This is a genomic window from uncultured Eudoraea sp., assembly GCF_947258525.1.
Classification (GTDB): Bacteria; Bacteroidota; Bacteroidia; order Flavobacteriales; family Flavobacteriaceae; genus Eudoraea.
Map to the genome: position 1 here is coordinate 1 of NZ_CAMYIP010000192.1, position 57,671 is coordinate 57,671.

Below are 57,671 nucleotides of genomic sequence, written 5' to 3' on the forward strand. Positions count from 1 at the left end.
TGCTGCAATACCCATTGCAATTAGGCTTAAAAACCTCCTCCGCTCCGGTAGGCTGAATTCCCTGTCTGTACCATAAAATTTATGATACCCTGCGGCAATAAATCTGAAAATGTCCTCAGAAAAAAGAAATATTATGGTGATTATTTTGAAAGTAAGAATCGCTATTAAAAACCCAAAAGCATAACTTTTTGGCCTGCTTAGTACCCTTCCGCTTTCTTCGCCGAAAGTGAATTGAAAAATAAAGTTACCAAGTACAAGCAAGGACATCGCTGCAAATACAAAATAAACCCATGGAAACCTGCTTACAGTCTTCAGGGCTTGCAGGGTGTAGAATCCCAGAATAAAATAAACTATTACAAAAACTATCCAGCGCAGCATATGCTTTTTTTACAAATATATTTCTTTAACAGAGTATTGTTTAAATCTTTGTCTTTATTTAACGCTTTGAACCAGAGTGCGTATTATCTCAGGGTCGGTTAAGGCTATTTCATCATCTCTCAGGTATGAGGCATTGTTCATTGAAGGTTCAGGGGTTTTTTCAAGTGTTTTATTAAACATTGATCCGGAAAGATGTATTGCTTCAAATCCATTATTTTTGAAAAGCAACACATTGCGATTGCGTATTCCACCGCCTGGCATAATAATACATTTTTTTACTTTCTTTTTCCAGGAGATGAGCTCATTTATAGCCTCTTCTGCCTTTTGTCTGCCTCCGGATGTCAAAACACAATCGACACCTAAATCTTCAAGTTCCAATAGTGTTTTTAATGGGTCTTCTACCCAGTCAAATGCCCTGTGAAAAGTAAAGTGTAAATCCCCTGCCATAGAAATTAATTCTGCGGTTCGGTCCTTATCCAGAGTCCCATTGGAATACAAAACTCCTGAAACAATTCCAGATACACCAAGATCGGTACAAAGTGCAATGTTTGTTTTCATAATCTCAAACTCATCCCCTGAGTAAGTGAAATCACCGCTACGCGGCCTAATTAAAACATGAATTGGAATAGCAAGATTTTCCGACACCTTCTTTATTAAACCGTAAGACGGGGTTATACCTCCGACGGCCAATTCGGAACAGAGCTCTATCCTATCGGCACCAGCTTCCTCTGCATTGACAGCAGATTGATAAGAATTAGCACATACTTCTACGATCATTTCATATATTTAAACAGATAAAAATAAGCAACCCTGCCACATGAAACGTAGAAAATTTTTAAAAAATTCTTCCTTAAGTACTGCCGGTATCTTTTCTGCTTCAATTTTTTCGGCCTGCGAAACAGGTAAGAAACAAGAATCGGTCAATGAAATAGTAAAACCTATTGTAATTGCAACATGGGATGTACCCAATGCAACAGATAAAGCCTGGCAAATTCTTAGTAATGCCGGCAGCGCTTTAGATGCAGTAGAACAGGGAGTAATGATTGAAGAAGCAGATATTAAAAATCAATCTGTAGGTAAAGGGGGCAGGCCCGACAGGGAAGGCAATGTTACTTTGGATGCCTGTATAATGGATAAAGATAGCAATTGTGGGGCCGTTGTGTACCTTCAAAATATAGTCCATCCCGTTTCAGTTGCCAGAAAAGTTATGGAAGATACCCCTCATGTAATGCTCGCAGGAAAGGGGGCAGAAATGTTTGCTTATGAAAAGGGTTTTAAAAAAGAAAACTTACTTACAGAGAAGTCCAGGGAAGAATGGATAGAATGGAAAAAAACTTCAAATTACAAACCTATAATAAACATAGAAAATCATGATACCATTGGGATGCTTGCGATTGACAATAAAGGAGCTATTGCGGGGGCCTGCACAACCAGCGGAATGGCTTATAAAATGGCAGGACGAATAGGCGATTCCCCGATAATTGGAGCCGGATTGTTTATTGACAATGAAGTTGGCGGGGCCACAGCCACCGGCGTTGGCGAAGAAGTAGTCCGCACCGTAGGGAGTTTTCTTATTGTTGAATTAATGAGACAAGGCAAAACCCCACAGCAGGCATGTGAGGAAGGCGTGAAACGAATCATTGAGAAAAACAAGGAGAAACTGGATTTCCAAATTGGCTTTATTGCCATTAATAAAAAAGGAGAGACGGGAGGCTATTGTATTCAGCCGGGTTTCACTTACAGGGTCTATTCCGAAAAAGGACATAGTAATAACACAGCAAGAAGTCATATAAGCACTTAAATACTTTACTAAAGCACTTAAACTTTGTAGATTTGAAATTCTACAAGAACTCTAAAAATGGCAGACCAGAAAAGACTTTTTTTATTGGATGCATATGCTCTGATATTTAGGGGATATTATGCCCTGATTAAAAATCCCAGGATAAATTCTAAAGGAATGGACACTTCGGCAATCATGGGGTTTATAAATTCCCTGTTTGACGTTATAAAACGGGAAAAGCCAGACCACCTCGCTGTTTGTTTTGATAAGGACGGCAGTGCGGAGCGTACAGAATTATTTGCAGAGTACAAGGCAAACCGTCTTGAGACACCGGATGCCATTCGGGTGGCAATACCAATAATACAGGACATTCTTAAAGCCATGCATATTCCTTGTATAGAGGTATCTGGTTTGGAAGCCGATGACATTATTGGCACATTAGCCAAACAGGCTGAGAAAGAAGGATACAAAGTATACATGGTTACACCCGACAAGGATTTCGGACAATTGGTATCAGAAAATATTTTTATGTACCGCCCCTCCCGAATGGGTAATGGCGTTGAAATTTGGGGTATCCCTGAAATACAAACTCGATTTGGAGTAGAACGCCCCGAACAAGTGATCGACTATTTGGGAATGATGGGTGATGCCAGTGATAATATTCCGGGACTTCCGGGAGTTGGAGATAAAACTGCGAAAAAATTTATCGCAGAATTTGGCACTCTTGAAGGTTTGCTTGCGAACACGGATAAGTTAAAGGGAAAAATGAAAGAGAAGGTGGAAGAAAATGCCGAGTTGGGCCGACTGTCGCGAAAGTTAGCCACAATTTGTGTTACTTGTAATGTTACTTTTGATGCAAAGGATTACGAACTATCTGAACCCAATAGCGAAGAAGTACAAAAAATATTTGAGCAATTAGAATTTAGAAGGCTTAAAGAACAATTCTTAAGAATTTTCTCAGAGGAATCAGATGAAGCAGTAGCCAAAGGCAACAGCGAGGAGCAGAAACCTAAAAAAGAGTTGCAGGCTGCAGGAAGCGGTCAGTTTTCCCTATTTGGAAGTGATGGAGAATCTCCGGCGACTTTAAAAGAATTTTCCAGCAGAAAAACCATAAATGACGTAGCCCATGTCTATCAGAGTATCTCTCCGGGAATGGGTATGAAATTATTCCTTCAAAATCTAATGAAGCAAACTAAGGTATGTTTTGATACAGAAACAACTTCTTTAAATTCTCTTGTAGCCGAACTCGTGGGAATCGCTTTTTCCTGGGAAGCGCACAAAGGTTTTTATATTCCTTTCCCGGAAGGACGAGAAAATGCACAGGAATTAATTGAACAGCTCCGCCCATTTTTTGAAGCTGAACACATAGAGAAAGTTGGTCAGAACTTAAAGTATGATATTAAAGTACTTCACAAGTACAATCTTACCGTTAAAGGAGGGTTGTTTGATACAATGCTGGCTCATTACCTTATAAATCCGGATATGCGTCACAATATGGATGTATTATCGGAAACTTACCTGAACTATACACCCATATCTATTACCGAGCTTATTGGGAAAAAAGGTAAAAATCAATTAAGCATGCGCGATGTTAGTTTAGATAAACAAACAGAGTATGCAGTAGAAGATGCAGATATAACATTTCAATTAGCAAAACTGTTTGCCAAGGAACTAAGTGAAGCTAAAACGGAAGAACTGTTCAGGAACATTGAGATTCCTTTATTAAGTGTTTTAGCAGATATGGAGTTGGAGGGGATAAACCTTGATAAGGAATTCCTCCATTCACTTTCAAAAGATCTGGATGAGGATATAAAGAATCTGGAAGTCAAGATTTATAAGGAAGCTGGTGAAGAATTTAATATAGCATCACCAAAGCAGTTAGGTGAAATTTTGTTTAATAAGTTAAAGCTTGTCGACAAACCCAAAAAAACGAAAACAGGCCAGTATTCCACCTCAGAAGATGTACTTTCTTCTCTTTCTAAAGAACACGATATTATTAAAGATGTCCTGAATTACAGAGGTCTGGCCAAATTAAAGAGCACCTATATTGATGCATTGCCGGAACAGGTCGAAGAAAGTACAGGCAGAGTACATACAGATTATATGCAAACTGTAGCTGCCACAGGAAGATTAAGTAGTAATAATCCTAATCTTCAAAACATACCAATACGGACGGAACGAGGCAGACAAGTGCGTAAAGCATTTATTCCAAGAGATGATAATTACATCCTATTAGCAGCGGATTATTCTCAAATAGAACTCCGGATAATTGCATCTCTTAGTAAAGAAACAACAATGATTGAAGCCTTTAAAAATGGGGAAGATATTCACGCCTCAACTGCTTCAAAAGTTTTTAACGTTCCTCTGGAAGAAGTTACGAGAGATCAGAGAAGTAATGCTAAAACTGTAAATTTTGGCATAATCTACGGGGTATCGGCTTTTGGATTGAGCAATCAAACAGATTTATCCCGGACTGAGGCTAAGGAACTAATTGATACATACTACAAGACGTATCCAAAATTGCGAAATTATATAAGTGATCAAATAGATTTTGCCAGAGAGCACGGTTATGTGCAAACTGTACTGGGAAGAAGACGCTATTTAAAAGATATTAATGGCAGTAATGCCATTGTAAGGGGTGCTGCAGAGAGAAATGCCGTTAATGCACCCATACAAGGTAGCGCAGCCGATATCATTAAAATTGCCATGATCAATATCCATAAAAAACTTGCTGAGGGGAAATATAAGTCGAAGATGCTTCTTCAGGTTCATGATGAACTAGTCTTTGATATTTATAACCCTGAATTGGAAGATCTAAAGGCTATGATCAAAACCGAAATGGAAAATGCTTATGAACTCCTTGTGCCCCTGGATGTAGAGCTGGGTATTGGTAAAAATTGGCTGGAAGCGCACTGATACCAAAAAACCCTTTGAAAAATACAAAGGGTTTTAAGTAATCTTTATTGGTCTAGATGTTAATTATCTTTTTGTAAAGATCAATTCACCACCATCATCAAAATTGGCAAAATCTAATTCCACAGCATTTACCCTCATCGTGTTTCCGGAAATAGTTACACTGACCGTAGTCTCCATTTCATTCTCGTCTATATAGGTAAGCACTCCTCCTTCATAAAGATAATTATCTACACTTGTATCTTTCTCTGTAGGACATGGAACATCAAGCCCTGTTCCTCCTGTATTTACATTTATATCCAGGTAATTTCCCGAGTTTTCGGTAATAACAGTTTGGTCTGCATTAAAGGTAATCGTCATAAGTGAGCAGTCTAAGGCAGATAAAAAATTCAAAATATCTCGTGCAAATTTTTCATCGTCACTTGCTGTACTGTCATCAATTTCCAATGCGGTTAAATCCCAGGACCCAATAATATCATTATCTTGATTAGTATCATCTTTGTCTGATGAGCATGAGAATAATAAAGCAGTTGCAATAAAAAGGGATAATAGGTTACGTTTCATTTTTTTGGGTTTATTAATATTTCATCAGTTGAAAAACGTAAAATATTGCTATATAGTATGCCTGGTTAGCTGCTTTAACCAAGATTTTAAAGTAAAAATCAACAGTCTTTTGTTTATCCTTATCTATAACAATCAAAATCTTGCCCCTTTTATCAGAATAAAGAACACCTAATTATTTTAAAAAAATTGAGAAACAAGGGTTTGCATTTAAACTTAATAGTTGTACATTTGCAGCCCGTTAATCGGGATCGGAGTGTTTAATTAATAAATAGAAAGTAGTGGATACATTGAGCTACAAGACCAAATCTGCTAATAAGAATACGGTTGAAAAACAGTGGTTATTAGTTGATGCTGAAGGGCAAACTTTAGGAAGACTTGCTTCCAAGGTGGCAAAAATTTTAAGAGGCAAATATAAACCAAGTTTTACACCACATGTTGATTGCGGGGACAATGTTGTCATAGTGAACGCGGAAAAAATTCAACTCAGTGGAAATAAATGGGAAGACAAGACCTATCTCAGGTATACTGGCTATCCCGGAGGTCAAAGATCAACCACTGCTCGGGAACTCTTAGATAAAAATCCTGCAAGTATTATTGAGAAAGCAGTAAAAGGCATGCTTCCAAAAAATAAGCTGGGAGCCGAATTATTTAGAAACTTAAGAGTTTATGCCGGAACTGATCACGATCAGGAAGCACAAAAACCAAAGGCTATTAACTTAAATGACCTTAATTAGATGGACATAATTCATAAAATAGGTAGAAGAAAAACTGCAGTCGCACGCGTATATATTTCTGAAGGGAAAGGCAAGATTACTGTTAATGACAGAGCATTAGATGATTATTTTTCTACTGCAACACTACAATACAAAGTTAAACAGCCTTTTGCTTTAACCAATACCGTAGACAATTATGATGTTAAAGTTAATGTTTACGGAGGTGGAATAACAGGTCAGGCAGAAGCAGTGCGTTTAGCCTTGTCCAGGGGTCTATGTGAGATTGAGGCCGAAAACAGAGAGTTATTAAAACCTGAAGGTTTACTTACCAGAGATCCCAGAATGGTTGAACGTAAAAAGTTTGGACAGAAGAAAGCAAGGAAGAAATTCCAATTCTCTAAACGATAAAATAAAATATAGTCCTGGAACGAATTCAGGATTTTAACCCAAGTTCATTGAAAGTCTCTTCTTGTAGAGACAATTAAAAATCTAAGCCTCCAGACTACTTATATTTGAGTGTCAATAAAAGGAGGTATAGAAAAAATTTAGTTTAGCATCTAAATGATGGAGGCTTTCCCCTAAAAAGGAATACCACTTCATCATTGCTAATTCAAAAGAACGTAAACTAAGTATAAAAATGGCTAAGAAAGCTGAAGTAAAAGAATTATTGGAAGCAGGTGTGCACTTTGGACACCTAACACGAAAATGGAATCCGAATATGGCTCCTTACATCTACATGGAGCGGAATGGAATTCACGTAATCAATTTATATAAAACGGTTGCTAAATTGGAGGAGGCAAATGAAGCCTTGTCTAAAATTGCAGCGTCCGGAAGGAAGATTTTATTTGTAGCTACAAAGAAACAGGCAAAAGATATTGTTGCCGAGAAAGTTGCCAATGTAAATATGCCCTATATCACTGAAAGATGGCCGGGAGGTATGTTGACAAACTTTGTGACTATTAGAAAAGCCGTTAAAAAAATGGCTTCTATTGATAGGATGAAGAAAGATGGAACGTTTAATACGCTTTCCAAAAAAGAACGATTACAGGTAGATCGTCTTCGTGCTAAATTGGAAAAGAACCTGGGCTCAATCTCAGATATGACCCGTTTACCTGGCGCTTTGTTTGTTGTAGATACTATGCGAGAGCATATTGCTGTAAAGGAGGCCCAAAAATTAAATATTCCAATATTTGCTATGGTTGATACCAACTCGGATCCGAGACCTATCAATTATGTAATTCCTTCAAATGATGATGCATCCAAATCCATCAATGTGATATTAACGGAAGTTACAAATGCAATTGCAGCAGGTCTGGAAGAGCGTAAATCCGAAAAACAGGCGGAAAAAGAAGGTGCTGATCCAAAAACTGCGGCCACTACTGAAACAGAGGTTGTGGAAAAAGTTGAGAAAGAAACTGAGGTGGAAGCTAAAGCTACGAAAGAAGAAAAAGTTGAAACCGCTAAAGTAGAAGAAACCCCTAAACAGGTAAAAGAAGAAGCTGCACCGAAAACTGAAAAGAAAGAAAAAGCCGAAGTTAAAAAAGCGGCAAAAGCAGAAGCAGACAATCTTACAAAGATTGAGGGTATTGGTCCAAAAGCAGCCGAAGCACTTAGCAAGGCAGGTATTGATTCATATGCAAAATTAGCCAAGGCAAAAGCAGATAAAATCAAGGAAATTCTGATTGAAGCGAGTTCCAGAATGGCGCATTTAGATCCGGATTCCTGGCCAAAACAAGCAAAAATGGCTGCTGATGGTAACTGGGACGAATTGAAAGAATGGCAGGAAAAAGCTAAAGGAGGAGTAGAATAAGTAAAGATTTATTAAATAATTTACAACTGAACATGAGCGAACATGTTCAATAAAAAGAAAATAAAATGGTAAAAATTACCGCCGCAGAAGTTAATAATTTAAGAAAGACAACTGGTGCAGGAATGATGGACTGCAAAAATGCACTTGTTGAAGCTGAAGGAGATTTTGAAAAAGCTATCGAAATTCTTCGAAAAAAAGGTCAGAAAGTGGCTGCAAAGCGAGCAGACAGAGATTCATCTGAAGGGGCAACTATAGCTCATGTTAATCCTGACAAAACAAGTGGAGTTTTAATTTCACTTAATTGTGAAACTGATTTTGTTGCCAAGAATGACAGTTTTGTTGCCCTGGCTAATGAGCTGGCTAAGCTTGCACTTGCTTTTGACAGTAAAGATGAATTCCTAAACGCGAGTTACAACGGTATTTCTGTAAAGGAAAAGCTTACTGAACAAACGGGTGTAATTGGTGAAAAAATTGAAATTGGTGGCTTTAAAAAACTGAATGCTCCTTATGTAGGATCCTATATTCATGCAGGTAACAAGATCGCCACTTTGGTCGGGCTTTCAAATGTGGTTGAAGGTGCAGATGTAGCCGCCAAAGATATAGCAATGCAGGCAGCAGCTATGAATCCTGTAGCACTTAATGAATCGGAAGTAGATCAATCCGTTATTGACAAGGAAATTGAAATAGCCAAAGATCAACTGCGTCAGGAAGGTAAGCCAGAGGCCATGCTGGACAATATTGCAAAAGGAAAATTAAAACGTTTCTTTAAAGACAACACTCTTGTTAATCAGGCTTTTATTAAAGATAGTAAGCAGAGTGTTTCTCAATACATTCAATCTGTAAGTCCTGAATTGGAAATAACAGGTTTTGAAAGGTTAGCTTTAGGCTAAAACACCTATTCAAATTATTAAAAAACCACTTTTCTTTTTAAAAAGTGGTTTTTTTTGATCTGTATGTCAATCCTCGGTCTACGGGCTATGAATGCATTCACTATTCCTGGAGAGATCTTTAGCCTTTTAGCCAAGCTTTCCTGAGTTTGGATTCAGGGCTGTTTTCCAGGCTATCTATTGGCACAATTGTAGTTACCCTTAGTGTCGGTGTTCCAACTTTTCCCTGTAATGTTAATTCTTCTTCACCGCGTTTAACAACCATCGTGATTTGCCTGTCAGATGTCCATCCAAAACTTTGCCCAATAATAGGCCTGATAGATTCTAATGAAATTGGCATCCCATCTATACTTTGTATTGTATCCCCTCCTTGTGCCCCAAGATCTGTAAAGAAAGTATTTAATTCAATGCCACTTCTAATAAATATTGCGTCATTATTGTTCGGATCAATATCTATAAAGGGAATTTCTCCATCTAAAAAATAACCGGTTCGCTCCTGAGTAGCCTTTGTCATTAATCCAACCGAGGCAAAAATCTCATCATAATCCAATGGGGTATTACCTTTAACATATAAATCAAAAAACGATCTGATCTCAGGATAGGTCATTGCCACGATCTCGTCTATAATTTCATCATCCTCAAATGGTGTGTCATCGTCATATTTTTTTGAAAGTTCTTTCATTAACCACAAAACTCCTTTTTCTCCATTGCTTAAGTCCCTGAGCCTGATATCCAAACTCATATTTAATAAGGTTCCTTTTTCATATACATTGGCATAGTTTCCTTTATAAGGGTTTTCCAAAATATTTCTACTCATAGTCGTAAATGACATTTCATCGTCATAGGATTTGGAATTACTTATTTTGTCCACAATTCGGGTGAAGAAATCGGCCTCATCAATCAGCCCTTGTTGGATTTGGAATAAGTTGGCGAAATATTCTGTAGTTCCTTCATACATCCATAGATGCTGGGACATTTTAGGATCGTTAAAATCAAAAAATTGAATTTCCTTTGAATGCACATTCAAGGGGGTAACAATGTGAAAAAATTCATGTGAAACAACATCTATCATTGCTTTTTCCAGAGTTGTCAGTGGCATTTGCTCCGGAAGCACTACAACGGTGGATGTATGATGTTCCAAAGCCCCGAATCCTGAAGCATCATTTTGATCTAGGGTAGATAAATATAACAGAATATTATATTCCTTAGTCCCGTCAATCTCACCAAGAAATGCCTTTTGAGCCTGCATCATACGCTCCATACTTTCTTTTAGATCTGTTGCCGCATAACGGTTATTCGGAGAATAAACACTCAAATTAACTGTAATATCATTTATAACAAACGAAACAATGTTTTCTTCAGCATATAGTACAGGGTTATCTACTACTTCAAAATATCTGGAAGCATGAAAGATATCTGTTGTGCTGTTAGTATCATCCTGCTTTTTATTTAATGATGTAGTGGGCACCAGGTGTGAAGGGGAAGAAATGATTAACTCATATGGCACTTCCTTGAATCCTTCAAAATAACCTACAAAGCCATGAAGGTTCAAAACAAAATTTTTATCCTTTAAAATATTTGTTCCTGCAGGAGAAAATACCGGATCGTTTAATTCACTTTCAGTATCAAAAGTATCCGTAACATAATAGGAGATCTTATCCAATTTGGTGGCATTGGAGATATTCCATTCATTGGTTCCGATTGAAGTAACTAAAAGTTCATTACCCTGATAATCATACGCTTTCAAGTCCTCAATATACTTGCCGTAGTTATCTTCACTATATGTTCCAGGAACTGTTTTTGGAATAAAAAAAGAAATGTCTTGTTTACTGAATGATCCCGGATCAATAGTTACACTAACTCTATCATTATCAACATTAACTAAATCTATAGTTGTTTCAATAACTGCATCATCTTCAGATAATACAGATTTTGAAGCTCCGCAACCATATAATAATACAAGGAAAACATATGGGATAAATAATTTTTTCATGTATGCCTGAGATATGATGTTTAAAAAAACAAGATTATTAAAATTAATCTAGATCATGCTGGTTGTTAGCAAAAAATTAAGATGAACATTAAACCTATTAACGAAGACTTCTCATAAATATTTTTGATTATTTTTGTTTGCAAATCAGCTTAGGACAATATGCTATATAAACGAATACTTCTTAAACTCAGTGGTGAAGCACTAATGGGCAACAAGCAATACGGGATTGATGCCGCGAGACTGGCTGAATATGCCCAGGAAATAAAGGAAGTGGTAGACATGGGGGTTCAAGTAGCAATTGTCATTGGAGGAGGAAATATCTTTAGAGGACTGGCGGGTGCAAGTAATGGAATGGACAGGGTTCAGGCAGATCATATGGGGATGCTGGCAACGGTCATAAACGGCCTGGCATTACAAAGTGCTTTGGAGCTCAATGGTGTACAAACAAGATTACAATCTGCTATAAAGATCAACGAAGTTGCAGAACCTTTTATAAGAAGAAGAGCTATGCGCCATTTGGAAAAAGGACGCGTAGTCATTTTTGGAGGAGGTACCGGAAACCCTTATTTCACAACAGATTCTGCTGCAGTTTTAAGGGCAATTGAAGTTGAAGCAGACGTAATCTTAAAAGGCACAAGAGTGGATGGTATTTACACCAGTGATCCTGAAAAAGATAAAACGGCTACTAAGTTTGAAACTATTAGTTTTAATGATGTACTTACCAAAGGTTTAAAAGTCATGGATACGACGGCTTTCACGCTAAGTCAGGAGAATAATCTTCCAATTGTTGTTTTTGATATGAATAAAAAAGGTAATCTCCTTAAAATAGTATCAGGTGAAAATATTGGAACGGTAGTGGATCTTTAGTTGGTATAGTTAGTGTAAAATAAGTTATAAAATTTATTATGGACGAAGATGTTAAATTCATTTTGGAAACCGCCAAAGAAAGTATGGATGGAGCCATATTACATTTGGAAAAGGCATTAGTTAAAATTAGAGCAGGGAAAGCTAACCCCTCCATGTTATCGACGGTGATGGTGGAGTATTATGGCTCTCAAACTCCCTTATCACAGGTGTCTAATATAAATACGCCCGATGCACGAACACTTTCTGTTCAGCCTTGGGAAAAAAGTTTGCTGACAGAAATAGAAACAGCTATTATGAATGCCAATCTTGGTTTTAACCCAATGAATAATGGAGAGGTTGTAATAATTAATGTTCCTCCTCTGACTGAAGAAAGAAGAATACAATTAGTAAAGCAAGCGAAAGCGGAAGCGGAAGATGCTAAAATAAGTGTTCGCAGTGCAAGGCAGGAAGCAAATAAAGAAATAAAACACCTGGGGATTTCAGAAGATCTTGAAAAAAATGCAGAAATAGATATTCAGGAAATGACCGACTCCTATACTGAAAAAATAGACAAAATACTTGATGTCAAGGAAGCAGAGATCATGAAAGTATAAATCGTGAATTTCCAAAAGGCATACAGCACTGTCATGGCAGCTAATTATTTGTATATCGGCTATTAATTCATAAAGGAAATTTAGCTCTATCCTTCAAAATAAATAGCAATAATCGCTGCAATAACGATGATAGCAGAAATGACAATTAAAACTCTATATAGTATAATTGCAATTTTACTATAGTTTTTATCATCGGTCATGGCATCATTTCTTTTAACCCATTTTAGTGGAATTTTCTAATGGATAATTTTACTACCGCTCAATTTACATAAATTCTTTAGAATATAGTCCTTTCTGATTTAAAGGTTGGTATTCACTATTTTACAGCCGGTTTCTAGGTACAGTGCTCCTTGTTTTCTACCTTTGCCGCGGTTAAAAAAGCAATAGCAAATAAAGCTTATGCCAATTGAATTGGTCTTCAGACCTGAGTGTTCATAAAAAACACAATCAATTTTTAATTAATAGTATGGTTTCGAAGATTACGAGTGGGTTTTGGGCAAAGGTTGGAAGAATAATTCTTAGAAACAGAATTCTTATTTTATTGGGAATCGCTTCCTTTACCGTTTTCCTGGGTTTTCAATGGAAGAACATGCAATTTTCGACTTCTGAGGCGAATTTACTCCCGGATGATCATCCCCTGAATATTGCCTATGAAGATTTTCTTGAAAAATTTGGTGAAGAAGGTAATACAATTGCTTTTGCAATTAAAGACAGTTTGTTTTATGAAGTTGATAATTTTAACAGATGGAACAGATTAAGCAAACAATTGGCAGCTTTTCCGGAAGTAGACTTTGTCGTATCTATAGATAATCTCAAGGAACTCATCAGGGACAAAAAGGAAAAGCAATTCGTTCTGCGTCCTTTAATTGAACAAACTCCCATTAATAATACTGAAGTAGACAGCCTAACCAATTATCTGTTCAATAACTTACCGTTTTATGATAACCTGTTATATAATAAAGAAACAGGAACCATAAGAACACTTGTCTATTTAGACAAGGATATTGTAAATACTTCTGTTCGGAAGGACTTTATTTTAAAAGACCTCCATACGCTTATATCTGATTTTGAAAATGAAACCAAAATGGATGTTCGAGTATCCGGAATGCCGTATATACGAACAATGAATACGCAACACATTATTGATGAAATAGGAATTTTTATTGCTGGAGCACTAATTGTTACTTCCTTAATTTTCTTTTTCTTCTTCCGCAGTATTCGGGCAACGCTAATTTCCATGTGTGTAGTCCTAATTGGCGTTATGTGGGCATTTGGGATCCTTGGACTCTTGCAATATGAAATAACCGTTTTAACAGCCCTTATTCCTCCGCTAATCATAGTAATTGGGATTCCAAATTGTATTTTTCTCATCAATAAATATCAACAGGAAGTTAAAAAACATGGAAATCAGGCTTTATCATTAAAGAGGGTCATATCAAAAATTGGTAATGCAACGCTAATGACGAATGTCACCACAGCTTGTGGTTTTGCCACCTTTATAATAACAGACAGTAAACTTTTGACTGAATTTGGTATAGTAGCCTCTATTAATATATTGTGCATCTTTATGCTTTCCATACTTATTATACCAATCGTGTATAGTTTTATGTACCCGCCAAAATCAAAACATCTGAAACACCTCAACAAAAAATGGATAGATGCTTTTGTAAACTGGATGGAGCATATAGTACGAGAAAAAAGGATTGCTATTTATTCCATCTCTTTGATAGCATTAATAATTAGTATCATTGGAATTTATCAAATCAAAATTTCCGGAAATCTTGTTGAAGATATGCCTAAAAACACCGGGTTTTATAAAGACATCCAATTTTTTGATGAAGAGTTCAATGGAATTATGCCTATTGAAATTGTTATAGATACAGAAAGAAAAAAAGGGGTGCTAAAGCCCGTTACACTGAAAAAAATGAATCAGTTGGGGGAAATGATTGAAGAGACCTCTTCATTATCCAAACCCATATCCGTAGTTAATATTGTAAAGTATTCAAAGCAGGCTTTTTATAGCGGAATTCCTAAATATTACCAACTCCCCACATCTCAGGAATACAATTTCATTATGGATGTTGCCCGAAAATCTCAGGGAAATGAGGGCTTAATTGAAAATTTTGTTGACAGTACCGGGCAGGTTGCAAGGATTACCACCTTTATCAAAGATGTTCCTACAGAGGAAATGGAAGAAATTGAAAAATCGATCCTTGATGAAATTACCAAGATATTTCCAGCAGATCGATTCAATGTTTTTGTGACCGGAAAAGCGTTACTTTTTTTAAAAGGCACGAAATATTTAGTAAAGAATTTAGTGCTTTCTTTATCCCTGGCTATTCTTTTAATAGCTTTATTTATGGCTTATTTATTCCGTTCATTCCGAATGATTGTTATTTCTTTAATACCAAATCTCCTGCCGTTGGCCATTACTGCCGGTGTTATGGGTTTTGTTGGTGTACCCATTAAACCTTCTACAATATTGGTTTTTAGTATTGCATTCGGAATATCAGTTGATGACACCATTCACTTTCTGGCAAAGTACAGACAAGAACTGACAGCTAACCATTGGCGAATTCAAAAATCGGTTTATGCCGCTTTACGAGAGACCGGTGTAAGTATGTTTTATACTTCGATTGTCCTTTTCTTTGGCTTTTCAGTATTTACTATTTCCAGTTTTGGAGGCACAGTGGCCTTGGGCGCGTTGGTATCAGCTACACTGCTCTTTGCCATGTTAGCCAATTTAATTTTGCTTCCCTCACTACTTCTTTCCTTAGAACGAAGCATCGCTAACAAGCAAGTTCTAAAAAAGCCTCAAATAGATATTCTACCAAAAGAGGAGTTGCCCAGAAGCAGATCGCAAGATTAAGTCAATGGTATTCGATAGCCATTTTATAAGTTGTTTAAAGCTGTATATTTTATCAATAAGTTATCTTTGCCATTTAAATTTAGAACTGATCTCATATGAAATCATACGGCATAAATGAGCTACTTCAGTCACCCCCTTTAAAACAGAAGGTAGAAGTAAATGGATGGGTTAAAACATTTAGAAGCAATAGGTTTATTGCTTTGAATGATGGTTCCACTATTCAAAACATTCAATGTGTGGTTGATTTCGAGCAATTCGATGAAGAATTACTAAAGAAAATTGCAACAGGTGCTGCCTTAAAAATAAGGGGTGTCCTTGTGGAAAGCTTGGGAAAAGGACAAAACGTTGAGATACAAGCAGAAGAAATTTCTGTACATGGCCTCTCCGATCCGGATAGCTATCCCATTCAACCCAAAAAACATTCTATGGAGTTTTTAAGGGAACATGCACATCTGAGGATACGCACAAATACCTTTGCTGCTGTAATGCGTGTAAGATCTGCCCTTAGTTTTGCGATACATGCATATTTTCAAAAAAACGGATTCTACTATTTTCATGCCCCGATAATTACAGGTTCAGATGCCGAAGGAGCAGGTGAAATGTTCAGAGTGAGTACACTAGATCCAAAAAATCCCCCTTTGACAGATAATGGTGACGTAAATTATAAAGAAGATTTTTTTGGAAAGGAAACCAATCTAACCGTCTCTGGTCAGCTTGAAGCAGAAGCGTATGCTATGGGATTGGGTAAAGTCTATACTTTTGGCCCAACTTTCAGAGCTGAAAATTCAAATACTTCAAGGCATCTGGCGGAGTTTTGGATGATTGAACCTGAAATGGCTTTTTATGATCTGAAGGATAATATGGATCTGGCAGAAGATTTTATTAAAAATATCCTTGCTTATCTGTTAGAAAATTGTGAAGAGGATTTGGCATTCCTCGAAAAACGACTTCTCGATGAAGAGAAAACAAAGCCTATGGCGGAGCGAAGTGAAATGAAGCTTAGAGAAAGGCTGAAATTTGTAGTGGATAATGAATTTATCAGAATAACGTATACCGAAGCAATAGAAATTTTAAGGAATAGCAAGCCAAACAAAAAGAAAAAGTTTAAATTTCTGATTAACGAATGGGGTGCTGATCTACAAAGTGAACACGAACGCTATTTAGTTGAAAAGCATTTTAAATGCCCTGTTATTTTATTTGACTATCCTGCCAAAATAAAGGCGTTTTATATGCGTTTAAATGAAGACGGGAAAACAGTAAGAGCCATGGATATTCTATTCCCGGGAATAGGTGAAATTGTGGGAGGATCTCAGCGTGAAGAAAGACTGGACGTCTTAAAAGAAAAAATCGCTGCATTAGGGATTGATGAAAAAGAACTTTGGTGGTATCTCGATCTAAGGAAATTTGGAACCGCCATTCACAGTGGATTTGGACTTGGCTTTGAACGCATGGTACAATTTGCTACCGGAATGGGAAACATAAGGGATGTGATCCCATTTCCAAGAACCCCGCAAAACGCAGAGTTTTAAAACCAAAATCCCTACATGACATTAATTCTTTAACTTTATAGATAGGAAAAGAATACAAGCTTATGCTCAAACAACACTTACAGTTTAAATTATCGCAAAAGCTATCTCCCCAGCAAATTCAGCTGATGAAACTTATTCAGCTGCCTACCCAGGCATTTGAGCAGCGAGTGAACCAAGAACTTGAAGAAAACCCGGCATTAGAAGTAGGTAAAGAAGAAAAAGGTGCATTAGATGATGATTTTAACGAAGATTATGAAGGAGCATCCGAAGGCGAAAGCATCGCAGCAGAAGATATCAATATTGATGATTATTTAAGTGACGATGAAGTCCCCGACTATCGTACCAGGACTAGCAATTACAGCCCGGATGATGATGAAAAGAGCATACCATATGCAGCCGGTATCTCGTTTAATCAATACCTAATTAATCAATTAAATACCATATATCTTAATGACCAGGAATGGGCTATTGCTGAATTTTTAGTTGGTAGTGTTGATGAGAGTGGATATATAAGAAGACCCCTGGCCGATATAGCAGACGATTTGGCCTTTACCCAAAATATCTATTGTGAAGAGCAGGATATAGAAAGGGTATTAAAAATTGTTCAGGAATTGGATCCCCCGGGTATTGCAGCAAGGACGTTGGATGAGTGCCTCATACTTCAGCTTAAACGCAAAGAGAGAACTCCAAGTATTGAATTAGCCATTAATATCCTGGATAAATCCTTTGAGCAATTTACCAAAAAACACTATAGTAAACTGCTTCATAAATTTGATATCACTGAAGACAAACTCAAAGAAGCCGTTGCTGAAATTGAAAAATTAAACCCTAAGCCCGGTGGGTCTTATTCCGGCAGCAATAAGGTCATTGAGCATATTGTTCCGGATTTTTCTATTAAGATTGTTGATGGACAGCTAGAATTGACCTTAAATGGAAGAAATGCACCGGAACTTCATATCTCAAATGAGTATAGCAATATGTTAGCCGGTTACAAAAGTGCAAAGGACAAATCCAAATCGCAAAAAGATGCTGTTATGTTCATCAAACAGAAGTTGGATTCCGCAAAATGGTTTATTGATGCCATCAAACAGCGGCAGCAGACACTATTTATTACTATGAACGCCATAATGCAATATCAAAAAGAATATTTTCTTAGTGGTGATGAACGGAAATTACGCCCAATGATCTTAAAAGATATTGCAGATGCAATTCTTATGGATGTATCTACTGTTTCAAGGGTTGCCAATAGTAAATATGTCGATACTCCCTATGGCACAAAATTAATTAAGGAATATTTCTCTGAATCGATGAAAAATGTAGAAGGAGAAGATGTTTCTACCAGGGAAATCAAAAGTATTTTAGAAACGGTTATAAGGGATGAAGAAAAGAAAAAGCCCCTAACAGATGATAAATTAGCCGCAATGCTAAAAAAGAAGGGATATCCAATTGCGAGGCGGACGGTAGCGAAATACAGAGAACAAATGGGTATTCCTGTGGCCCGCTTAAGAAAACAGATTTGATGACACTGTTTTTCAAAATAATCTCTTATTTATTTCATCCCATTTTTGTTCCCATTGCAGGAACCATAACCTATTTTGTTATAACCCCTAAGTACAGCCCCTTAGAACTTCAAAGTGGCAACATTTTACCCATATTTATACTAACAGTTATCATACCCATTATTAGCTTTCTTATATTGAAAAATCTGGGGGTGGTAAATTCAATTTTTTTACCGGGAACAAATGAACGCAAATATCCATTAATTATCCAAATTGCTTTACTCCTGATGATAGTAATAAAGGTAATTCCTAATAATTACACGCTGGAAGTGAATTATTACTTTGTGGGATTGCTCAGCGCCACTATTGCTTGCCTATTTTTAATTTTTCTTAGATTTAGAACCAGTTTACATATGGCAGGCATGGGTAGCTATCTTATGTTTTTGATAGCTCTAAGTATTCATTTTGAAATAAATATTACTATTGCAATAAGCCTTTTTACCCTATTGACAGGTCTTCTGGCTACCGCCAGGCTTTATCTAAATAGACATAGCAGGGCGGAAGTATTAATTGGTTTTCTAATTGGATTTGGGTCACAATTAATGACTATCAAATTCTGGCTTTAGTATTAAAGGATATAAAAGATAATTCCTATTCGTAAAGGTCTAAACTCAATTGATTCTCCCTCTACTGTATTTACATTATCGTTGAACAAATTACTAAGTGCGTAATAAGCATGTACATTAACGGTGCTATAACCAAAATTAAGCATAAGACCATATCTAAATTTACGGATATCAGTATTATTAAATGATATTTTAGCAGTGTTAGAAACAAACTTTGATCTACTGCTCACAACATAACCTAATTTCATTCCCGCATAAATGCGCCAAAATTTATAATCACTTGGTGTAGATGTGCGCCATCTGATTTCAATGGGCATTTCTATAACATGCGAATCTAATTTATTTCGCTTATACGATATATCAGAATCAAGTACAATATATTCTAAACCATTTTCTGTTTCATCAACGAATAAGTTGGAATAATAGTTATTATATGCATAACCGAGTCCCACGCCTATTGCAAAATTTCTACGCCTGTTTAATGGCAGATCTTTTATAAATCCTCCCATTAAGCCATAAGAAAAATTACTCTGAGTAACTCCATCAGGTTTGTTTAAGATAATATTATAGGTTATGCCAAGGTAAAATTGATCCTCAAGGTATTTAAGGTCTTCTACTACGGCTTTCTCCTGCGCACAAAGATTAATTGTGAAACCTAAAATTAAAAAAAGTACATGGCGTTGCATAGGACTTTAAAGGTAAATAATAAACGAAACCAAGAGCAAAAAAAAAGTGCTTCAAAATAAATTTTGAAGCACTTTTTACAATTAATTAAGTATGAAAGTTAATTCTTTACTGCAAATTTCTGAAAGCATCCCCTTCGTAGGTTGTATAATTAACCTTCAGAGCGTTTACTTTACGCAACTCTAGTTTTATATCTGATATAAGACCCATATTTGCGTTTTTATCTACTTTAAGAGCAGTAGTCAGAACATTCTGTAATTCCTGCGCCTTTTTAGCCCTCTCCATCAAAATAAAATCTCCAACTTCAGAAACATTGGCAAATTTATCATTCAGTTGAATTTTTGGTTCAGTTCCAAAGACCTTCTGATATTCTCGTGTAGGTTTCCCCACATAGATATACAGTACCCTATCCTTTTTTTCCAACTTCTTAACCTCACTTGCATTTGGCAAGGTATTCTGAACCATTAATGAGCTGTCTTTCATAACGGTTACCGTCATAAAGAAGAACAATAGCATAAAAACAATATCGGGCAAGGAAGCCGTAGATACTGCGGGTAAATCCCCATCTTTTTTCTTATTAAATTTTGCCATAATTATAACTTAGCTCCAGGTTAATTACTAGTTGATGTTTCTGCCTCAGATAATTTTTGAGGAAAGAGTCCCTGTATTTTCTGAACCTTTTCTTTTAAATCATCTCTAACACGGGAAGGTGTTTCAGGATTTAAAAATTCTGATTCCATTTCTGTGAAATTTCTTCCATACAGACGCTGTCCTTCTCTATTTCGAAGATCATTATACGCACCTACCAATTCATTTTGAACAGTAATATACGTACCATAGCTCGTTTCCCTGTCATTTTTTAGCGATATAATTGCTTTTGTAGGATTATCCGAAGAACTTGCATCTTTTTTACCCTTACAATAATTGCAAGTTCCATCACCTCCATTATCGAGAAATTCAATAGCTCTTCCTCTGAGTTGTTTAAGATCAAGTAATTCTTCTTCAACCAGCAACTGACCATTTTTATTGATATTTACAGTAAAAATGTTCTTTTGTTTAATTACAACGTCCGTATCTGGCGGCTCCATTGGCGGAAGCATCCTGTCTAACCCTGCATCTGTTTCTATAGTAGTAGTTACTAAGAAAAAAATGAGTAGTAAGAAGGCAATGTCTGCCATAGATCCTGCATTAACTTCTGGTGGTCCTCCTCTTCTAGGCATAGCTTAAATGTTTTATTTGTTTGTCATTTTCTTGAATGCACCCAAGGCCATAGCTACAATAGCTATAAGGACAAGGAGAAAAAACATATTGAGACCAGTCCCAATTCTTCTTATCGTAGTTTCTGAAGTTGCAATACCCCTATTGGCCATTTCTTCAATACTAACATCCGTGCCACTTGCAAGAATATAAGAAAAAATAACCACCAGTACAAATCCACCGGTAACCATTAGGGTTTTTTTCAGACTTTGAGGATTCGCAAATAAACCCTTAATCGTAAATACAAGACTAACAGCTACCGCTATTCCCAACAAAATATATGTAATAATAAACATAAAATTCATTGCTGCACTTCCCACTGCTTCTGAAGCAGGGACATCTCTTCCTGGTAGTTGGTACCAGAGTATAGCGGATAACACTCCTAAAACAACCAATACTATTTTAACAATTTTATTCATAATATGTATTATTTAGTGAGCGATTTATTTTTTGTGGTCCACCAACATATCGATCAATGTGATCGAAGAGTCTTCCATGTCATTTACAATAGTATCTATTTTTGCAATAATATAATTATAAAAAATTTGAAGAATAATAGCCGTTATCAAACCAAAAACCGTGGTTAATAATGCAACCTGAATATCCCCCGCGATTAATGAGGCACTAAGGTTACCTACGGCGCTAATCTTTTGGAAGGCCTGAATCATACCAATTACCGTTCCCATGAATCCTAACATAGGAGCAATAGCGATAAATAAAGACAACCAGGAAACATTTTTCTCTAATTGACCCATCTGAACACCACCGTAAGCAACAACCGCCTTTTCGGCTGATTCGATACTTTCACCTGCTCTATCTAAACCTTGGTAATATATAGACGCAACCGGCCCTTTGGTATTTCTGCAAACCTCCTTTGCAGCTTCGACACCACCTGATGCAAGAGCATCTTCTACTTGTTGCTTCAATTTTGTAGTATTGGTGCTTGCCATATTCAAATAAATGATTCTTTCAATGGCAACAGCCAAACCTAAAATCAAACATAATAGAACAATCCCCATAAAACCAGCTCCTCCTTGAATGAACTGCTCTTTTAAAACCTGGGTGAAACCTTTAGCTGTTTCTTCTGCAGCTTCTTCTTGAAGCATTATCGCAGCATTAGCTACCGTTGCTGATAAATTGGAAACTATTGCGTTTGCTTTTGCGCTTACCGTATTTGTGTTTAGAACAAATAACCCAGCCATTGCCAGGATCGTAAATAATCTTTTCATTTCTTTCAGACTTAAATTTAGTTAGTTAATAGGGTTAAAGATAAAAAAAAAATACAATTAAAAAATTAAATCTTTGCACTATTAGGAGGCTGCTTTAATCGAATTTGACAATTCCTTCCTATCAGAGTTAAAAATGTTGAATTTGGTTCTGCTATGTACAAAATATTTTTTTGTTTCTGGCAGAGAGGAAGGGATTCGAACCCTCGATACACTTTTGAAAAAAACTTTCAGAACTTTATTTTGGGTCAATTCTCCTCTTATAGAAGTTTCAAAAATTGTTCTGAATGATTTATGTGATACGCTGCTGCCTAAAAGGTACATAAGTTTGGTGATAGCCGCTTCGGAAGTGATATCTCCTCCATCTATAAGATTCATTTTCCTGAGTTCTTCACTTGTACTATATCTGCCCATAATTACTGAACCGCCTGAACATTGAGTTACATTTACAATATGCAAGCCTTTTTTTATAGCTTCCTTCATATCTGACAACAACCACGGATCAGTAGGGGCATTACCTGCGCCATAAGTCTCAAGAACTAATGCTTTTAAATTGGGAATGTTCAGTATTCCCCGAAGCAATTCGCGACTAAAACCCGGAAAGAGTTTAAAAATTGCAACATTGGTGTCCATAGTCTTATGGGCAGTAAACTTTTTCTTTTTTTGATCTTTTAAAAGATAATTATGATTGATCTTTAAATGAACACCAGATTCTACCAGAGGAGGAAAGTTTAAAGAGGTAAACGCCTGAAAGTGCTCGGCATTAATTTTAGTAGTTCTGTTGGCCCGGTATAACTTATATTCAAAATACAGACAAACCTCCTGTATTACCGGTTGGTTGTTTTCCTGCAAGGCAGCTATTTGGATGGAGGTGATTAGATTTTCCTTAGCGTCAGTGCGGAGATCTCCAATAGGCAATTGTGAACCTGTAAAAATCACTGGTTTACGGAGATTTTCAAGCATATAACTCAAAGCCGATGAAGAGTAGCTCATAGTATCACTGCCGTGGAGTACAACAAACCCGTCATAGTCGTCGTAATGCTTTTCAATTATAGTAGCTATATACGCCCAATGCTTAGGGTTCATGTTGGAGGAGTCTATTGGTTTTTTAAATGATATACTTTCAATATTACAATCCAACTGGCTTAATTCGGGGATATTACTGACTAACTTCTTAAAGTTAAAAGCTTTTAAAGTTCCCGAAGAGTAGTCTTTTATCATTCCTATTGTACCTCCGGTATAGATAAGTAATATGCTAACTTTTTTGCTCATTCAGTAAATTTATGATTTGTTGTATGTAATTCGAACAATATCCCTGTTTTATCTCTATAAGCTTTAAATACCAAACACCTCTTTTGAATTCTGCGTTGTAATATCGGCAATCAGCTTTTCATCCAAACCATAGATCTCTGAAAGTTTTTTTAGAACAAGCAGTAAGTATACACTTTCATTCCGTTTACCTCTGTAGGGCACAGGAGCCAGATAAGGACTATCTGTTTCCAAAACAATATGATTCAAGTCTATTTTTTTTAAAAAAGTATCAATTTTACCGTTTTTAAAAGTCAATACCCCACCTATTCCCAGTTTCATGTTATAAGCCAATGCCTTTTTGGCTTGCTCTTCGGTGCCGGTAAAGCAGTGAAAAATTCCAAAAAGATCCTCTGATTTTTCCTCTTCGAGTACTTCAAAAATTTCATCGAATGAGTCTCTGCAATGAATGACTATGGGTAGGCCATATTTTTTCGCAAGTCCTATTTGGAATTTAAATGCCTCCCGTTGTTCATTTAAAAAAGTCTTGTCCCAATAGAGATCTATTCCGATCTCCCCTACTGCATAGAAATGTCTTTTTGATAACATAAGTTCAACATGTTTAAGCTCATCTTTATAATCTTCTTTAACATGCGTTGGGTGTAAACCCATCATCAGAAACATATTTTTAGGGTATTGCTTCTCAAGCTCTAACATGGATTGGGTATAGGCAGCATCAATAGATGGAATGAAAAAGCGTGTGATACCATTATTTATGGCATTCTGTATAACTTCATCTCTATCCTCTTCAAAGGCTTCGCTGTATAAATGGGTATGGGTATCCGTTATTATCATAGAGCAAAAATAGAATTATCTTTGTCAAAAAACATATTGGATGAGTAATCTGAAAAAACTTTTAAAAAATAAAGGATATTCCAAAATTCCATTGATTCTAGGCGATACAAATCATTTAGAAGTTACCGCCAGTATTAATGGAGTGAACGGGCGTTTTATTTTAGACACTGGTGCTTCCAATACCTGTGTGGGGGTTGATAAAGCCAGTTATTTTAAGCTTATCTCGAAAGACTCAGAAGTTAAAGCTGCCGGTGCCGGCGCTACTGATATGGAAACACTGGTTTCAGCAAAAAATAAAATTGAAATTGGCGAATGGAAAAAGACAAAACAACAGATAGTAATTTTTGACCTGGTACATGTTAATGAAGCTCTTATAGCACATAAGTCCCTGCCCGTCGACGGAATTATAGGGGCAGATATTCTAATAAAATGCAAGGCAGTAATTGACTATGCTTCCAAGAATCTATTTTTAAAAAATAATCTAGGTGATATACCCCTGTAAATATATCTACAATTCCAGCGATTGTTCCACGTTGCCTTCCATTAACAATTCTACAGGATTTTCCAAAGCTTCTTTTACTTCAACCAGAAATCCTACTGATTCTTTACCATCAATAATTCTATGATCATAAGATAATGCAACGTACATTATTGGAGCAATGACTATGGCCCCTTCTTTAACTATAGGCCGTTCTACAATATTGTGCATGCCAAGAATACCGCTTTGAGGCGGATTTATTATTGGGGTCGATAACATTGAGCCAAAAACTCCACCATTAGAAATCGTAAAGGTACCTCCAGTCATTTCGTCTACGGTAATCTGTCCATCCCGCGCCCTTAAAGCAAGGCGTTTTACTTCTGCTTCTATACCCCTGAAAGTGAGATTTTCAGCATTTCTTATAACAGGCACCATAAGACCTTTTGGGCCGGAAACGGCGATGCTTATATCGCAAAAATCGAAAGAGAGCATTTCTTTACCATCAATCATGGAATTTACTGAAGGGTACATTTGTAAAGCTCTAATCACTGCCTTGGTAAAAAATGACATAAATCCGAGGCTTACATCATGTTTCTCTTTAAATATTTCTTTGTATTGTTTTCTCAATTCAAAAACTGCCGACATGTCTACCTCATTAAATGTAGTAAGCATGGCGGTTTCATTTTTAGCAGCTACCAGACGTTCCGCTACTTTACGCCTTAACATAGAAAGCTTAGTCCTGTGTTCTCCCCGTTTACCACCTGTAGGGCTCCCCATTGAAGGAACTGATTTAACTGCATCTTCTTTGGTAATCCTTCCATCCTTACCAGTGCCTTTTATACTTGCCGGATCAACACCTTTCTCATCAAGAATTTTTCTGGCAGCAGGCGAAGGTTGGCCCGTTGCATAGGACTTTTTTGCAACTTCCTCCTGAACTTTTTCTACTTGTTTAACAGTAACTTCTGTTTTCTCAACTTTAGTTTTTTCCTCTATTACTGCTACGCCTTCAGGTTTTTCCGCACTTGTATCTATAAGGCATACGACCTCCCCAACGGCCACCGCATCTCCTTCTTCTGCTTTCAAGGTGATTGTACCGCTCTCTTCTGCAGGCAATTCCAGTGTAGCTTTATCAGAATCTACCTCAGCAATTGCCTGGTCCTTTTCAACATAGTCTCCATCGCTGACCAGCCATTCTGCTATTTCAACTTCGGTAATGGATTCACCCGGAGATGGAACTTTCATTTCTAAAATCATGCCTAAACTTTTATAATGGTTTCTTTAATTACTATTACTGATAAAATCTTCTTTTACTGGAATATAATCCATTCTTATCTCTCCATTGACTTCAATACGATCAAAATATAGTTTGGCTCCTATTGAATCTTCCATTTCTAACCCATTTTGCAAGCTCAAATGCAAGTGAGCTTCAGTTGAATTTCCAGAGTTGCCGCATTTAGCCATAATATCTCCCTTTCTTAAGTCCTGCCCCTCTTCAACAACTATTGAATTATTCATTAAATGTGCCAGAAGTATATACTCATCTCTATCTGTGCGCAGAACTATAGTATTTCCTGTCAGTTCCTGCTCATTGGTTTCTCCCGGAATATTGTCAGGAACACCATCAATAACTTTAACCACACGGCCATCACATGGTGCTATAATATCTTCACCGAATGCAAAATAGCTTTCGTTTCGCAAAGGATCTCCTTCATAAGAAGCCCCATCTTTTACCTTTAAAATATCATAGGCATATTGCTGTGTCTCTTCAATAATATGATAATTCTGCTCTTCTGTAACTCCACCCCAATATACAAACCATTCCCCATTAAATGGTAAACTTATGAATGTTGTATTTCTTTCCAAAAAAGGCATCTCCAGGAGCTTTGGTTTCGAAATTAACAACCCATTTATTTTACTCTGAGGAGATAATGTAATTGTCATATCTGCCACGGACTTATCAAAATACATTCTGTATACGTGTGCTCCATCCCTAAGTGTATAAAACTGCATGGACTCAATATCACCAGTAAAATTTTTTATGGTTTTTTCAAAGAAATTTCTGGTTTCAATACTTGTATAGGTATTCTTCATGCCAGCATCGTATAAATCGTAAATACCATCGTAATCACCACTGTTAAACCGTTCAGTAAATACTGATACAAACCTTTCATAAATTGGTTGCTCAGACTGGGAGAATAATTTAATAGAAAAGAATATCATTAAGAGCAATACAGATCTCATCCTTTCTTATATTCACTTTTAGTAACCCGCCTTGTCATATTGTCTTTTGTTTTATCAAAGACGAAATCTATAATCTGCTGTTGTCTTAATTTAGAACGAACTGCGCTTCCTGCTGCAGGTGATGCATAAAAACGTCTTGATGCCACACGAAACTTTTGAGCCTCAGTATAATGGGTAAACATATGGCTCCATGCTCCCATATTCCTTGGTTCTTCTTGTGCCCAAACCACGTCATTAGCCTTTTTATACTTCTTTATAATAGCAGTCATTTTTTGCTCAGGTACAGGAAATAATTGCTCAACTCTCACTAAAGCAACATCATTTCGTTTATTTGCTTCTTTAAATGCAAGCAAGTCATAATAGAATTTACCTGTACAGAAGACAAGACTTTTAATCTTATTTATATCAGCACTTGCATCATCTATTACTTCCTGAAAACATCCGTCGGAAAATTCATCTACACTAGAGACAGCCTTTGGGTGACGCAATAAACTTTTAGGTGTAAATACAATTAAAGGTTTTCTGAAATTTGCTTTCATCTGCCTTCTTAGTAAATGAAACAAGTTGGCAGGCGTTGTGCAATCTGTGACATACATATTGTCTCTTGCACATAATTGAAGATATCTTTCCATTCTTGCTGACGAGTGCTCTGCACCTTGCCCCTCATATCCGTGCGGCAGGAACATTACAAGCCCATTCTGCAATTTCCATTTATCTTCTGCAGCGGAAATGTACTGATCTATCATTATCTGCGCCCCATTACTAAAATCACCAAATTGGGCTTCCCAGATAGTCAATGTATTTGGGCTGGCCATGGCATATCCATAATCAAAACCTACTACACCATATTCCGATAAAAGTGAATTATAAATCTGAAACCTTCCCTGATTATCATTCAGGTTGTTTAATAACATAATCTCTTCCTCACTTTCTTCTACCTTCATTACAGCGTGCCGGTGCGAAAAAGTTCCTCTTTCTACATCCTGCCCGGACATACGAACATCAAACCCCTCTTCTAGGAGAGTGCCATATGCCAGTAATTCTCCCATTGCCCAATCCAACTTATCTGTTTCAAAGAACATTTTTTTGCGATCTCCCACTAGTTTTTCAACTTTGCGCAGAAACTTTTTATCCTTGGGCAGTTCAGTAATAACCTTTGCAATTTCAGTTAATTTTGCCTTATCATACGAAGTGTCCACCGGATCTAACATTTCCCATTCACGGACATTTTGAAAACCACTCCATTCATCAGCCATAAAAGGTGTAATGATCGTTTTATCTTCTTTTTTGGAATCCTCTAATTCTTCCTCTAAACTTTCTTTATATTCCAGTTCTAACTCCTTAACAAAATCCTTATTAATAATACCATTGGAAATTAATTTCTCGGAATATATCTCTCTCGGATTCTTATGCTTGGCTATGGCTTTATACAATTTAGGTTGTGTAAAACGTGGCTCATCTCCTTCATTATGACCATACTTTCGGTATCCCAGTAAGTCAAGAAAGACATCACTTTTAAAACGCATTCTATATTCCAAAGCAAACAGGGATGCGTGAACCACAGCTTCTACATCATCTGCATTTACATGTAAAACAGGGCTTAATGTAACTTTGCCAACATCAGTGCAATATGTAGAAGATCTACCATCGAGGTAATTCGTTGTAAATCCAATTTGATTGTTTACTACAATATGAATAGTACCATTGGTTTTATAGCCGTCTAATTGAGCCATTTGTACCACTTCATAGGCTATTCCCTGTCCGGCTATAGCCGCATCTCCATGAACTACAATTGGTAAAACTTTAGAAAAGTCTTCTGGATAATGGGTATCTTGTTTTGCCCTGCTAATACCTTCTACTACGGCACCTACGGTTTCCAGATGCGAAGGATTAGGTGCTATGTTCATATTTATTTTGTTGCCATTATCAGCCTTACGCTCAGAAGTCCATCCCAAATGATATTTTACATCCCCGTCAAAAATTTCCTCCTCATAGTCTTTGCCTTCGAACTCACTAAAAATATCTTTGGCAGATTTGCCAAAAATATTAGTCAATACGTTAAGTCTTCCTCTATGGGCCATCCCCATGACAAATTGCTTAACACCCATTTCAGCTGCTCTTTCAACAACAGCATCAATTGCCGGGATAAGTGATTCATTTCCCTCGAGTGAAAACCTTTTTTGACCCACATATTTCGTGTGCAAGAATGACTCAAAAGAAACGGCCTGATTGAGTTTTCGAAGTATGTGTTTCTTTCGGTCAGCGTCGAAATTAGGGTGGTTGTCATTGACATTCAGCCATTCCTGTATCCATTGAACACGTTCTGGCTTTCTTATATACATATATTCTACACCTATGGCATCACAATATATGCGTTGCAAATGGCTGATTATTTCACGTAATTCTCTTGGACCCAACCCAATTACTTCACCGGCACTAAAGACAGTATCCAAATCTTCCTGAGATAAACCAAAATTTTCTATGTCAAGGGTTGGTACATATTTTCTTCTTTCTCTAACAGGGTTAGTCCTGGTAAACAAATGACCTCTGCTGCGGTACCCATCTATTAACTTTACGACTTTAAATTCTTTGAACAAAGTTTCAGGAATAGATACCGATTGTCCATCAACAAGCACAGGTGAGCCATTAAGATCAGCTATGCCTACTTCATCCAATGCACTTTCCATTCCGAAATCAAATCCCTGAAAAAAAGCTCGCCAGCTGGGTTCAACACTGTCAGGATTAGTGAGATACCTGTCATATAATTCAGCAAAGAAAGACGTATGAGCAGTATTTAAAAAGGAATATTTATCCATAAACGCCAATTCAATCTATTGTAAAAAATTAGATCAAAAATACAATAATTAATAGTTTATGAGTTTATATAGGAGTGTATTAATTAAAAATCATGTTTATGGGCTTTAGACATTTATACAGATATAAGTATTTTGTGCTAGCCGTAGTTTTCTCCTTTACAGCTCTGACTTCCCATTCACAGCAATTAAAGCCACAAAATGAGTTTTGGAGAAATGTGCGATATGGAGGTGCATTAGGCCTGGGATTCGGAAATGATAGTTTTAGTATTGCTTTAGCCCCAAGTGCTATTTATCAGGTAAGTGAAAAGTTTGGAACGGGTTTATCATTGAATTTTGAATATTCTAAATTCGGAGATTCTGAATTCACGGCTTATGGCGGAAGTATTTTGAACTTTTTTAATCCAATACCACCAATACAATTATCAGCAGTACTTCAACAATTAAGAGTTACAACAAATTATAGTTCTTCTTCTCTCTTGTTGGATGAAAATTACTGGACTACCGCCCTTTTTATGGGAATTGGATATAGTACAAGAAATGTTACGTTTGGCATCCAATACGACGTATTACATAATGATAGAAGCCTTTATGCAGATCCCCTGGTGCCTTTTATCAGAGTGTTTTTTTAATATAGTATTCTTTATGCAACTATTTATACTTCTGCCGAAACCATACCTTTTGCCAAATTCTTTTTAGTATGAGAAAAGTATAGTGCTCACTAATGTGCAGATCACCAATATTCAGAATCTTTTTGGCTGTTGCTTCTGGTAAATCCACTACGTATAGAAGATTTAAAAAATCTGAAAACTTCTCCTCAATCAGAAATTGAATATTCTTTTGAAGTAAATACTTAAGTTCATTTGGATTGCAATCAGCAGGCAGGTCCAGTGTTAAATTTGCTAAACTAAAATCCTTTTGAATTTGTAGCACAAGCTCTTCATATAATTGAACCGAACTTGCATATTTAATTAATTCACCGCTTTCTTTGAATACAGGCATCATATATTGCAGAAAAGTTTTTTATTGAACACTGTTAAAAGTACCTACAATGGCTGGAAGGAAAATCAAATGACTGATTCCTGGAAGCGGGTCTTGGGGATTAACTTCTTATTTTTTGTTCCCAATCCCAGGCAGATTTCATTGCCTGGTCCAGGGTAGAACCTGCTTTCCAACCTAATACCTCATTGGCTTTTTTAGTATCCGCATATGCCGTGGTAATATCACCAGGCCTTCTTTCTACCACAGAATAATTAAGTTTCTTACCGGAAACCCGTTCAAAACTAGCGATAACTTCCAATACCGAACTTCCCTCACCTGTACCTACATTAAAGACTTCATAATTCTCCCGGTTCTCTCCTTTTAAAAGCCGCTCTAAAGCTACAACGTGTGCCTTTGCTAAATCAACCACATGAATATAATCTCTAATACATGTGCCATCCGGTGTTGGATAATCATCTCCAAAAACAGAAAGTTGTTCTCTTAAACCAACTCCTGTTTGTGTTATAAATGGTACCAAATTCTGTGGAACACCTATTGGTAATTCCCCTATCTCGGAACTGGGATGTGCTCCCATGGGATTAAAATATCTTAAAGAAATGGCTTGTAAATCTGAATTTACTTTACAAGTATCATGAATTATTTCTTCTCCAATTTGTTTTGTATTTCCGTAAGGAGATTCTGCCTTTTTCACAGGAGCATCCTCTGTAATGGGCATTTTGTCTGCTTGTCCGTAAACAGTGCAAGAGGAACTAAAAATAAAACTCTGCTTCTTTTTTGCAGTTATTTCTTTAAGTAAATATACTAGTGAACTTAGATTGTTTTCATAATATAATAGTGGCCTTTCCACACTTTCTCCTACCGCTTTTGAAGCTGCAAAATGTATAGTTCCTTTTATATCGGGATGCCTTTCGAAAAAATCCCCGATCTTTTCTTTTTCGCGCAAATCTATTTTTTCAAATACCGGTCTCTTTCCTGTAATTGCATATATGCCGTCTAATACTTTTTCAGAAGAATTGGAACAATCGTCTATGATTACAACTTCATAACCAGAATTCTGTAACTCTACCACAGTGTGCGAACCAATAAATCCGAGCCCCCCGGTTACAAGTATTTTCATAAATATTTTTTTAATTTAAATTGAATGATAAAACTGGTGATTAATAGGAATCGTATAATTAATCTTTTAAAAATTGAATTACCGTATCAGTAATAAATGAGATTTGGTCATCTTCTAATTCCGTATGCATGGGAAGTGATATTACTTCGTTAATTAGTTCGTTTGTCACCGGAAAATCAGATTCCTTATATCTTGTATCCATATAAGCTTTCTGTTTGTGCAGCGGAATTGGGTAATAAACTCCAAAAGGGATATTTTTCTCTGCCAAATGCTTAGCCAACTCATCTCGTTTACCATTCATAATTCGGATTGTGAATTGATGGAATACATGACAATCGCAATCTTCACAAAACCCGGAACAACTGATCCCTGTTTTAGGTAAAATAATAAAATCATGTCCCCGGAAAGCGTTCATGTATTTCCGGGCAGCTTCTCTACGCCTGCTGCAATAGGCATCAAGATGTGGAAGTTTTGCCCTTAAAACAGCTGCCTGGATAGTATCTAACCTGGAATTTACTCCAACAACATCATGATGGTAACGGGTATACATGCCGTGATTTACAATCCCTCTTATTGTATGAGCCAGCTCATCATCATCGGTAAATATTGCCCCGCCATCTCCATAGCAGCCCAGATTTTTGGATGGAAAAAATGAGGTAGAGGCCACATTTCCAATTGTGCCGGCTTTTTTCTTTTTTCCGTTCTTATAGGTATAATTGGCCCCTATGGCCTGGGCATTATCCTCTATAACAAAAAGACCGTGTCTATCGGCAATATCCATAATTGCCTCCATATTTGCGCACTGCCCGAAAAGATGAACAGGAACTATGGCCTTGGTCTTTGAAGTTATCGCCTTTTCAATGGCAATAGGGTCAATATTAAAGGTATCGGGTTCAACATCTACCAATACCGGCGTTAACCTTAATAAAGCTATTACTTCAACTGTAGCAGCAAAGGTAAAGTCCGCAGTAATTACCTCATCACCTGGTTGTAGCCCCAGACCCATCATAGCAATTTGAAGTGCATCTGTACCATTAGCACATGGTATTACGTGCTTCACCTGCAAATAATCTTCCAAATCTTTTTGAAAGGCATGCACCTCAGGACCATTTATAAAAGCCGCAGAATTTAATATCTGTGATATAGACTCATCTACCTGCTTTTTAATCCCCTGGTATTGACCAACAAGGTCTACCATTTGTAGCTTTTTCATAAGTGCTTGTTAAGTGAACAATATTACAAAAATAAGGAACCCCTGCCAATGAAATTTAACAAAGAAGCGTATTTTAGCTGCAAATTCGCAGTACGTGTTTATCCTATATAATTTAGTAATATATGTTAGCTCCTTCTTCTTGCATATAATTGCATTTTTCAGCCCCAAAGTCGACCTTTTTGTCAAAGGCAGAAAAAAGGTTTTTGAGGAGTTAAAAAAGCATATTAATGCTAAAGATTCTACTATCTGGGTGCACGCTGCCTCACTCGGGGAGTATGAGCAAGGCTTGCCTATTGTAGAGAAATTAAAAGCGGAATATCCCACGGTCAAAATTGTTGTCTCATTTTTCTCACCATCGGGTTATGAAGTAATTAAGAAAAGTACAACAGCCGATTTGGTAACTTATCTTCCTCTGGATACAGCAAAGAATGCAAAGAGATTTATTAAACTATTGCAACCAAAAATCGCCATTTTCATAAAGTATGAAATCTGGCCAAATGTGTTAAAAGAACTTAAAAGCGGCAGTATACCCATACTTCTTATTTCCGCAATTTTTAAAAGTGATCAGATCTATTTTAAATGGTATGGCGGATTTATGAGGAATGCATTAGAAAAGTTCTCGCATTTCTTTATACAGGATTCGGAATCTGAAAAATTATTGAATACTATTGGTCTGAATAATGCCACCATAACCGGTGATACACGATTTGACAGGGTTTCTGAAATTTTACGGCAAAATAATTCCCTGGAATTTATGGATAATTTTACCCAAAATTACCCGTGTTTTGTAATGGGCAGCACCTGGCCAGAGGATGAAGAGCTATTGGTAGCCTATATTAATGAGGCTTCCCATAAAATGAAATACGTTATTGCACCTCATACTATTGTTCCAAAAGAAATTACCCGGCTTAGGCAACAAATCAAAAAGCGAACGGTTTTATTATCAGAAATATCGGAAAACCCTCTGGCAGACGCTGAAGTTGTCATTGTAGATACTATCGGACTATTGACCAAAATTTACAGCTATGCCCATATTGCCTATGTAGGAGGAGCATTTACAATAGGGGGACTTCATAATACACTCGAACCTGCTGTGTTTGGAATTCCGGTAATTATTGGCCCGATTTATTCCGGATTTAAAGAAGCTGAAGAATTGGTTAAGCTTAGAGGAATTTTTTCAGTCCGTGATAAAGCAGAGTTTACAAGCCTGGTGGATAAACTTTTTCTCGATTTTGATTTCAGATCTAAAGCCGGCACTATAAATGCATCTTACATCAACAATAACAAAGGGGCAAGCATCCAAGTAATGAATCATATACGTACATTATTGTAGCTATTCTTATCTGATTAGATAGCACTATAACAAATTAATCCCAGTTGCTGAAAGCCGTTTAAGAGATAATTGAACTATTTATAAACTGGCATATCTTTTGTTATTAAATTTAAAACAGAGCTGATGAAATTTGCCCCTTTTCATATCATGTTGTTATGTCTTTTGTTTTGCTCAATATCGTGCAAGGATACTGTTACAGAAGCTGATAAACCCAAAGAGAAAGAAAAAATCGTTCCCAATTCTGAACGTAATTACAACAGTAAGCAAGATCAGGATATTAAAGGGAGTCCCGGTAACCTAGAACCTACAAAAGAACAACTGGAAAGGGCTATAGAAAAAAAGAAAAAATCAAGTATTTTAGATTCTTTGAAGCCCAAGACTGCCTGACTTCTATTTCAATTTTATATTCTCTTCCTTTTTTTTGCTAGATTTACCAAAACCAGCAAACCATGGACAAAAGGATTTTCAGAATTTCATTAACCGCCGCGCTGGCAGGTTTTTTATTTGGCTTTGATACCGTTGTAATCAGTGGGGCCAATTTGCCCATTAAAGAATTATGGAACACTTCACCCTGGTTCCACGGAACTTTTATAATGTCTATGGCGTTGTGGGGTACGGTATTGGGTTCTCTTTTTGGAGGCATCCCCTGTGATCTTTTTGGTAGGAAAAAAACCCTGTTCTGGATTGGTGTTTTATATTTTGTTTCGGCTATGGGATCTGCTTTGGCTGTGGACCCCTATATGTTTTCTTTCTTCAGATTGATTGGGGGTCTGGGAGTGGGAGCTTCTTCTGTTGCTGCTCCAATTTATGTTTCAGAAATTTCATCATCAAAAAACCGAGGGCAGTTAGTGGCTCTATATCAATTTAATATAGTATTTGGGATTTTTATCGCTTTTATTTCCAATTATTTGCTCAAAGGTTTTGATGGTGCGAACGACTGGCGCTGGATGCTTGGTGTAGAGGCTATTCCCGCTTTAATATACAGTCTTATGGTACTTAAAATTCCGAACAGCCCCCGTTGGTTAGTGATAAAAAAACAGGATAATACAAGGGCGCTAAAAGTGTTGGAATTTCTTTCAAATAAGGAACATGCAAAGCTAAAACTTGAAGAAATAAAGAATTCATTTAAGACAACAGATGCAAAAGAAAAACTCTTCACAAGTAAATATAAAAAACCACTTATACTTGCTTTTTTACTAGCTTTTTTTAACCAGATGTCCGGGATTAATTTTGTGCTTTATTACGCACCAGAAATCTTGGAAAGGGCAGGATTGGCCGCCAGGGAATCTTTGTTCAGCTCTATTTCCATAGGTATTGTCAATTTAATTTTTACACTTGTAGGGATACGATTGATTGATAAAGTGGGAAGACGAGAATTGATGAATATAGGCTCTATTGGTTATATCATAAGTCTGGCAATGGTGGGCTGGTGTTTTTACAGTGGAGCCGATTCTACCATACTTCTTGTTTTTATTCTGATTTTTATCGCCTCACACGCTATCGGACAAGGTGCGGTCATATGGGTTTTTATCTCGGAGATTTTTCCGAACAAAGTAAGGGCATTCGGCCAGTCATGGGGTACAGGTACACATTGGGTATTTGCGGCTTTAATTACACTCCTTACTCCAATATTCCTGGATGCCAATGATGGTATCTTTAAGGATAACCCCTGGCCAATTTTTCTGTTTTTTGCATTTATGATGGTATTGCAATTGTTATTTGTAATATTTATGATGCCTGAAACCAAAGGAATTTCACTTGAGGACTTAGAAAAAAAGTTAAGTCCGGATAAAGATTCTTGAAAAAAGCAAATTACACTTTACCGAAAATTCAGGTATTACATCTCAAAAAGGCCCATTCTTATTGACTTTTAGTCGAATTATGGCATTGCAAATGTAATTTATTGTCATAAATATGTACATTGTAGGAAATTATATGAATCATGGAAGATCAATTAACATTTGGCACAAAGCTCCTTAACGGGTTCCTAAGCATAATGGTAGTGGTTTTGGTCTTAATTCTTGCCGCCGTGGTGATTTGCCTTATTCTGGCTGGTCTGGGCTTCTTTTAGCAAGACACAAAACCGATTTTCCCCAATCTTGCCCACTTATCTTTTTCTTATTACTTGATTATCATTTTGAATTTATTCAAAATAAACTCACTTGTTATTAATGATTGAATGACAATGGGTTGAAAGAAAGTGATATCTATCAAAAGAGATTTCAGAAAAAAGGAATCTCTCATTTTTACTTTCCTGAAATTTGCATTTCAAATCCAAGAACTCTAAATCCCAAGTACCTCGGTTACGGTTTCTCTTGAAGATTGGCACCTGGATAAAGAAAATACATGGGTCAATTAATTACCCAGGTAAAATATTCCGGATTATAACGGACTACTTGTGTATATTGCAAATAGAAACATTAAAGAAGATTTAATGCGATTTAGGACTCTTCCATATTTTCTTTTATTTTTTTCCATATTTATTAGTTGCAATCGAATAGAAAAAACAAAGACCATTAAATTGGCTCATGGACTCGATGTAAACCACTCTGTTCATAAAGCTATGGTCAAAATGGGAGCTGATCTAAAAGAGCTTTCAGGCGGTAAACTTCGTTTAGAAATATATCCGAGTCAACAGTTAGGAACAGAGCGACAATGTCTGGAACTTTTACAAATTGGAAGTCTGGATATGACTAAAGTTTCTGTAGGTGTACTTGAAAATTTTGCTCCAAAAATGAAAGTCCTGGGACTGCCTTTCCTTTTCAGGGACAGGGCTCATGCATTTAAAGTATTAGACGGACCGGTAGGACGGCAATTATTAGAAGATGGGGAAAAATACTGGCTAAAAGGTTTGGGTTATTACGATGCCGGAAGCAGAAGTTTTTATACAAAGGACAGACCCATAAATTCACCTGATGACCTTGACGGACTAAAAATAAGGGTCATGGAAAGTGTTACGGCAATAGATATGGTGGAAAGTTTAGGCGGCTCCCCCACACCTATTTCCTGGGGTGAATTATATACTTCTCTGCAACAAGGGGTTGTAGACGGTGCAGAAAACAATCCTCCAAGTTTCTATTTATCACGTCATTATGAAGTTTGTAAATACTATACACTTGATGAGCATACCGTCTTACCCGATGTGCTTCTGGCGGGAACACATCTATGGAAGAGACTTTCTTTAAAAGAAAAAGAATGGCTTACTCAAGCGGTAGATAAATCTATAGTCTATCAGCGTAAATTATGGTTGCAGTCAGAAGAAGAAGCCCTAAACGCAGTGCAGGAAGCTGGCGTTAAAATTATTAGACCAGATAAAACCTTATTTTCGGAAAAGATTAAGGGCAATTATGAACAATACAGAAATAATGAAGAACTGTATAGATTAATACAAGAGATACAGCAAACCCAATAAATGGAAATAAGGAATAAGATCGATAAGGTTTTGGCTAAGCTGTTAATAATCATAATGAGTATTATGGTTATTAATGTTCTATGGCAGGTATTTAGCAGATATTTCCTTGGAGCCCCCAGTTCCTTTACCGATGAACTGGCCCGGTACCTGATGATATGGATAGGCATACTTGGTGCCGCCTACGTTTCAGGCCGAAATAAGCATGTTGCCATAGATGTACTTCCTTCCAGATTAAATGCAAAATCTCAAAAAAAACTAAAACTGGTGGTCCGCATTTTAATTATTCTTTTCTGTTTGTTTGCCTTGGTTATTGGTGGCTCCAGATTGGTCTATGTTACCTATGTGCTCGATCAATATTCCCCTGCATTGCAAGTCCCTTTGGCCGCAGTATATATGGTTATCCCTATAAGCGGAATACTGATCATATATTATAAAATTTCTGATATTTTAAATCAATAAGTCAAATGGAGTATATACCTGTCTTTGTTTTGGTCATTAGCTTTATAGGCTTACTTGCAATAGGTACTCCAGTAGCCTGGAGTATAACAATATCCGCACTGCTTACCATGTTGGTAAGCATTCCCGCATTACCTGCATTTACAACAGTCGCTCAACGAATTGGGACAGGATTAGACAGTTTTGCACTCCTCGCTATTCCATTTTTTATACTCTCAGGTGAGTTAATGAACAAAGGAGGTATTGCACATAGGTTGATTGCCTTTGCAAAAACATTGGTTGGTGCTTTGCCAGGTGGCCTGGCTCTTATTAATATCATTTCGGCCATGCTAATGGGTGCAATTGCGGGTTCTGCCATGGCATCGGCCTCTGCGATGGGCAGCATATTAGGTCCGGAAATGCAAAAAGATGGATACTCCAAAGAATTTGGTGCTGCGGTCAATATAACATCGGCTACCACCGGACTCCTTATTCCTCCCAGCAACGTTCTGATAGTATATTCTTTGGCTAGTGGTGGTGCATCTATAGCAGCCTTATTCCTTGCAGGTTATATTCCCGGAATACTTACAGGTCTATTTTTAATGCTCGTGGCTTCCTATTGGGCCAAAAAAAAAGGGTATAAAGTTGGAAAACGAAGCACATTAAAAAATATTATTAAAACATTTATTGATGCTGTTCCCAGCTTATTTATGCTGGTGGTGGTCATAGGGGGTATTGTAACAGGTATATTTACAGCTACCGAAGCGTCGGCTATTGCAGTACTTTACAGCGTTGTGCTTGGTTTTATATACAAGGAAATCACATTCGGGAAACTACCCCAGATTTTATTAGATTCATCGGCTACAACAGCCATTGTAATGCTTTTGATAGGGGCATCCATGAGCATGTCGTGGGCATTGTCTTTTGAGAATATTCCTCAAGATATAAGTACCGGTTTGTTGAGTATTAGTGATAATAAAATAATCATATTGCTTATTATAAATCTTATACTTCTGTTTGTGGGCATATTTATGGATATGACTCCGGCAGTACTTATATTCACACCCATATTTTTACCTGTGGTGATGAAGCTTGGCCTGGATCCGGTGCATTTTGGAATTATTATGATTTTAAACCTGTGTATCGGTTTATGCACACCACCGGTAGGCTCTGTACTATTTGTCGGTGTTGGAATAGCCAATACCACCATTGAGAAAGTAATTAAACCGCTCCTCCCCCTTTTTGTAGTAATGATTGTTGCTCTGTTCCTTATTACTTATTTACCTCAGTTAAGCCTTTGGTTACCTGGTTTATTTGATTTGTAGTGCAATTCATGTTCTCTATAAAATAAGCCAAGTTAAAGGAACAGATGTCGATCCTACGAAGTCTAAAAGGGTACTAATTAGTGCTACAATGCTATTAAACAGTTATGAAATTGTCTGGAAGCAAAGGATAAGGCCCCATCAATTTTGAATTAGGATAGCTTTGTTGAAGCCAGGTAAAAAGTTATGAAGCCGGCAAGTATTACTGGTATGGAAAAAATCATAAAATTCTCTGCCATCGATAGCCCGATCCCTATAAGGATTCCACCAAGAGCTGGTCCAATAACTCCTCCAAGTCTGCCAACACCAATGGCCCAGCCCAGCCCGGTTGTCCTGAATTCTGTTGGATATATCCTGGCGGCCACAACATACAAGCCTACAAATCCACCCTGTAGGGTAAACCCGAGCAAACCAATTACAAAGAGCAAGGCACCGGAACCAATAAACAATTTAAAAGTGGCCATCAAAATCCCCGTTATTCCTAAAAATAATGCCACTGTCCTCTTCAATCCCATTCTAGAGGAAATAAAGCCCTGTGTAATGATCCCGAAAAAGGCCCCCATATTAAAAACTGTGCCGGCATAGATTGCCAATGACATTGAAAGACCAGTAGCCTCTGTAAGTTTTGGTATCCAGCTTATTAGAAAGTACAAACACCCGAATGCCATGAATAAAGCCGTCCATAACTGGAGTGTAGGCATACTAAATTCTTTGTTGAGTAGTTTGTTTACGGGAATACCTGAAGATTTCAACTCTAGTTTCGGAAGTCTCTCTAATGCCCCAAGCTCCATTTTACCCAGAATCGTATTCACGCGCTGCAATGCCCCTTTGGGCTGCCTTTTTAGATAATAATAAACAGACTCCCCCAATAAAAAAAAGATAAGTGGCAAGCAGATAAAAGAAGCCAGTCCGGCCAGTTTGAACATAACGGGCCAGCCATAAACAGGTACTAAATTTGCCGATACTATACCGGTTAAAACAGCTCCAACCGGATAACCTGATAAGACGAAGCTGACCCAAAAATCCTTTTTACGATCCGGTGCATATTCAGCAGTCAGTGAAGCCGTACTTGCAAGCATGCTTCCTATGCCTATGCCACTTAAAAACCTCAAAAACATTAACTGGGTAACGGTTTGCGACCATGCCGTCATCAGTACGCTGGCACCCATTAAGAAAGCACTAATCAGGATCATTCTCTTTCTTCCAATCTGATCTGCAAAGGGTGCCAAAAACATAGCTCCAATCATCATCCCTGCAAGTCCCGAACTAAAAACAATTCCCAACTCCTCCGGCCCTACCTGCCAGGATGTTGCTATTGCAGACGCACAATAGGAAATAACCATAACGTCCATCCCGTCCAGAATATTCATAACAAAGCATACAAAGAAGGTGGTATATTGTAATTTTGACAGAGCCTGTCCGTCTATTAGCTCCTTTGTTGTTTTTTGCATTCCCTGGTTTTAGATTGATGAGGTAAAGTTAGGGATTTAGACACTTAGGATAGAATTGAACTCCTTAGAACTTATAGGTATAAAACATTTCAAAGAGCTGGAAAGAAACTTTTGTTTCCGAAAAAACGTTTCATAATTAAAAATCCGACTTCTAAAAGTGGGCATTCTCATATTTACAGGCGGAGAGACTTCCCTCCCAATGCGGGATAGACTTCTCGTCTCTCCGCAATATCAACTTTGCTGAAAAGAAAAAACCTCCGAAGATCGGAGGTTTTTTATAATCGTACAGGCGGAGAGACTTCCCGCCCATGGCGGGATAGACTTCTCGTCTCTCCGCAATATCAACTTTGCTGAAAAGAAAAAACCTCCGAAGATCGGAGGTTTTTTATAATCGTACAGGCGGAGAGACTCCTGCATTTTCCGTACCGATAGCTTCTCCTTCGTAATACTATGGAAAAGGAACTATCAGCTAAACGGGGATGCAAATATAAAGCAAAATTTCAATTTAAAAATAATCGAACTTCAATTTTATCTGCCTTCTTTTTGTAAATTTAGACTTTCTTGAAACTTTCGATAATGCAAAACATAAAGGCTTACCTGGATCAACACAAAGAACGTTTTATCAATGAACTTATAGAACTCCTGAAAATGCCTTCTGTTAGCGCAGATTCCGCCTATTCCCATGATGTACTTGCCACTGCTGAAGCTTTTGCAACTTCTCTAAAGAATGCAGGCTGTGAGATTGTGGAAATTTGTGAAACGGATGGATATCCTATTGTATACGGCGAAAAAATTATTAATGAGAAACTGCCAACGGTTCTTGTATACGGTCATTATGATGTACAACCACCAGATCCTTTAGACTTATGGGACTCCCCTCCTTTTGATCCGATAATTAAAAAAACAGAACTCCACCCTGACGGTGCCATTTATGCACGTGGAGCTTCAGATGATAAAGGGCAGGTCTATATGCATGTGAAAGCGCTTGAATTCATGGTTGCTAACAACTCACTACCATGTAATGTCAAATTCATGATAGAAGGTGAAGAAGAAGTTGGAAGTGTAAGCTTATCTGCATTTGTTAAGGAGCATCATAAAAAACTTTCAAATGATATCATTCTTATTTCAGATACCGGATTGATTGCAAATGACATTCCCTCAATTACAACCGGATTAAGAGGATTAAGCTATGTAGAAGTAGAAGTTACGGGTCCAAACCGAGACCTCCATTCCGGACTTTATGGTGGAACTGTCGCCAATCCAATTAACATTATGGCAAAAATGATTGCTTCTTTGCATGACGAAAACAACCATATTACTGTACCGGGATTTTACGATAAGGTGGACGAACTTACGAAGGAAGAGAGAACGGCCATGGCCAAAGCCCCTTTTGATCTAGATGCTTATAAAAAAGAACTTGATATCCAGGATGTCTATGGAGAAAAATCCTATTCCACCAATGAAAGGAACTCCATCCGTCCAACCCTTGATGTAAACGGCATTTGGGGAGGATATACGGGTGAAGGTGCTAAAACAGTGATTCCGAGCAAAGCGTACGCAAAAATATCCATGCGTCTGGTACCTCATCAGGACTGGAAGGAAATAACTCGCTTGTTTGCAAAGCATTTTGAGAATATAGCTCCTTCCGGAGTAAGTGTAAAGGTTACTCCCCATCATGGTGGGGAGAGTTATGTAACGCCTATAGACAGTATTGGCTACAAGGCCGCGAGTAAAGCCTTTGAAACCACTTTTGGCAAAGTTCCTGTGCCTAAAAGGAATGGAGGGAGTATCCCAATTGTACCCCTGTTTGAAGACGAATTGGGCAGCAAATCAATTCTTATGGGATTTGGCCTGGACAGTAATGCCATCCATTCCCCCAACGAACATTTCGGTGTTTGGAACTATTTAAAAGGAATTGAGACAATTCCATATTTTTATAAATACTACACAGAACTCTTTTCTTGAAGAATTAAAATTTAACTAGAAATTTATTTGTTCAAAAGTGTCAAAGGAAATTTCCTATATATCATAAAACCCTCTTGATTGGCTGTTATTATTTCATTAAAGTGTAACAAATAATAACAAATTGCGTTCTAACCAGTAGAATCAAAAACGAACACTATTATGATACGACGCTTTTTTATCCTCTGTTCCGGAGCGGACACAGGCATTCTTGAATCCTGTTCTTCAGGAGAACAAAACAAATACGCAGGCATTGGAGCCACTGTTTTTTTTACAGCCGTAATGGCCTTTATTGCTGCTTCTTATGCCCTTTTTACGGTATTTGATAACGTTTATACCGCTATCTTTTTTGGCCTTGTTTGGGGCCTTTTGATTTTTAACCTGGATCGGTTCATAGTCTCTACTATTAAAAAAAGAGACAGTTTTAAAAGTGAATTTCTACAGGCAACTCCAAGGATAATTTTGGCAGTCATTATTGCCGTAGTAATCTCCAAACCTTTGGAAATGAAAATTTTCGAAAAGGAAATCAACCAGGTTTTATTGGAACAAAAAAACGAACTCACCCTTGCAAACAAAGCGCAAATAGCCCAGCAATACACCCCGGTGGTTGAGACCCTTAATGAAGATATTGCTTCACTTAAGAATGAAATAGATATTAAGGAGGCCGAGACCAATGCGTTGTACGACACCTATATTTCAGAGGCAGAAGGCAGAGCGGGTACAATGCTTTTGGGCAAAGGGCCGGTGTACAAAGAAAAACGGGAAAAACACGATGCCACCTTGTTGGAATTAAGACAATTAAAGGAAGCCAATGCAATAAAGATTGCAGATAAAGAATCTCAGATTGCAGCTTTAAATACGGAATATTCTCAGGCAATTAATGATTCTCAACCCATCATTGACGGATTTGACGGCCTTATGGCCCGTATAAATGCGCTGGGAGAATTACCTTGGTTCCCATCTTTTTTCATTTTCCTGCTTTTTCTTGCCATAGAAACCTCACCGATAATTGTAAAACTACTCGCTCCAAAAGGGCCCTATGACCTTAAATTAGAAGATGAGGAAAGTGCCGTAGAGACCTGGGTTATGCAAAAGGTGCAACAACGTCAACAAATCCTGTCTACAGACACTTCACTGAATGAGAAAATATATGGTGAAATTGCAGAAGAAGAAGCGGTTTATGCCTACAAAAAACAGAGAGCAGAAGAATTGCTTCGACTACAGGCAGATACTTTTCACGATCTTCAGATAAAAAGTTTATAGGATTATTGTGTACTAAAAAATATGAGGAATCTGAGACTAGTTGCCCCAGATCCTTGCCCACAATTCTATTAGAACGTTTTGCGCGTCCTCTTTGAATTTAGGAGTTTCTTCAACGATGACCTCATTGTTTATTTTAAGAAGCTTGTAGCTAAAAGCAAATTTGGGATCAATAGGATTAAGGCTTATCAAGCCAAAACGAAGGTCATTAAAAAGTAAGGCTTGCTCCTTACGCGAAATGGTATACCAGCCTTCTGCTATTTTTATAAGGCGATGAATTTTATCTTCACCGGCGAGTTCTCCCAATAATCGGTGATTTTTAGGATATGCCCTGAATACAATTGGCTTGGTATCGAATAAGGAATATTCTCCTATTAAATATTCGTTACCGGCATCTATATTAGCGGTCCAGAGTATTGAATTAAAAGGTGTAGGCCGGGTCTCTATCTGTTCAAAAGCAATGCCCTGCTCCTCCAAATTATTGGTAAACTGTATATAGGTTACAGCCTTTAGTAATAATGTTACTGCCAGATAACCACTACTCACAATAAGACCTATTCTATTATACTTTCTTCTGGCCGGGGACAGTCTGTGCATTCTCATGCTTAAAATGAGAAAAAACAGAAATGGAAAAGTATACAATGGATCTATAACAAAAATATTCTGAAAGGCCAGACGAAGATCAAAAGGCCAAAAAAGTTGGGTGCCCCAGGTTGTAAAGGAATCCAAAATAGGATGGGTAAATAAACCCCAGAACATAAGTTTGGACCATTCCTGCCAGCTAACTCCAGAATTTTTCTCGATTTTAGAAATCATCCAGCCGAAAACAGGCGCAAAAAGAAGGCTAAATAAAATAGAATGGCTAAAACCCCTGTGCCATTCTGTGGCCGTAACAGTATCTACCAAATAACGACTCAAAACATCAAGATCCGGGATAGTACCGGCTATTGCCCCATAAAGTATGGCTTTATTACCCACCTTTTTGCCGAGCACCACTTCTCCTACGGAAGCCCCTAAAACTATTTGCGTTAATGAATCCATATATTATTCAACTATATTCATTTTCTTCAGCAAAAATGAAGCATTCATATTCTGACAGATCCCTTTTTTAAATTTGTAATCAAAATTCAATTCATCCTTTATAATTTCGGCATCAAAATAATAGTTTTCTACCTTTTTCAGACTATCAGCAACTTCACAAAGACTTAAATCATGAGTGGCTATAAGTCCGGTTGAATCTGAACCAACTAATTTCTCAATAAACTTCTTGGAGCCAATTGCCTTGTCGGTGCTGTTGGTTCCTTTTAGGATTTCATCCAACACAATAAAATATTCATCATCCCTGATACTATCAATAATAAACTTTAAGCGTTTGAGTTCAGAAAAAAAGTAAGATTCATGTGCCGTTAAAGAATCTACAGTACGCATACTGGTAATAAGTTTTATTGGCTGAAATTTTACTGCAGTTGCACATACCGGCAAACCAATATTGCCCATTATAATCTGGAGGGAGATGGTACGCAGGAATGTACTCTTGCCCGCCATATTGGCTCCTGTAATTACAAAGAATTCTTCCCTGCAAATTTTAAAATTATTTGTTACACCCTCTGCCGGGTCCAGCATTGGATGTGAAATATTCTCAGCCTCGATAATAAGGTCATTTTTTGTTATTTCAGGATAAGTATAATCAGGGTGATTAAAAGCAAAATTCCCCAAGCTATTGCATGCATCAAAAGTGGCAATGGCATTAAGCCAGCGTTCTACATTCTTACCATGTATACCAATCCATTTTTCTATGTTACAGGCATATCTCAGGTCCCACAACAGAAATCCATTTGCCAGGACTCCAAAAAGCATATTATTTCTTTGTTCGAAGGCATTCAGCATCCCTGAAAATTCTTTCAGAACCTGGGAAACCCTTACCCCTTTTTCCAATATGTTCTCTTTTTCATTTTTCAATATACGGGCTTGAAAATCCTTATCCTCAAGAAGCAAAATCAATTTTTGATACTGTCGAAAACTGCTCTGAGCATTCGAAGTATTCTGAGAAAGGACATTAACCTTACTTAAATACTTAGCTGTGATACCCAGGCCAAGAAAAAACCAAAACAATAATCCCCAACCGGAGATATAGTTAAAGTAATAAAGGCCTATAGCTCCCAAGGAGAAGAGTGAAAAAATATTAGGTAATATTTTCATCATTTTAGGAAGGAATGGCCGATATGTTTTTAACCAACTTATTAAATTCACCGACGAAATTTCCGTTTTAATAAGTCTGGCAACCGCCGAAAATTCCTGTCTCCACTCTGCTACTGATCCCAGTTCTTTAATTGCATCCTGCTTCTCTAAAACATTTTCGATATTGTTTTCCGTTAGCAGCTTAGCCAATGCTCTACTGCCTTCCTCTAATGCCGTGCGATTGGAATATTGGTAAAAAGAACCCTTTCCGAAAAGATCTATATCCTGACTATAAAAATGTGCATTGTCTATAAATTCATTTCCATCAGGTAGATGATAAAATTTTCGGTCTAAGACCTGCAACTCGGTCTCATTTATAGAGATCAAGGCCAGCAACTTACTTTTTTGGTAATTCAGGTCTGTATGCCTTGAGACCAAAAAAAGAAATACTATTGATGCAACCAGTATAATTATAAGAATGTAATTGGAGTTGTCATAAAACAGGTATATGCCCAAAATCGCAAGGGCAAAAACTGTTAACCTAAGCATGCCCGATACCTTTAATTGCCTGTTCACCTGAACAAGCAGCGTGCGCAATCTGTCTAGCCTTTCTGAGTAGAATTTAGCGGGGTTAAGCATATAATCTTGCTCTATAAATTTAAGTGGTAAAGATATGGCATTCTTAAAGGGTTTAAAGGTTAAATAATACCTTCAAGCGCGGCTTTTTGCTTTTTTGTTAGTTTAGAAACTACCAGATCATAGGAATGATTGACTAGTTCTGATATGAGGTTTTCAGGTAATTGTTCCAGAAATAACGTGTTCCAATGTACTTTGCTCATATGATAGCCCGGGATAATAATCCCATCATAGGCTTCCCGCAACTCTATGGCCCTTTCGGGGTCACATTTTAAATTTACCTGTGTTGGAATTCGTTCCAGCGGTGCAATGGTAAAAATTTTACCCATCACCTTAAAGACCAAAGTATCTGCATCAAAAGGGAATTCTTCCGTAACTCCTTTTTTTGTTATACAAAGTTCTCTGAATTCTTCGATATTCATTTCAAAAAGCCCTTAATGCAAACCTTAACTGAAATACCCAGTGAAATAAACTTAGGATTTACTTGGAAAGGTCATAGTTTGATTCCCTGTGAATCATATACAATTACCTTATTCCAGAGGCTTCCTGCCTCTTCAATAAATGCCAGATGTGCTTTTTCATTTTGGTATTTTTCCTGTTGTTTAGCAGACTTAAAGCTAACAATCAAAGCGTAGGTAAATGAATCGTCCACTACATCGCGCGTAGCCTTTGGTGGTTTACCCACATAGTGAGTATTTGCATGATTCGACTTCTTCATGAATTTCTTCATTGCCTTTTCAAATTGCTTCTGGTCTTCCTCACTATCCGGATTGTTAAGCCAAAAATATACGGTGTGTACAAAATGTGAATCTAAACTTCTCATTGTCTTATCTTGTTGACTATATGCTGTTATAGTAATAAATAAAAGGGTTAAAATACAAACTGTCTTTTTCATTTTAAGGTGATTTATATTAAAATTATTATTTGATAAAAGGTTTGTTATGTTCACTTAATTCCAAAGCTGAGTAATCTAATTTCCAGCCTATAGTTTCTACGATTTTCTCGATCAACAAAACTGCTTCCAAAGCTTCTTTACGAGCTGTATCCATTAGTCCGCTTGCTGGAATTTTCTCCATGACATGTTTTTTTGCTTCCTGATTTAATGATGTTAAATCGCTCGGGGTAAATGTATTAAAAAGTCCATTTTTAATATCGTAAAATTCAAGTTCGGGTTCTATTGAAAGAACTTCCGGTTGGGGGAAGTTAGAAAGAATTATCTTTTTTTTATCTGTGTCGGCATGCATAAGCACTTTTTTGAGATCATACCCTATCTGAGCCTTTGCATTTATTACAATCAAAGCCTTCTTCTTACTACTTAGCAGGCTCATAAAGTGTTCCCTCTTATTCTCATACCTATAAATCTCAGCAAAATCTCCTTCGACTGATATTAATTTACAAACACTTTTAATTTTTTCTAAGATTATAATAGATTGATGTTCTGTAAGCTCTTTTCTCCTCTTTATTCGAAATAATGAATACATCCAATACATAAGGATAGCTCCTAATACCAATCCTAAAAAAAGTTCTAAAATGCTATCCATTGTTCTCGCTTAATTCACCTAAATGCGTATACTTAAATCCTTTCTCATATTTTAATCCATATCCCAAAGCTCGGTCCAGAGAAGAATGAGAAAATAAAATTATCCCAATTCCTACTAACAAAGAAAAAGAAAAATATACTCCCAACAGATAAATAGCTATAGCCAGTCCTTTATGATGAAAGATATTATAACTAATCGCCCCAGCTTTGTTTCCAAAAATATATCCCAGCATTCCAATATCCGGTGCCAGAAGTAACACAAAAAACCACCACCAGGAAAAAGGTAGTAATGTAAACAGATAGTAGCCCACTATAAACATGGCTAATTCCTCTAATTTTATCTGGGTTTTCATGATTCTAACACTTTATACAAAATCGGCCTGCTTGGGCTGGCATCATTTTCAATAGGAGCCAGTTGTAAATTCAAAATATAGCTTCCGTCTTCAATAGTATTCTCTACAAAAATAAATTCTGTGATTGTGGCCAATGTTCGTTTCTTGCCTTCCAATTGCCAGAAAGCATTGTGGGCCAGAAGTGCACCATTGTCCTTTTCTTTATCAACGGAGGGGAGGTCTATCAGCAAATGATTTATCCCTTTATCTGCTAAATATTGAGCCGTTTCTTCTAATAGATAAGGTGGATTTGTATCCGAATATTTCCTGGATAATTTTTCTTTTAGATTAGGTAAGGTTCGAATGACAAGGGCTTCACATTTATTATTTCCAATTACATATTGAATTTGCTTTTTGGAGACTACAAAATCATTCTGATACTTTTCCGGTGCAATAGTTACAAGCTCGGCCAGGAAAAAGTAGTTAGTAAGCTGTTTATTTATGGAATAGCTTTCTTCTGTGATATGTCCCAGGCATTCCGTATGAGTCACATGTGCATGAGGATTAAAACTGATGTCGTTAAAATTGACTGATGCGCCTTCTGATACTTTCCCAATAAATCCTTCCTCTATGTGCGGAGCTATTACTGGTACATCCAGGTTCCATGCCCTAACGTTGGATTCATTTCCTTTCAAAGAAATTGAAATATCCAAAGGTTTTGAAAGGTCTATCTGATAGTCCCCGCTCTCGTGTTTTATATGTGCCAGCATAAATCTTATGGTAAGAATCTTAGCCCAATTTAATCATAAATAAATCACTTGCGATACCGTCGCACAAAAACTTTCCTTTTTTGGTAACACACAGTATATCCCCATCGGTATAGAGCAATCCCTCTTTAATATATTTATCTGATTGCGCCAAAAGGTATTCATAATACGAGTTTCCGAATTCTGTTTGTATTTTCATCATAGAGATCCCCCAAATCGTTCGAAGGCCAGTCATGACATATTCGTTATACCTGTCTGTAATAGTTAGTGTTTCTTCTTCCAATGGAAGGATTTCCTGATTAATTGACTTTATATATTTTGAATTATTCCTGATATTCCATCCCCTTTTCTTGCCGTCATAGGAATGTGCGGAGGGTCCTATACCCATATACTTTTTCCCCTGCCAGTATGAGGTGTTGTTCATTGAAAAATAACCCTCTTTTCCAAAATTGGAAATTTCATAATTCACAAAACCTTCAGTTTCCAATTTGTTGAGCAGCATATAAAACTGTTCTTGTGCTAGTTCATCATCAACATCCGGAATTATACCTTTTTCAATAAAGGCCTTCAATGCCGTTTTAGGTTCCACGGTTAGTGCATAACTCGAGATATGTGGCAAGTTATAAGATAGTGCTTTGGCAATATTCTCATCCCAGCGAGTATTCGTCAACCCCGGTATACCGTAGATTAGGTCAATTGAAATATTGTCGAAATGTTTCCTGGCTTCGCTAATACAACTATGTGCATCTTCAGCAGTGTGCGCCCTATTCATCAATTTTAAGTCCTGATCAAAAAAAGACTGTATGCCAATACTTAATCTGTTAATTGCCGAATCGTTGAGTTCATTAATTTTGTTTACCGACAAGTCGTCCGGATTGGCTTCTAAGGTAATTTCCGGAGTTTTAACCAACTTGTAGTTCCTGTAAACTGCTTCAACTAAGTGCTCAATTTCATTTGTTTGTAGGACAGATGGCGTTCCCCCACCAAAATAGATAGTTTCAATTTTCTCATTTTTAAATTCCTCTTTTCTCAAATGCAACTCCTGCTTTAGAGCCCGTATCATGACATCTTTTTTGGCCAGGCTGGTTGAAAAATGAAAATCACAATAATAGCAGGCCTGTTTGCAAAATGGAATATGAATGTAGATACCTGCCATTAGCTATTTTGAAATAGAACAATAAGGTAAGACAAACCAAAGCCAAAAATTACATAGGCGATATAGGAAAGAATACAATCAGAGACTTTATAATAATCACGATTTTATTTGTTTTTATAAAGGAGGTCATCGCATATATAAAATAAACTAACATAACAAATATTCCCAGAAGCTGCATTTCTTTACTCACCCAAACCACCAAAAATAAATTGAGGGTAGTAAACAAAGTATATATCCCGGTCAAATAAAAAGAAATTGCCAAATACTCTGCGAGGGTATATCTCTTAGAGAAGAATAATTTCGAAAACAGCGCCAATGTGAACACAAAAATAAAGAGCAGTTTATTAATGTTGAACAACATAAAATCTCTTGCCTTTGTTAAAAGCTGGTTATTCTGGGTGTTTTCAACTTGAACTACGGTATCTGTAAAAGGATCAAAACCAATAGCTGAACGAATAACCAGATATGCTACTGTGGTAAGTATAAAAAAGGCAACTGGCTTATAATATTTCTTCCGTTTACCCTCAAGATACTCTCTTAATACAATGCCCGGATTTACGACAAGCTGTTTTAATGTGATAAAAAGCGGTGCATTTAATGAGAAAGCAGCATCAATAAAATCGTTGATAGTCTCTTTAAAGCTAACTTTATATACAGAAGTGCGTTGTCCACAATTTTCACAATATTTATTTGTAACCTGGGCTCCACAATTTCTGCAATATTTTGATTCAGAAGTCAATCCTGTTTATTTTAATCGATCTTCATTTTGCTTAACAAATGCAGACCATCCGGTATAACTTTTACCTATATCCACCTTTCCTTCATTATAGAAATGGCAAACTGCTGCCGCCAGACCATCTGTGCTGTCCAGACCAAGTGTACTTTGAAGCATTTTAGCTACCTGTTCTTTACTCGCATTGCCATTTCCTGTAATGGCCATTTTTATTTTTTTAGGCAAATATTCTGTTATTGGAATTTGCCTGGAGAGTCCGGCAGCCATGGCTACTCCCTGTGCCCTTCCCAGTTTTAACATAGATTGAACATTTTTCCCATAAAAGGGAGCTTCAATGGCAATTTCATCGGGATGGTAGGTATCAATCAGTTCAATGGTTCGCTCAAAAATAAGCTTGAGTTTGGTAAAAGGGTCTTTGTATTTTTTGAGCAATAATTCATTCATTTGAACAAATGTCATCTTCTTCCCGGTCACTTTTATAATACCGAATCCCATGATGGAAGTTCCGGGATCAATACCCAATATAATTTTTTCGTTTTGCAATTTATTTGGTTTCCTCTGAGTTTAAAACAATTGGGATCCTGAACTTAGCATTTACCGGTATTCCCCTTTTTAAAGCAGGCCCTATTGGGGGCAAGCTTTTAAGACTTCTGCTGATAATTCCATCAAATTCAGGAATCTGTTCCTGAATAATTCTGTTTTTATCAATATTTAAAACACTAATTTTCCCTTCCTTATCTACAAGAAAATCTACATATACCGCCTCCTCAACATCTTTGTCTAATATAAATTCAAATTCCCCAAGGGTCATTGAAAAATGCAAAAGCAACGTATTTTCAAAGCACTCTTTTTGTGAAGATTTAGAAATCATCAAAAAGTGGGAATTGATCAACATCATTCCAATTGATTGCCTGTAATTCTCTTTCCACCAATTGTTGTGTTCTCACTTCTGAAGAAGTAAACAAATCGCAGGAGGACAGCAAGCATAGACAAGTCAAAATTAGCAACTTCCTCATTTAATAGGTATTCTTGCGGAAAATTACGACTTTTTCGGCCAAATAGGTCTCAGAAATTTAGGATTTCCTTGTTCCCTAAAAAGACGTGTAACAAATAGGTGTTATCTTCGTCCAATTACAAATGGTTTTTATGGATATTGCCTTACTCATTTTGGGATTAATCTTTATGTTCATGGGCATACTAGGTAGTTTTTTGCCTGTATTGCCCGGCCCTCCTATAAGCTGGATAGGCCTGTTACTATTGTACCTTACAAAGGCTGTCCCTAATGATTGGTGGTTTTTGGGGATCACTTTTTTCGTTGCGGCAGTGGTATTTGCCTTAGATTACTTAATCCCCGCAATAGGCACCAGGAAGTTTGGTGGAAGCAAAGCCGGAATGGCAGGAACCGTTATAGGGCTACTTATAGCCATTTTGTTTCCAATCCTGGGTATTTTTGGGATAATAATCTGGCCGTTTATTGGCGCATTAGTGGGAGAACTTATTAACAAAGCTGATAATAAAAAGGCTCTTAAGGCAGCATTCGGATCGTTTGTTGGTTTTCTTACAGGTACCTTCCTTAAATTTGTGGTAACTATAATTTATTTTGGTCTCTTTATGGCCGAAACATGGGAATACAGGCAGGAATTATTCCCGTTTTTTTTTAGCTCTTAATTGAACCAAACTACTTTATCCTGAATAGGTCTTCTTTCACCAGCAGAAATTTCTTCGTTATAACGGCCCATATATAAAAACCCAAGGCATTGTTCACCTTTACCCAGTTCAATAAATTCACCCATATATTTTATTAGGCCCGGAGAACTCCAATAACAACCAATTCCCATTTCCGTGCAACATAACCACATATTCTGAACAGCCATTGAAGTGGCAGCAATTTCTTCCCATTCAGGAAGACTTTCACCCGGGTCTCTTTGCATACATATTGCTATAACCGCTGCCGACCTGCTTGGGTTATCGAGAAGTTTTTTTACTTTAAAGGCTTTTGGTTTCTTTTCTGTTTCCTCATACTTTTTTGAAAGAAACCGCCCTAATTCCTCTTTTGAATCCTGCAAAAAGACTTTAAACCGCCAGGGTTCTGTTTTCTTATGGGTTGGTGCCCAATTGGCCGACTCCAGTATCTTTTCAATTTCCGACCTATTTATTGGCTGGTTGGTGTATTGTGCAGGGAACACAGACCGCCTCTTTTTGATGAGTTCAAATACCATACAAAATATTTTAGTTGGCCAAAGTTAGAACTTCTTATTGGGAAATAATATTCAAATTAAAGTGGAGTGAAAATCCCATATATCTGAAACTTAATGAATACATTTATAGTACTAAAAAATTCGATTTAATGGTTTCATCAACTCCTACCTTTTTGTATGGCGAAGAAGAACTTAGTGGCAGCATTGCCTTGGAAATTGCAAGCGGAACAATTCAAGGCCAGTTGTCAAATACTGCCCGAAAACGGGTTCGCGCCAGTAAGCTGGTGGTTGAAAAAATCGTTGAAAAAGGAGAAGCTGTTTATGGCATAAATACGGGTTTCGGGCCCTTGTGTACCACAAATATTTCTAAAGAAGAAACCAGAATTTTACAGACAAACATCCTTAAAAGCCATAGCGTTGGTGTTGGTGAGCCTATTAAAAATGAAATTGCCAAACTGATGCTCATTTTAAAGATTCACTCTCTTGCCAAGGGGTATTCGGGCATAGCAGAGAAAACTTTAGACCGCATTCTCTGGCATATAGAAAATAACGTCATTCCAATAGTACCATCGCAGGGTTCTGTAGGCGCATCAGGTGACCTGGCACCACTTGCACATCTGTTTTTACCTCTTATTGGTTTTGGCAAAGTGTTTTATGAAGATACTGTTATTGAGACCGAAGAATTATTCAAATTAACCGGCCTTAAGCCACTGGAGCTCGGGCCAAAAGAAGGATTGGCGCTTATAAATGGCACTCAGTTTATAACGGCGCATGCCATAAAAGTGTTGGACAAATTTCACAATTGCCTGACTCATGCAGATATTATTGGAGCTATGATGATTGAGGGTTTACAAGGCTCCATAAAACCATTTTATTCTGAACTGCATAGTTTACGTCCTTTTAAGGGCAATATCCATGTGGCGGAACGGGTAAAGCTACTCCTGAAAGGGTCTGAGATTATGGAAAATCATATTGATTGTGAACGTGTACAGGATCCTTATTCTTTGCGCTGTATTCCACAGGTTCATGGTGCTTCCAGAAATTCCTGGCTACACCTCAAAGAATTAGTCCAGATAGAATTAAACGCTGTAACAGATAATCCCATTATCATAAATGAAGAATTGACTATAAGCGGGGGAAATTTTCACGGGCAGCCATTGGCCATGGCCCTGGATTATGCATGTCTGGCAGCTTCGGAACTTGGCAATATATCAGATAGGCGGATTTATCTGGCGCTGGAGGGCAATAGTCCCGGAGTTCCAAAATTGCTTATGAATGATACAGGCATTAATTCAGGGTACATGATTCTGCAATACACCACCGCTGCTTTGGCCAGTGAAAATAAAGGGCTTTGTTTTCCTTCGAGCGCAGATAGCATCCCTACTTCCATGGGTCAGGAAGATCATGTAAGTATGGGTTCTGTTGGAGCCAGAAAAGCGTTGCGTGTTCTTGGGAATCTTGAAAAAATATTGGCCATTGAACTGCTGACAGCAACCCAGGCTTTTGAATTTAGAAAACCATTGAAATCGGGAATATTACTTGATGAAGTTCATAAAGAGGTTCGCAAAAAAGTTGCCTTTGCCGAAAAAGACCGGGTTTTTGCAGATGATATAGAGCAAGGTATAGAATTAGTAAAGAACCGAACCATCATACAACGTATTAATTCGGTTTGTAAAAGAGAAGATCTTACTTTGAAAACAACTTATTCAGAAGAATTTGAAAACTATTAATGACTATGAATGAATTAACACTTATTGGTCCCTTAAGCCAGGTAATCCCAATGACGGGAATACCCATAAAGGGGCCTGTTTCAGATAGTCAGCTTCTGGTTATTGAAAATGCAGGAATTCTTTGCTCTGATGGCCTGATTAAATCTATAGATAACTATAAAAATCTTGCATCTGAAGTAAAAGACCTGGATGTGCAATTAATTCAGTTAGAGGGAAATCATAGTTGCCTTCCCGGGTTTATAGATTCTCATACGCATATTTGTTTTGGCGGATCACGGGCAAGGGATTACGCCATGAGGAATGCCGGGAAAACGTATTTGGAAATAGCAGATGAAGGGGGCGGCATCTGGGACACCGTACAGCAGACCAGAAAAGCTACACAAAAAGAATTGGTCAGGGGAATACTTAAAAGGGCCAAACAGCATCTCAAAAACGGTGTAACCACCATTGAAGTAAAAAGTGGCTACGGCCTTTCTGTAGAAGAAGAATTAAAAATGCTAAAAGCAATTAAAGAGGCTGATGATCAATACCCTTTGGATCTTATTTCAACTTGTTTAGCCGCACATATGTTCCCCAGAGATTTTAAGGGTAATTCATCAGAGTATCTTTCAGAAATAAGTGAGCAATTGTTTCCTATATTGAAAAAAGACAAATTGACAAACAGGGTTGATGCTTTTATTGAGAAAGGGGCATTTAATGAAGTAGAAATCACCCCATACCTGTCAAAAGCTGTTGAAATGGGTTTTGACATTACCATCCACGCAGATCAGTTTTCTGTAGGAGGAAGTGAGGTTGCTGTTAAATTTAATGCTGTTAGCGCAGATCATTTAGAGGCAAGTACATCTCATGAAATAAAATTACTGGCCAAAAGCAAAGTAATAGCAACAGCCTTGCCGGGGGCCTCATTAGGCCTTGGTTGCGATTTTACACCAGCCAGGAAAATACTGGATGCGGGTGGTGCCCTGGCAATTGCCAGTGATCATAATCCGGGTTCTGCCCCTATGGGAGACCTTCTTACCCAGTCTGCCATATTAGGGACTATGCAAAAATTAACGAATGCGGAAGTATTAGCCGGAATCACGTGCAGAGCTGCTGCGGCCCTAAACCTAGATGACCGTGGGAAATTGAAACAGGGTTATCTTGCCGATTTTAGTTTATTTCATACTGCCGATTTTAATGAAGTGCTCTATAACCAGGGGTCATTTAAGCCATGTATGGTATTTAAAAAAGGGAAATTAATTTACGACAAACATAAATAACCCTTAGAGAAGATGCATAATTCCAAGATACAATTGAGTTTTCGCGATGAGATCCTGATGGGAATTCCTAAGGAATTACCCGCAGCCAAGTCACGTATCTCCAAATTAAATCATGCACCAAAGAGAAAGGAAATACTAAACCGTGAAGAAAAAAAACTGGCAATAAGAAATGCACTTCGTTATTTTCCTGAGGCCTGGCACACTGAGCTTTCGAAAGAATTTGCTGCGGAATTGGAAAAATATGGTCGAATTTATATGTATCGATTTAAACCCACATACAAAATGCAGGCCCGGCCCATTTCGGAATATCCTGCCAAGACTATTGAGGGTGCAGCGATAATGCTTATGATACAAAATAATCTGGACCCTGAGGTAGCACAACATCCCGAAGAATTAATAACCTATGGAGGTAATGGTGCGGTCTTTCAGAATTGGGCGCAATATCTTCTTGCCATGAAGTATCTGGCTACCATGACGGCAGAACAAACCCTTCATATGTATTCAGGGCACCCGATGGGCTTGTTTCCTTCTTCAACGGACGCTCCCAGAGTAGTAATAACCAACGGAATGATGATTCCCAACTATTCCTCTCAGGACGATTGGGAAAAATTCAATGCTCTTGGCGTTACTCAATACGGGCAAATGACTGCCGGGTCTTATATGTATATTGGCCCACAGGGTATTGTGCATGGTACCGCGATTACAGTAATGAATGCATTTAGAAAAGTATTGCCAAAAACTGAATCCCCAAAGGGTAAAATATTTCTCACTGCGGGCTTGGGTGGGATGAGTGGAGCACAGCCAAAAGCCGG

55 protein-coding genes and 2 pseudogenes (1 of these 57 running past the window's edge) are annotated in these 57,671 nt (G+C 37.4%); 27 read left to right on the top strand and 30 right to left on the bottom strand.

Translation table 11 applies throughout. The features are described from left to right. Together Q0X89_RS14240 and Q0X89_RS14245 are read right to left on the bottom strand one after the other, a co-directional pair. Positions 1–378 (bottom strand): annotated as a pseudogene (locus Q0X89_RS14240) (metallophosphoesterase); the annotation flags it as partial. Between the two features lie 54 nt (positions 379–432). Next, positions 433–1,155, bottom strand: a complete 723-nt coding sequence (locus tag Q0X89_RS14245) for a copper homeostasis protein CutC (RefSeq protein WP_297695329.1) — start codon at positions 1,153–1,155, stop codon at positions 433–435. A 40-nt stretch (positions 1,156–1,195) separates the two neighbouring features. Between Q0X89_RS14245 and Q0X89_RS14250 the strand changes: the two genes are divergently transcribed. Both Q0X89_RS14250 and polA read left to right on the top strand, forming a co-directional pair. Next, the gene (locus tag Q0X89_RS14250; RefSeq protein WP_297695331.1) at positions 1,196–2,179 is read left to right on the top strand and encodes an isoaspartyl peptidase/L-asparaginase family protein; all 984 of its coding nucleotides are present in this window, start codon (positions 1,196–1,198) and stop codon (positions 2,177–2,179) included. 57 nt (positions 2,180–2,236) lie between these two features. After that, positions 2,237–5,074, top strand: a complete 2,838-nt coding sequence (polA, locus tag Q0X89_RS14255; RefSeq protein ID WP_297695333.1) for a DNA polymerase I — start codon at positions 2,237–2,239, stop codon at positions 5,072–5,074. Positions 5,075–5,137: 63 nt separating this feature from the next. Here polA and Q0X89_RS14260 read toward each other — a convergent pair whose 3' ends face one another. Further along, positions 5,138–5,635, bottom strand: a complete 498-nt coding sequence (locus Q0X89_RS14260; RefSeq protein ID WP_297695335.1) for a lipocalin family protein — start codon at positions 5,633–5,635, stop codon at positions 5,138–5,140. 278 nt (positions 5,636–5,913) lie between these two features. On the opposite strand from Q0X89_RS14260, the gene rplM reads away from it, so the two are divergent. From rplM to tsf, 4 genes are all read left to right on the top strand, one after another. Further along, on the top strand, positions 5,914–6,369 hold the full coding sequence (gene rplM, locus Q0X89_RS14265) for a 50S ribosomal protein L13 (RefSeq protein ID WP_297695337.1): 456 nt from the start codon (positions 5,914–5,916) through the stop codon (positions 6,367–6,369). Beyond that, positions 6,370–6,756, top strand: a complete 387-nt coding sequence (rpsI, locus tag Q0X89_RS14270) for a 30S ribosomal protein S9 (RefSeq protein WP_297695339.1) — start codon at positions 6,370–6,372, stop codon at positions 6,754–6,756. 229 nt (positions 6,757–6,985) lie between these two features. Continuing rightward, entirely contained in the window at positions 6,986–8,158 is a 1,173-nt protein-coding gene (gene rpsB, locus Q0X89_RS14275) for a 30S ribosomal protein S2 (RefSeq protein ID WP_297695341.1), read from the top strand. A gap of 65 nt (positions 8,159–8,223) precedes the next feature. Continuing rightward, positions 8,224–9,048: a translation elongation factor Ts gene (gene tsf / locus Q0X89_RS14280; RefSeq protein ID WP_297695343.1), complete on the top strand. Its 825-nt coding sequence runs from the start codon at positions 8,224–8,226 to the stop codon at positions 9,046–9,048. A gap of 118 nt (positions 9,049–9,166) precedes the next feature. On the opposite strand, the gene Q0X89_RS14285 is transcribed toward tsf, so the two are convergent. Then, complete coding sequence (locus Q0X89_RS14285; protein WP_297695345.1) at positions 9,167–11,038, bottom strand: peptidase M61; 1,872 nt, start codon at positions 11,036–11,038, stop codon at positions 9,167–9,169. A 159-nt stretch (positions 11,039–11,197) separates the two neighbouring features. Between Q0X89_RS14285 and pyrH the strand changes: the two genes are divergently transcribed. From pyrH to Q0X89_RS14315, 6 genes are all read left to right on the top strand, one after another. Further along, positions 11,198–11,905: a UMP kinase gene (pyrH, locus tag Q0X89_RS14290; RefSeq protein WP_297695347.1), complete on the top strand. Its 708-nt coding sequence runs from the start codon at positions 11,198–11,200 to the stop codon at positions 11,903–11,905. Positions 11,906–11,943: 38 nt separating this feature from the next. Beyond that, positions 11,944–12,498 carry a ribosome recycling factor gene (frr, locus tag Q0X89_RS14295; protein WP_297695349.1) on the top strand — a complete coding sequence of 185 codons (555 nt, stop codon included), beginning with the start codon at positions 11,944–11,946 and terminating at the stop codon, positions 12,496–12,498. Positions 12,499–12,964: 466 nt separating this feature from the next. Further along, the gene (locus Q0X89_RS14300; RefSeq protein ID WP_297695436.1) at positions 12,965–15,367 is read left to right on the top strand and encodes an MMPL family transporter; all 2,403 of its coding nucleotides are present in this window, start codon (positions 12,965–12,967) and stop codon (positions 15,365–15,367) included. Between the two features lie 95 nt (positions 15,368–15,462). After that, the gene (gene asnS / locus Q0X89_RS14305; RefSeq protein WP_297695351.1) at positions 15,463–16,896 is read left to right on the top strand and encodes an asparagine--tRNA ligase; all 1,434 of its coding nucleotides are present in this window, start codon (positions 15,463–15,465) and stop codon (positions 16,894–16,896) included. 62 nt (positions 16,897–16,958) lie between these two features. Continuing rightward, a complete protein-coding gene (rpoN, locus tag Q0X89_RS14310; protein WP_297695353.1) occupies positions 16,959–18,416 on the top strand; it encodes an RNA polymerase factor sigma-54 in 1,458 nt (485 codons plus the stop codon). After that, positions 18,416–19,021 (top strand): hypothetical protein, encoded by a 606-nt coding sequence (locus Q0X89_RS14315; RefSeq protein ID WP_297695354.1) that lies wholly within the window; start codon positions 18,416–18,418, stop codon positions 19,019–19,021. The genes rpoN and Q0X89_RS14315 overlap by 1 nt, the downstream gene beginning before the upstream one ends. 2 nt (positions 19,022–19,023) lie before the next feature. Here Q0X89_RS14315 and Q0X89_RS14320 read toward each other — a convergent pair whose 3' ends face one another. The 7 genes and pseudogenes from Q0X89_RS14320 to Q0X89_RS14350 form a co-directional block, all read right to left on the bottom strand. Further along, positions 19,024–19,707 carry a porin family protein gene (locus Q0X89_RS14320; RefSeq protein ID WP_297695356.1) on the bottom strand — a complete coding sequence of 228 codons (684 nt, stop codon included), beginning with the start codon at positions 19,705–19,707 and terminating at the stop codon, positions 19,024–19,026. A gap of 106 nt (positions 19,708–19,813) precedes the next feature. Then, the gene (locus Q0X89_RS14325; protein WP_297695358.1) at positions 19,814–20,296 is read right to left on the bottom strand and encodes a biopolymer transporter ExbD; all 483 of its coding nucleotides are present in this window, start codon (positions 20,294–20,296) and stop codon (positions 19,814–19,816) included. Between the two features lie 20 nt (positions 20,297–20,316). Further along, positions 20,317–20,925, bottom strand: coding sequence for a biopolymer transporter ExbD (locus tag Q0X89_RS14330; RefSeq protein WP_297695360.1), 609 nt, complete (start codon positions 20,923–20,925; stop codon positions 20,317–20,319). Between the two features lie 12 nt (positions 20,926–20,937). After that, positions 20,938–21,381 (bottom strand): hypothetical protein, encoded by a 444-nt coding sequence (locus tag Q0X89_RS14335; protein ID WP_297695362.1) that lies wholly within the window; start codon positions 21,379–21,381, stop codon positions 20,938–20,940. 24 nt (positions 21,382–21,405) lie between these two features. Continuing rightward, positions 21,406–22,191, bottom strand: coding sequence for a MotA/TolQ/ExbB proton channel family protein (locus Q0X89_RS14340; protein ID WP_297695364.1), 786 nt, complete (start codon positions 22,189–22,191; stop codon positions 21,406–21,408). 246 nt (positions 22,192–22,437) lie between these two features. Then, a pseudogene (locus Q0X89_RS14345) lies at positions 22,438–23,460 on the bottom strand (asparaginase); the annotation flags it as partial. A gap of 63 nt (positions 23,461–23,523) precedes the next feature. Then, positions 23,524–24,291 (bottom strand): TatD family hydrolase, encoded by a 768-nt coding sequence (locus Q0X89_RS14350; protein ID WP_297695366.1) that lies wholly within the window; start codon positions 24,289–24,291, stop codon positions 23,524–23,526. Between the two features lie 40 nt (positions 24,292–24,331). Here Q0X89_RS14350 and Q0X89_RS14355 point away from each other — a divergent pair, with 40 nt between their 5' ends. Further along, a complete protein-coding gene (locus Q0X89_RS14355; RefSeq protein ID WP_297695368.1) occupies positions 24,332–24,793 on the top strand; it encodes a retropepsin-like aspartic protease in 462 nt (153 codons plus the stop codon). Between the two features lie 6 nt (positions 24,794–24,799). Here the strand turns inward: Q0X89_RS14355 and odhB are convergent, their stop codons facing one another. From odhB to Q0X89_RS14370, 3 genes are read right to left on the bottom strand one after another with little or no spacing between them, the layout of a single operon-like run. After that, positions 24,800–26,023 carry a 2-oxoglutarate dehydrogenase complex dihydrolipoyllysine-residue succinyltransferase gene (odhB, locus tag Q0X89_RS14360; RefSeq protein ID WP_297695370.1) on the bottom strand — a complete coding sequence of 408 codons (1,224 nt, stop codon included), beginning with the start codon at positions 26,021–26,023 and terminating at the stop codon, positions 24,800–24,802. Between the two features lie 24 nt (positions 26,024–26,047). Beyond that, positions 26,048–27,010 (bottom strand): peptidoglycan DD-metalloendopeptidase family protein, encoded by a 963-nt coding sequence (locus Q0X89_RS14365; protein ID WP_297695372.1) that lies wholly within the window; start codon positions 27,008–27,010, stop codon positions 26,048–26,050. Continuing rightward, entirely contained in the window at positions 27,007–29,826 is a 2,820-nt protein-coding gene (locus Q0X89_RS14370) for a 2-oxoglutarate dehydrogenase E1 component (RefSeq protein WP_297695374.1), read from the bottom strand. Before Q0X89_RS14370 ends, Q0X89_RS14365 begins: the two co-directional genes overlap by 4 nt. Before the next feature lie 98 nt (positions 29,827–29,924). Between Q0X89_RS14370 and Q0X89_RS14375 the strand changes: the two genes are divergently transcribed. Next, positions 29,925–30,455, top strand: coding sequence for an alpha-ketoglutarate decarboxylase (locus Q0X89_RS14375; protein WP_297695376.1), 531 nt, complete (start codon positions 29,925–29,927; stop codon positions 30,453–30,455). A gap of 19 nt (positions 30,456–30,474) precedes the next feature. On the opposite strand, the gene Q0X89_RS14380 is transcribed toward Q0X89_RS14375, so the two are convergent. From Q0X89_RS14380 to Q0X89_RS14390, 3 genes are all read right to left on the bottom strand, one after another. Continuing rightward, positions 30,475–30,828 (bottom strand): hypothetical protein, encoded by a 354-nt coding sequence (locus Q0X89_RS14380; RefSeq protein WP_297695378.1) that lies wholly within the window; start codon positions 30,826–30,828, stop codon positions 30,475–30,477. A 97-nt stretch (positions 30,829–30,925) separates the two neighbouring features. Beyond that, positions 30,926–31,942, bottom strand: coding sequence for a UDP-glucose 4-epimerase GalE (gene galE / locus Q0X89_RS14385; RefSeq protein WP_297695380.1), 1,017 nt, complete (start codon positions 31,940–31,942; stop codon positions 30,926–30,928). A 58-nt stretch (positions 31,943–32,000) separates the two neighbouring features. Further along, positions 32,001–33,155, bottom strand: a complete 1,155-nt coding sequence (locus Q0X89_RS14390) for a DegT/DnrJ/EryC1/StrS aminotransferase family protein (protein ID WP_297695382.1) — start codon at positions 33,153–33,155, stop codon at positions 32,001–32,003. A 139-nt stretch (positions 33,156–33,294) separates the two neighbouring features. Here Q0X89_RS14390 and Q0X89_RS14395 point away from each other — a divergent pair, with 139 nt between their 5' ends. From Q0X89_RS14395 to Q0X89_RS14425, 7 genes are all read left to right on the top strand, one after another. After that, positions 33,295–34,488, top strand: a complete 1,194-nt coding sequence (locus Q0X89_RS14395) for a 3-deoxy-D-manno-octulosonic acid transferase (protein WP_367177066.1) — start codon at positions 33,295–33,297, stop codon at positions 34,486–34,488. Between the two features lie 123 nt (positions 34,489–34,611). Beyond that, complete coding sequence (locus Q0X89_RS14400; protein ID WP_297695386.1) at positions 34,612–34,875, top strand: hypothetical protein; 264 nt, start codon at positions 34,612–34,614, stop codon at positions 34,873–34,875. Positions 34,876–34,937: 62 nt separating this feature from the next. Next, on the top strand, positions 34,938–36,290 hold the full coding sequence (locus tag Q0X89_RS14405) for a sugar porter family MFS transporter (RefSeq protein ID WP_297695388.1): 1,353 nt from the start codon (positions 34,938–34,940) through the stop codon (positions 36,288–36,290). A 140-nt stretch (positions 36,291–36,430) separates the two neighbouring features. Beyond that, on the top strand, positions 36,431–36,559 hold the full coding sequence (locus tag Q0X89_RS14410) for a hypothetical protein (RefSeq protein ID WP_262493645.1): 129 nt from the start codon (positions 36,431–36,433) through the stop codon (positions 36,557–36,559). A gap of 363 nt (positions 36,560–36,922) precedes the next feature. Beyond that, entirely contained in the window at positions 36,923–37,900 is a 978-nt protein-coding gene (locus Q0X89_RS14415; protein WP_297695393.1) for a TRAP transporter substrate-binding protein, read from the top strand. Further along, positions 37,901–38,359, top strand: coding sequence for a TRAP transporter small permease (locus Q0X89_RS14420; protein ID WP_297695395.1), 459 nt, complete (start codon positions 37,901–37,903; stop codon positions 38,357–38,359). Between the two features lie 5 nt (positions 38,360–38,364). Continuing rightward, complete coding sequence (locus tag Q0X89_RS14425; RefSeq protein ID WP_297695397.1) at positions 38,365–39,660, top strand: TRAP transporter large permease; 1,296 nt, start codon at positions 38,365–38,367, stop codon at positions 39,658–39,660. Positions 39,661–39,809: 149 nt separating this feature from the next. Here the strand turns inward: Q0X89_RS14425 and Q0X89_RS14430 are convergent, their stop codons facing one another. Then, the gene (locus Q0X89_RS14430) at positions 39,810–41,108 is read right to left on the bottom strand and encodes an MFS transporter (RefSeq protein ID WP_297695400.1); all 1,299 of its coding nucleotides are present in this window, start codon (positions 41,106–41,108) and stop codon (positions 39,810–39,812) included. Between the two features lie 576 nt (positions 41,109–41,684). Here Q0X89_RS14430 and Q0X89_RS14435 point away from each other — a divergent pair. Both Q0X89_RS14435 and Q0X89_RS14440 read left to right on the top strand, forming a co-directional pair. Beyond that, a complete protein-coding gene (locus Q0X89_RS14435) occupies positions 41,685–43,073 on the top strand; it encodes a dipeptidase (protein ID WP_297695402.1) in 1,389 nt (462 codons plus the stop codon). A 159-nt stretch (positions 43,074–43,232) separates the two neighbouring features. After that, positions 43,233–44,333, top strand: coding sequence for a DUF4407 domain-containing protein (locus Q0X89_RS14440; RefSeq protein WP_297695404.1), 1,101 nt, complete (start codon positions 43,233–43,235; stop codon positions 44,331–44,333). 36 nt (positions 44,334–44,369) lie between these two features. Here the strand turns inward: Q0X89_RS14440 and Q0X89_RS14445 are convergent, their stop codons facing one another. The 11 genes from Q0X89_RS14445 to Q0X89_RS14495 all read right to left on the bottom strand — a co-directional run bounded on the left by Q0X89_RS14445 (position 44,370) and on the right by Q0X89_RS14495 (position 52,543). Further along, on the bottom strand, positions 44,370–45,371 hold the full coding sequence (locus Q0X89_RS14445) for a metal-dependent hydrolase (RefSeq protein WP_297695405.1): 1,002 nt from the start codon (positions 45,369–45,371) through the stop codon (positions 44,370–44,372). A 3-nt stretch (positions 45,372–45,374) separates the two neighbouring features. After that, positions 45,375–47,147, bottom strand: a complete 1,773-nt coding sequence (locus Q0X89_RS14450) for a DNA mismatch repair protein MutS (protein ID WP_297695407.1) — start codon at positions 47,145–47,147, stop codon at positions 45,375–45,377. Positions 47,148–47,206: 59 nt separating this feature from the next. Next, the gene (locus Q0X89_RS14455) at positions 47,207–47,566 is read right to left on the bottom strand and encodes an MmcQ/YjbR family DNA-binding protein (protein WP_297695409.1); all 360 of its coding nucleotides are present in this window, start codon (positions 47,564–47,566) and stop codon (positions 47,207–47,209) included. A 71-nt stretch (positions 47,567–47,637) separates the two neighbouring features. Beyond that, complete coding sequence (locus Q0X89_RS14460) at positions 47,638–48,039, bottom strand: Dabb family protein (RefSeq protein ID WP_297695411.1); 402 nt, start codon at positions 48,037–48,039, stop codon at positions 47,638–47,640. A 25-nt stretch (positions 48,040–48,064) separates the two neighbouring features. Continuing rightward, positions 48,065–48,685, bottom strand: coding sequence for a DUF4230 domain-containing protein (locus Q0X89_RS14465; protein WP_297695413.1), 621 nt, complete (start codon positions 48,683–48,685; stop codon positions 48,065–48,067). Beyond that, positions 48,678–49,037, bottom strand: coding sequence for a DUF4260 domain-containing protein (locus tag Q0X89_RS14470; protein ID WP_297695415.1), 360 nt, complete (start codon positions 49,035–49,037; stop codon positions 48,678–48,680). Before Q0X89_RS14470 ends, Q0X89_RS14465 begins: the two co-directional genes overlap by 8 nt. Continuing rightward, positions 49,034–49,786 carry a cyclase family protein gene (locus Q0X89_RS14475; protein ID WP_297695417.1) on the bottom strand — a complete coding sequence of 251 codons (753 nt, stop codon included), beginning with the start codon at positions 49,784–49,786 and terminating at the stop codon, positions 49,034–49,036. The genes Q0X89_RS14470 and Q0X89_RS14475 overlap by 4 nt, the downstream gene beginning before the upstream one ends. Positions 49,787–49,805: 19 nt before the next feature. Further along, on the bottom strand, positions 49,806–50,939 hold the full coding sequence (hemW, locus tag Q0X89_RS14480; protein ID WP_297695419.1) for a radical SAM family heme chaperone HemW: 1,134 nt from the start codon (positions 50,937–50,939) through the stop codon (positions 49,806–49,808). A gap of 49 nt (positions 50,940–50,988) precedes the next feature. Beyond that, positions 50,989–51,678, bottom strand: a complete 690-nt coding sequence (locus tag Q0X89_RS14485) for a DUF3667 domain-containing protein (RefSeq protein WP_297695421.1) — start codon at positions 51,676–51,678, stop codon at positions 50,989–50,991. A 6-nt stretch (positions 51,679–51,684) separates the two neighbouring features. Continuing rightward, positions 51,685–52,215: a crossover junction endodeoxyribonuclease RuvC gene (ruvC, locus tag Q0X89_RS14490; protein ID WP_297695423.1), complete on the bottom strand. Its 531-nt coding sequence runs from the start codon at positions 52,213–52,215 to the stop codon at positions 51,685–51,687. A gap of 1 nt (position 52,216) precedes the next feature. Continuing rightward, entirely contained in the window at positions 52,217–52,543 is a 327-nt protein-coding gene (locus Q0X89_RS14495) for a hypothetical protein (RefSeq protein WP_297695425.1), read from the bottom strand. A 275-nt stretch (positions 52,544–52,818) separates the two neighbouring features. Between Q0X89_RS14495 and Q0X89_RS14500 the strand changes: the two genes are divergently transcribed. Further along, positions 52,819–53,340, top strand: a complete 522-nt coding sequence (locus Q0X89_RS14500) for a DUF456 domain-containing protein (RefSeq protein WP_297695427.1) — start codon at positions 52,819–52,821, stop codon at positions 53,338–53,340. Here the strand turns inward: Q0X89_RS14500 and Q0X89_RS14505 are convergent. Continuing rightward, positions 53,337–53,891, bottom strand: coding sequence for a nitroreductase (locus Q0X89_RS14505; RefSeq protein WP_297695429.1), 555 nt, complete (start codon positions 53,889–53,891; stop codon positions 53,337–53,339). The two genes, Q0X89_RS14500 and Q0X89_RS14505, sit on opposite strands and share 4 nt — an antisense overlap. Before the next feature lie 128 nt (positions 53,892–54,019). Here Q0X89_RS14505 and hutH point away from each other — a divergent pair, with 128 nt between their 5' ends. The 3 genes in view from hutH to Q0X89_RS14520 are tightly spaced (at most 12 nt apart) and all read left to right on the top strand, a layout consistent with a single transcriptional unit that may run on beyond the window. Beyond that, positions 54,020–55,600: a histidine ammonia-lyase gene (gene hutH / locus Q0X89_RS14510; RefSeq protein ID WP_297695437.1), complete on the top strand. Its 1,581-nt coding sequence runs from the start codon at positions 54,020–54,022 to the stop codon at positions 55,598–55,600. Between the two features lie 5 nt (positions 55,601–55,605). Further along, positions 55,606–56,859, top strand: a complete 1,254-nt coding sequence (gene hutI / locus Q0X89_RS14515) for an imidazolonepropionase (protein WP_297695432.1) — start codon at positions 55,606–55,608, stop codon at positions 56,857–56,859. A gap of 12 nt (positions 56,860–56,871) precedes the next feature. Beyond that, positions 56,872–57,671 carry the beginning of a urocanate hydratase gene (locus Q0X89_RS14520; RefSeq protein WP_297695434.1) on the top strand. The gene runs 1,216 nt beyond the window's last position, so 800 of the gene's 2,016 nt are visible here — the first part of the coding sequence; its start codon is at positions 56,872–56,874; its stop codon lies off the right edge, out of view.

Excerpts from the sequence above, each read along its gene's own strand:
- Q0X89_RS14245 (WP_297695329.1), bottom strand. The coding sequence starts at position 1,155 with ATGATCGTAGAAGTATGTGCTAATTCTTATCAATCTGCTGTCAATGCA.
- Q0X89_RS14250 (WP_297695331.1), top strand. The coding sequence starts at position 1,196 with ATGAAACGTAGAAAATTTTTAAAAAATTCTTCCTTAAGTACTGCCGGT.
- polA (WP_297695333.1), top strand. The coding sequence starts at position 2,237 with ATGGCAGACCAGAAAAGACTTTTTTTATTGGATGCATATGCTCTGATA.
- Q0X89_RS14260 (WP_297695335.1), bottom strand. The coding sequence starts at position 5,635 with ATGAAACGTAACCTATTATCCCTTTTTATTGCAACTGCTTTATTATTC.
- rpsI (WP_297695339.1), top strand. The coding sequence starts at position 6,370 with ATGGACATAATTCATAAAATAGGTAGAAGAAAAACTGCAGTCGCACGC.
- rpsB (WP_297695341.1), top strand. The coding sequence starts at position 6,986 with ATGGCTAAGAAAGCTGAAGTAAAAGAATTATTGGAAGCAGGTGTGCAC.
- tsf (WP_297695343.1), top strand. The coding sequence starts at position 8,224 with ATGGTAAAAATTACCGCCGCAGAAGTTAATAATTTAAGAAAGACAACT.
- Q0X89_RS14285 (WP_297695345.1), bottom strand. The coding sequence starts at position 11,038 with ATGAAAAAATTATTTATCCCATATGTTTTCCTTGTATTATTATATGGT.
- pyrH (WP_297695347.1), top strand. The coding sequence starts at position 11,198 with ATGCTATATAAACGAATACTTCTTAAACTCAGTGGTGAAGCACTAATG.
- frr (WP_297695349.1), top strand. The coding sequence starts at position 11,944 with ATGGACGAAGATGTTAAATTCATTTTGGAAACCGCCAAAGAAAGTATG.
- Q0X89_RS14300 (WP_297695436.1), top strand. The coding sequence starts at position 12,965 with ATGGTTTCGAAGATTACGAGTGGGTTTTGGGCAAAGGTTGGAAGAATA.
- asnS (WP_297695351.1), top strand. The coding sequence starts at position 15,463 with ATGAAATCATACGGCATAAATGAGCTACTTCAGTCACCCCCTTTAAAA.
- rpoN (WP_297695353.1), top strand. The coding sequence starts at position 16,959 with ATGCTCAAACAACACTTACAGTTTAAATTATCGCAAAAGCTATCTCCC.
- Q0X89_RS14315 (WP_297695354.1), top strand. The coding sequence starts at position 18,416 with ATGACACTGTTTTTCAAAATAATCTCTTATTTATTTCATCCCATTTTT.
- Q0X89_RS14320 (WP_297695356.1), bottom strand. The coding sequence starts at position 19,707 with ATGCAACGCCATGTACTTTTTTTAATTTTAGGTTTCACAATTAATCTT.
- Q0X89_RS14325 (WP_297695358.1), bottom strand. The coding sequence starts at position 20,296 with ATGGCAAAATTTAATAAGAAAAAAGATGGGGATTTACCCGCAGTATCT.
- Q0X89_RS14330 (WP_297695360.1), bottom strand. The coding sequence starts at position 20,925 with ATGCCTAGAAGAGGAGGACCACCAGAAGTTAATGCAGGATCTATGGCA.
- Q0X89_RS14335 (WP_297695362.1), bottom strand. The coding sequence starts at position 21,381 with ATGAATAAAATTGTTAAAATAGTATTGGTTGTTTTAGGAGTGTTATCC.
- Q0X89_RS14340 (WP_297695364.1), bottom strand. The coding sequence starts at position 22,191 with ATGAAAAGATTATTTACGATCCTGGCAATGGCTGGGTTATTTGTTCTA.
- Q0X89_RS14350 (WP_297695366.1), bottom strand. The coding sequence starts at position 24,291 with ATGATAATAACGGATACCCATACCCATTTATACAGCGAAGCCTTTGAA.
- Q0X89_RS14355 (WP_297695368.1), top strand. The coding sequence starts at position 24,332 with ATGAGTAATCTGAAAAAACTTTTAAAAAATAAAGGATATTCCAAAATT.
- odhB (WP_297695370.1), bottom strand. The coding sequence starts at position 26,023 with ATGATTTTAGAAATGAAAGTTCCATCTCCGGGTGAATCCATTACCGAA.
- Q0X89_RS14365 (WP_297695372.1), bottom strand. The coding sequence starts at position 27,010 with ATGAGATCTGTATTGCTCTTAATGATATTCTTTTCTATTAAATTATTC.
- Q0X89_RS14370 (WP_297695374.1), bottom strand. The coding sequence starts at position 29,826 with ATGGATAAATATTCCTTTTTAAATACTGCTCATACGTCTTTCTTTGCT.
- Q0X89_RS14375 (WP_297695376.1), top strand. The coding sequence starts at position 29,925 with ATGGGCTTTAGACATTTATACAGATATAAGTATTTTGTGCTAGCCGTA.
- Q0X89_RS14380 (WP_297695378.1), bottom strand. The coding sequence starts at position 30,828 with ATGATGCCTGTATTCAAAGAAAGCGGTGAATTAATTAAATATGCAAGT.
- galE (WP_297695380.1), bottom strand. The coding sequence starts at position 31,942 with ATGAAAATACTTGTAACCGGGGGGCTCGGATTTATTGGTTCGCACACT.
- Q0X89_RS14390 (WP_297695382.1), bottom strand. The coding sequence starts at position 33,155 with ATGAAAAAGCTACAAATGGTAGACCTTGTTGGTCAATACCAGGGGATT.
- Q0X89_RS14400 (WP_297695386.1), top strand. The coding sequence starts at position 34,612 with ATGAAATTTGCCCCTTTTCATATCATGTTGTTATGTCTTTTGTTTTGC.
- Q0X89_RS14405 (WP_297695388.1), top strand. The coding sequence starts at position 34,938 with ATGGACAAAAGGATTTTCAGAATTTCATTAACCGCCGCGCTGGCAGGT.
- Q0X89_RS14410 (WP_262493645.1), top strand. The coding sequence starts at position 36,431 with ATGGAAGATCAATTAACATTTGGCACAAAGCTCCTTAACGGGTTCCTA.
- Q0X89_RS14415 (WP_297695393.1), top strand. The coding sequence starts at position 36,923 with ATGCGATTTAGGACTCTTCCATATTTTCTTTTATTTTTTTCCATATTT.
- Q0X89_RS14420 (WP_297695395.1), top strand. The coding sequence starts at position 37,901 with ATGGAAATAAGGAATAAGATCGATAAGGTTTTGGCTAAGCTGTTAATA.
- Q0X89_RS14425 (WP_297695397.1), top strand. The coding sequence starts at position 38,365 with ATGGAGTATATACCTGTCTTTGTTTTGGTCATTAGCTTTATAGGCTTA.
- Q0X89_RS14430 (WP_297695400.1), bottom strand. The coding sequence starts at position 41,108 with ATGCAAAAAACAACAAAGGAGCTAATAGACGGACAGGCTCTGTCAAAA.
- Q0X89_RS14435 (WP_297695402.1), top strand. The coding sequence starts at position 41,685 with ATGCAAAACATAAAGGCTTACCTGGATCAACACAAAGAACGTTTTATC.
- Q0X89_RS14440 (WP_297695404.1), top strand. The coding sequence starts at position 43,233 with ATGATACGACGCTTTTTTATCCTCTGTTCCGGAGCGGACACAGGCATT.
- Q0X89_RS14445 (WP_297695405.1), bottom strand. The coding sequence starts at position 45,371 with ATGGATTCATTAACGCAAATAGTTTTAGGGGCTTCCGTAGGAGAAGTG.
- Q0X89_RS14450 (WP_297695407.1), bottom strand. The coding sequence starts at position 47,147 with ATGCTTAACCCCGCTAAATTCTACTCAGAAAGGCTAGACAGATTGCGC.
- Q0X89_RS14455 (WP_297695409.1), bottom strand. The coding sequence starts at position 47,566 with ATGAATATCGAAGAATTCAGAGAACTTTGTATAACAAAAAAAGGAGTT.
- Q0X89_RS14460 (WP_297695411.1), bottom strand. The coding sequence starts at position 48,039 with ATGAAAAAGACAGTTTGTATTTTAACCCTTTTATTTATTACTATAACA.
- Q0X89_RS14465 (WP_297695413.1), bottom strand. The coding sequence starts at position 48,685 with ATGGATAGCATTTTAGAACTTTTTTTAGGATTGGTATTAGGAGCTATC.
- Q0X89_RS14470 (WP_297695415.1), bottom strand. The coding sequence starts at position 49,037 with ATGAAAACCCAGATAAAATTAGAGGAATTAGCCATGTTTATAGTGGGC.
- Q0X89_RS14475 (WP_297695417.1), bottom strand. The coding sequence starts at position 49,786 with ATGCTGGCACATATAAAACACGAGAGCGGGGACTATCAGATAGACCTT.
- hemW (WP_297695419.1), bottom strand. The coding sequence starts at position 50,939 with ATGGCAGGTATCTACATTCATATTCCATTTTGCAAACAGGCCTGCTAT.
- Q0X89_RS14495 (WP_297695425.1), bottom strand. The coding sequence starts at position 52,543 with ATGATTTCTAAATCTTCACAAAAAGAGTGCTTTGAAAATACGTTGCTT.
- Q0X89_RS14500 (WP_297695427.1), top strand. The coding sequence starts at position 52,819 with ATGGATATTGCCTTACTCATTTTGGGATTAATCTTTATGTTCATGGGC.
- Q0X89_RS14505 (WP_297695429.1), bottom strand. The coding sequence starts at position 53,891 with ATGGTATTTGAACTCATCAAAAAGAGGCGGTCTGTGTTCCCTGCACAA.
- hutH (WP_297695437.1), top strand. The coding sequence starts at position 54,020 with ATGGTTTCATCAACTCCTACCTTTTTGTATGGCGAAGAAGAACTTAGT.
- hutI (WP_297695432.1), top strand. The coding sequence starts at position 55,606 with ATGAATGAATTAACACTTATTGGTCCCTTAAGCCAGGTAATCCCAATG.